General features: G+C 41.7%; 53 protein-coding genes, 1 rRNA gene and 1 other RNA gene (2 of these 55 cut by a window edge). 14 read left to right on the top strand and 41 right to left on the bottom strand.

All coding sequences use genetic code 11. From position 1 onward, the window contains the following. The 4 genes in view from mgtE to G7Y42_RS07140 are tightly spaced (at most 17 nt apart) and all read right to left on the bottom strand, a layout consistent with a single transcriptional unit that may run on beyond the window. Positions 1–1,142, bottom strand: the 5' portion of a protein-coding gene (gene mgtE / locus G7Y42_RS07155; protein WP_165005392.1) for a magnesium transporter. The gene continues 220 nt to the left of window position 1, outside the view; only the first 1,142 of its 1,362 coding nucleotides appear in the window; its start codon is at positions 1,140–1,142; its stop codon lies off the left edge, out of view. Positions 1,143–1,159: 17 nt separating this feature from the next. Continuing rightward, a complete protein-coding gene (locus tag G7Y42_RS07150) occupies positions 1,160–2,059 on the bottom strand; it encodes an RluA family pseudouridine synthase (RefSeq protein WP_165005393.1) in 900 nt (299 codons plus the stop codon). A gap of 1 nt (position 2,060) precedes the next feature. Beyond that, positions 2,061–2,858: an NAD kinase gene (locus G7Y42_RS07145; RefSeq protein ID WP_165005394.1), complete on the bottom strand. Its 798-nt coding sequence runs from the start codon at positions 2,856–2,858 to the stop codon at positions 2,061–2,063. After that, positions 2,836–3,540, bottom strand: coding sequence for a GTP pyrophosphokinase family protein (locus tag G7Y42_RS07140; protein WP_165005395.1), 705 nt, complete (start codon positions 3,538–3,540; stop codon positions 2,836–2,838). The genes G7Y42_RS07145 and G7Y42_RS07140 overlap by 23 nt, the downstream gene beginning before the upstream one ends. A 131-nt stretch (positions 3,541–3,671) precedes the next feature. On the opposite strand from G7Y42_RS07140, the gene G7Y42_RS07135 reads away from it, so the two are divergent. Both G7Y42_RS07135 and G7Y42_RS07130 read left to right on the top strand, forming a co-directional pair. Continuing rightward, entirely contained in the window at positions 3,672–4,247 is a 576-nt protein-coding gene (locus G7Y42_RS07135) for a CYTH domain-containing protein (protein ID WP_165005396.1), read from the top strand. A 117-nt stretch (positions 4,248–4,364) separates the two neighbouring features. Next, positions 4,365–5,033, top strand: coding sequence for a ClpXP adapter SpxH family protein (locus G7Y42_RS07130; RefSeq protein WP_165005397.1), 669 nt, complete (start codon positions 4,365–4,367; stop codon positions 5,031–5,033). 204 nt (positions 5,034–5,237) lie between these two features. Here G7Y42_RS07130 and pepF read toward each other — a convergent pair whose 3' ends face one another. The 5 genes from pepF to spxA form a co-directional block, all read right to left on the bottom strand. Next, positions 5,238–7,049, bottom strand: coding sequence for an oligoendopeptidase F (gene pepF / locus G7Y42_RS07125; protein ID WP_165005398.1), 1,812 nt, complete (start codon positions 7,047–7,049; stop codon positions 5,238–5,240). After that, positions 7,042–7,182 carry a hypothetical protein gene (locus G7Y42_RS07120; protein ID WP_165005399.1) on the bottom strand — a complete coding sequence of 47 codons (141 nt, stop codon included), beginning with the start codon at positions 7,180–7,182 and terminating at the stop codon, positions 7,042–7,044. Before G7Y42_RS07120 ends, pepF begins: the two co-directional genes overlap by 8 nt. Before the next feature lie 67 nt (positions 7,183–7,249). Further along, a complete protein-coding gene (locus G7Y42_RS07115; protein ID WP_165005400.1) occupies positions 7,250–8,236 on the bottom strand; it encodes a competence protein CoiA family protein in 987 nt (328 codons plus the stop codon). A 195-nt stretch (positions 8,237–8,431) separates the two neighbouring features. Then, positions 8,432–9,091 (bottom strand): adaptor protein MecA, encoded by a 660-nt coding sequence (locus G7Y42_RS07110; RefSeq protein ID WP_165005401.1) that lies wholly within the window; start codon positions 9,089–9,091, stop codon positions 8,432–8,434. Between the two features lie 333 nt (positions 9,092–9,424). Next, the gene (gene spxA, locus G7Y42_RS07105; protein WP_002296384.1) at positions 9,425–9,823 is read right to left on the bottom strand and encodes a transcriptional regulator SpxA; all 399 of its coding nucleotides are present in this window, start codon (positions 9,821–9,823) and stop codon (positions 9,425–9,427) included. 763 nt (positions 9,824–10,586) lie between these two features. Here spxA and G7Y42_RS07100 point away from each other — a divergent pair. After that, on the top strand, positions 10,587–11,294 hold the full coding sequence (locus G7Y42_RS07100; RefSeq protein WP_165005402.1) for an HAD family hydrolase: 708 nt from the start codon (positions 10,587–10,589) through the stop codon (positions 11,292–11,294). An 86-nt stretch (positions 11,295–11,380) separates the two neighbouring features. Here G7Y42_RS07100 and G7Y42_RS07095 read toward each other — a convergent pair whose 3' ends face one another. From G7Y42_RS07095 to G7Y42_RS07080, 4 genes are all read right to left on the bottom strand, one after another. Further along, a complete protein-coding gene (locus G7Y42_RS07095; protein ID WP_165005403.1) occupies positions 11,381–14,575 on the bottom strand; it encodes a DEAD/DEAH box helicase in 3,195 nt (1,064 codons plus the stop codon). A gap of 18 nt (positions 14,576–14,593) precedes the next feature. Continuing rightward, a complete protein-coding gene (locus G7Y42_RS07090; protein WP_165005404.1) occupies positions 14,594–17,731 on the bottom strand; it encodes an SMC family ATPase in 3,138 nt (1,045 codons plus the stop codon). A gap of 6 nt (positions 17,732–17,737) precedes the next feature. Beyond that, positions 17,738–18,859, bottom strand: a complete 1,122-nt coding sequence (locus tag G7Y42_RS07085; protein WP_165005405.1) for an exonuclease SbcCD subunit D — start codon at positions 18,857–18,859, stop codon at positions 17,738–17,740. A 176-nt stretch (positions 18,860–19,035) separates the two neighbouring features. After that, positions 19,036–19,662, bottom strand: coding sequence for a 1-acyl-sn-glycerol-3-phosphate acyltransferase (locus tag G7Y42_RS07080; protein WP_165005406.1), 627 nt, complete (start codon positions 19,660–19,662; stop codon positions 19,036–19,038). Between the two features lie 126 nt (positions 19,663–19,788). On the opposite strand from G7Y42_RS07080, the gene G7Y42_RS07075 reads away from it, so the two are divergent. After that, complete coding sequence (locus G7Y42_RS07075; RefSeq protein ID WP_165005407.1) at positions 19,789–20,523, top strand: tRNA1(Val) (adenine(37)-N6)-methyltransferase; 735 nt, start codon at positions 19,789–19,791, stop codon at positions 20,521–20,523. Next, a complete protein-coding gene (locus tag G7Y42_RS07070; protein WP_165005408.1) occupies positions 20,513–20,794 on the top strand; it encodes a GIY-YIG nuclease family protein in 282 nt (93 codons plus the stop codon). The genes G7Y42_RS07075 and G7Y42_RS07070 overlap by 11 nt, the downstream gene beginning before the upstream one ends. 169 nt (positions 20,795–20,963) lie before the next feature. Here the strand turns inward: G7Y42_RS07070 and G7Y42_RS07065 are convergent, their stop codons facing one another. The 4 genes from G7Y42_RS07065 to hisS form a co-directional block, all read right to left on the bottom strand. Next, a complete protein-coding gene (locus G7Y42_RS07065) occupies positions 20,964–22,883 on the bottom strand; it encodes an acyltransferase family protein (RefSeq protein ID WP_165005409.1) in 1,920 nt (639 codons plus the stop codon). A gap of 268 nt (positions 22,884–23,151) precedes the next feature. Beyond that, positions 23,152–24,027 (bottom strand): YitT family protein, encoded by an 876-nt coding sequence (locus G7Y42_RS07060; protein WP_002293644.1) that lies wholly within the window; start codon positions 24,025–24,027, stop codon positions 23,152–23,154. Between the two features lie 251 nt (positions 24,028–24,278). Then, complete coding sequence (gene aspS / locus G7Y42_RS07055; RefSeq protein ID WP_165005410.1) at positions 24,279–26,048, bottom strand: aspartate--tRNA ligase; 1,770 nt, start codon at positions 26,046–26,048, stop codon at positions 24,279–24,281. A 13-nt stretch (positions 26,049–26,061) separates the two neighbouring features. Beyond that, positions 26,062–27,354, bottom strand: coding sequence for a histidine--tRNA ligase (gene hisS / locus G7Y42_RS07050; RefSeq protein ID WP_165005411.1), 1,293 nt, complete (start codon positions 27,352–27,354; stop codon positions 26,062–26,064). 419 nt (positions 27,355–27,773) lie between these two features. Here hisS and G7Y42_RS07045 point away from each other — a divergent pair, with 419 nt between their 5' ends. After that, positions 27,774–28,721: an aldo/keto reductase gene (locus tag G7Y42_RS07045; RefSeq protein WP_165005412.1), complete on the top strand. Its 948-nt coding sequence runs from the start codon at positions 27,774–27,776 to the stop codon at positions 28,719–28,721. Between the two features lie 185 nt (positions 28,722–28,906). Here G7Y42_RS07045 and G7Y42_RS07040 read toward each other — a convergent pair whose 3' ends face one another. From G7Y42_RS07040 to G7Y42_RS07010, 7 genes are all read right to left on the bottom strand, one after another. Beyond that, the gene (locus G7Y42_RS07040) at positions 28,907–30,166 is read right to left on the bottom strand and encodes a cytochrome P450 (protein ID WP_165005413.1); all 1,260 of its coding nucleotides are present in this window, start codon (positions 30,164–30,166) and stop codon (positions 28,907–28,909) included. Positions 30,167–30,334: 168 nt separating this feature from the next. Further along, positions 30,335–30,781 (bottom strand): D-aminoacyl-tRNA deacylase, encoded by a 447-nt coding sequence (gene dtd / locus G7Y42_RS07035; RefSeq protein WP_165005414.1) that lies wholly within the window; start codon positions 30,779–30,781, stop codon positions 30,335–30,337. A 12-nt stretch (positions 30,782–30,793) separates the two neighbouring features. Beyond that, positions 30,794–33,007, bottom strand: a complete 2,214-nt coding sequence (locus G7Y42_RS07030) for a bifunctional (p)ppGpp synthetase/guanosine-3',5'-bis(diphosphate) 3'-pyrophosphohydrolase (protein WP_165005415.1) — start codon at positions 33,005–33,007, stop codon at positions 30,794–30,796. A gap of 220 nt (positions 33,008–33,227) precedes the next feature. Next, positions 33,228–33,977 carry a 16S rRNA (uracil(1498)-N(3))-methyltransferase gene (locus G7Y42_RS07025; protein WP_165005416.1) on the bottom strand — a complete coding sequence of 250 codons (750 nt, stop codon included), beginning with the start codon at positions 33,975–33,977 and terminating at the stop codon, positions 33,228–33,230. Next, positions 33,978–34,925, bottom strand: coding sequence for a 50S ribosomal protein L11 methyltransferase (gene prmA / locus G7Y42_RS07020; protein ID WP_165005417.1), 948 nt, complete (start codon positions 34,923–34,925; stop codon positions 33,978–33,980). It abuts the gene before it with no gap. Between the two features lie 12 nt (positions 34,926–34,937). Next, complete coding sequence (locus tag G7Y42_RS07015) at positions 34,938–35,426, bottom strand: DUF3013 family protein (RefSeq protein ID WP_165005418.1); 489 nt, start codon at positions 35,424–35,426, stop codon at positions 34,938–34,940. Continuing rightward, a complete protein-coding gene (locus G7Y42_RS07010; RefSeq protein ID WP_165005419.1) occupies positions 35,383–36,063 on the bottom strand; it encodes a DNA-3-methyladenine glycosylase in 681 nt (226 codons plus the stop codon). Before G7Y42_RS07010 ends, G7Y42_RS07015 begins: the two co-directional genes overlap by 44 nt. Before the next feature lie 159 nt (positions 36,064–36,222). Between G7Y42_RS07010 and G7Y42_RS07005 the strand changes: the two genes are divergently transcribed. The 4 genes from G7Y42_RS07005 to G7Y42_RS06990 all read left to right on the top strand — a co-directional run bounded on the left by G7Y42_RS07005 (position 36,223) and on the right by G7Y42_RS06990 (position 38,675). After that, the gene (locus G7Y42_RS07005; RefSeq protein ID WP_165005420.1) at positions 36,223–37,515 is read left to right on the top strand and encodes a replication-associated recombination protein A; all 1,293 of its coding nucleotides are present in this window, start codon (positions 36,223–36,225) and stop codon (positions 37,513–37,515) included. Positions 37,516–37,577: 62 nt separating this feature from the next. Continuing rightward, positions 37,578–37,772: non-coding RNA, 6S RNA (gene ssrS / locus G7Y42_RS07000), on the top strand. A gap of 74 nt (positions 37,773–37,846) precedes the next feature. Next, positions 37,847–38,131, top strand: a complete 285-nt coding sequence (locus tag G7Y42_RS06995) for a hypothetical protein (protein ID WP_165005421.1) — start codon at positions 37,847–37,849, stop codon at positions 38,129–38,131. 76 nt (positions 38,132–38,207) lie between these two features. Continuing rightward, positions 38,208–38,675, top strand: coding sequence for a universal stress protein (locus tag G7Y42_RS06990; protein WP_165005422.1), 468 nt, complete (start codon positions 38,208–38,210; stop codon positions 38,673–38,675). Positions 38,676–38,798: 123 nt separating this feature from the next. On the opposite strand, the gene G7Y42_RS06985 is transcribed toward G7Y42_RS06990, so the two are convergent. The 9 genes from G7Y42_RS06985 to comGA all read right to left on the bottom strand — a co-directional run bounded on the left by G7Y42_RS06985 (position 38,799) and on the right by comGA (position 44,892). Then, positions 38,799–39,986: an acetate kinase gene (locus G7Y42_RS06985; protein WP_165005423.1), complete on the bottom strand. Its 1,188-nt coding sequence runs from the start codon at positions 39,984–39,986 to the stop codon at positions 38,799–38,801. Positions 39,987–40,010: 24 nt separating this feature from the next. Next, positions 40,011–41,018 carry a class I SAM-dependent methyltransferase gene (locus G7Y42_RS06980; protein WP_165005424.1) on the bottom strand — a complete coding sequence of 336 codons (1,008 nt, stop codon included), beginning with the start codon at positions 41,016–41,018 and terminating at the stop codon, positions 40,011–40,013. Between the two features lie 93 nt (positions 41,019–41,111). Then, complete coding sequence (gene comGG, locus G7Y42_RS06975) at positions 41,112–41,549, bottom strand: competence type IV pilus minor pilin ComGG (protein WP_241161927.1); 438 nt, start codon at positions 41,547–41,549, stop codon at positions 41,112–41,114. After that, positions 41,521–41,949, bottom strand: a complete 429-nt coding sequence (gene comGF / locus G7Y42_RS06970) for a competence type IV pilus minor pilin ComGF (RefSeq protein WP_165005425.1) — start codon at positions 41,947–41,949, stop codon at positions 41,521–41,523. Before comGF ends, comGG begins: the two co-directional genes overlap by 29 nt. Next, positions 41,909–42,169: a hypothetical protein gene (locus G7Y42_RS06965; RefSeq protein ID WP_241161926.1), complete on the bottom strand. Its 261-nt coding sequence runs from the start codon at positions 42,167–42,169 to the stop codon at positions 41,909–41,911. Before G7Y42_RS06965 ends, comGF begins: the two co-directional genes overlap by 41 nt. A 61-nt stretch (positions 42,170–42,230) precedes the next feature. Continuing rightward, positions 42,231–42,695 (bottom strand): competence type IV pilus minor pilin ComGD, encoded by a 465-nt coding sequence (gene comGD / locus G7Y42_RS06960; protein WP_165005442.1) that lies wholly within the window; start codon positions 42,693–42,695, stop codon positions 42,231–42,233. Next, a complete protein-coding gene (gene comGC, locus G7Y42_RS06955; RefSeq protein WP_165005426.1) occupies positions 42,670–42,963 on the bottom strand; it encodes a competence type IV pilus major pilin ComGC in 294 nt (97 codons plus the stop codon). The genes comGD and comGC overlap by 26 nt, the downstream gene beginning before the upstream one ends. Beyond that, a complete protein-coding gene (gene comGB, locus G7Y42_RS06950; protein ID WP_165005444.1) occupies positions 42,960–44,003 on the bottom strand; it encodes a competence type IV pilus assembly protein ComGB in 1,044 nt (347 codons plus the stop codon). The genes comGC and comGB overlap by 4 nt, the downstream gene beginning before the upstream one ends. Next, positions 43,966–44,892, bottom strand: coding sequence for a competence type IV pilus ATPase ComGA (gene comGA / locus G7Y42_RS06945; protein WP_165005427.1), 927 nt, complete (start codon positions 44,890–44,892; stop codon positions 43,966–43,968). Before comGA ends, comGB begins: the two co-directional genes overlap by 38 nt. A 130-nt stretch (positions 44,893–45,022) precedes the next feature. Here comGA and ade point away from each other — a divergent pair, with 130 nt between their 5' ends. Further along, a complete protein-coding gene (ade, locus tag G7Y42_RS06940; protein ID WP_165037854.1) occupies positions 45,023–46,753 on the top strand; it encodes an adenine deaminase in 1,731 nt (576 codons plus the stop codon). 64 nt (positions 46,754–46,817) lie between these two features. Here ade and trmB read toward each other — a convergent pair whose 3' ends face one another. From trmB to G7Y42_RS06920, 4 genes are all read right to left on the bottom strand, one after another. Continuing rightward, on the bottom strand, positions 46,818–47,480 hold the full coding sequence (trmB, locus tag G7Y42_RS06935; protein ID WP_165005429.1) for a tRNA (guanosine(46)-N7)-methyltransferase TrmB: 663 nt from the start codon (positions 47,478–47,480) through the stop codon (positions 46,818–46,820). Between the two features lie 66 nt (positions 47,481–47,546). Further along, positions 47,547–48,329: a phosphotransferase family protein gene (locus G7Y42_RS06930; protein WP_206215448.1), complete on the bottom strand. Its 783-nt coding sequence runs from the start codon at positions 48,327–48,329 to the stop codon at positions 47,547–47,549. A gap of 207 nt (positions 48,330–48,536) precedes the next feature. Then, positions 48,537–49,748, bottom strand: coding sequence for an ABC transporter permease (locus G7Y42_RS06925; RefSeq protein WP_165005431.1), 1,212 nt, complete (start codon positions 49,746–49,748; stop codon positions 48,537–48,539). Then, entirely contained in the window at positions 49,741–50,478 is a 738-nt protein-coding gene (locus G7Y42_RS06920; RefSeq protein WP_165005432.1) for an ABC transporter ATP-binding protein, read from the bottom strand. Before G7Y42_RS06920 ends, G7Y42_RS06925 begins: the two co-directional genes overlap by 8 nt. 137 nt (positions 50,479–50,615) lie before the next feature. On the opposite strand from G7Y42_RS06920, the gene G7Y42_RS06915 reads away from it, so the two are divergent. From G7Y42_RS06915 to G7Y42_RS06905, 3 genes are all read left to right on the top strand, one after another. After that, positions 50,616–51,050 (top strand): HIT family protein, encoded by a 435-nt coding sequence (locus G7Y42_RS06915; protein ID WP_165005433.1) that lies wholly within the window; start codon positions 50,616–50,618, stop codon positions 51,048–51,050. Then, positions 51,043–51,390: a YtxH domain-containing protein gene (locus G7Y42_RS06910; RefSeq protein WP_165005434.1), complete on the top strand. Its 348-nt coding sequence runs from the start codon at positions 51,043–51,045 to the stop codon at positions 51,388–51,390. Before G7Y42_RS06915 ends, G7Y42_RS06910 begins: the two co-directional genes overlap by 8 nt. 179 nt (positions 51,391–51,569) lie before the next feature. Continuing rightward, positions 51,570–52,580, top strand: coding sequence for a peptidylprolyl isomerase (locus tag G7Y42_RS06905; protein ID WP_165005435.1), 1,011 nt, complete (start codon positions 51,570–51,572; stop codon positions 52,578–52,580). Positions 52,581–52,646: 66 nt separating this feature from the next. Here G7Y42_RS06905 and G7Y42_RS06900 read toward each other — a convergent pair whose 3' ends face one another. From G7Y42_RS06900 to rrf, 4 genes are all read right to left on the bottom strand, one after another. Beyond that, positions 52,647–53,591, bottom strand: a complete 945-nt coding sequence (locus G7Y42_RS06900; RefSeq protein ID WP_165005436.1) for an HD domain-containing protein — start codon at positions 53,589–53,591, stop codon at positions 52,647–52,649. Further along, positions 53,575–56,292 (bottom strand): AAA family ATPase, encoded by a 2,718-nt coding sequence (locus G7Y42_RS06895; RefSeq protein WP_165005437.1) that lies wholly within the window; start codon positions 56,290–56,292, stop codon positions 53,575–53,577. The genes G7Y42_RS06900 and G7Y42_RS06895 overlap by 17 nt, the downstream gene beginning before the upstream one ends. After that, a complete protein-coding gene (locus G7Y42_RS06890; protein ID WP_165005438.1) occupies positions 56,289–57,509 on the bottom strand; it encodes a DNA repair exonuclease in 1,221 nt (406 codons plus the stop codon). Before G7Y42_RS06890 ends, G7Y42_RS06895 begins: the two co-directional genes overlap by 4 nt. Positions 57,510–57,640: 131 nt before the next feature. Further along, positions 57,641–57,671, bottom strand: a 5S ribosomal RNA gene (gene rrf / locus G7Y42_RS06885); it runs 85 nt beyond the window's last position.

Below are 57,671 nucleotides of genomic sequence, written 5' to 3'. Positions count from 1 at the left end.
AAGCCGACGATCAAAAAGATCGTAAATCCTGTCACTGCCCCAGTCACGACTCCAGTCAGCACTTCTGCTAAAACCAGTCGGACAAATCCATGGTCCTTCTCATCAGATATAGCCAAACGGCGTACCGCCACAGCCAGCGACTGTGTCCCGGCATTTCCGGCTGTACCTGTGATCAGAGAAATAAAGACAGCTAGAATACTCGCTTCACTGACAAGATCCTCATAATGACTGATCAATGATGCAGTAGACATCCCTAAAAACAGCAAAGTGATCAGCCATGGAAGACGACGTGAAGCTGCCTTGACGGGATTCTCATTGATTTCTTCTACGTTGACCCCCGCCAAACCAGAATAGTCGCTGGCGGCTTCATCATCGATGACATCGATGATATCATCGACAGTCACGATCCCCAGCAAATGGTCATCATAATCTGTCACAGGGAGTGCTAAGAAATCATAGTCACGAAAAGTCTGGGCTACATCTTCTTGATCATCGCCGACATGGACTGAAAGCACCCGTTCACTCATTAAATCTGCGATCATCGCGTCATCGTCGTTTACGATCAGATCACGCAAAGAAATAACGCCGACAAGCTGATCTTCTTGATTCACAACGTAAATGTAGTAAATCGTTTCAGCTACATCCGCTTCATTTTTCAACACATACATCGCTGATCGAACAGTTTGATTCGCTACGATCGAGACAAATTCTGTCGTCATGATCGCCCCGGCTGTTTCATCTTCATAATGCAGCAGCTCTTTGATCTCGCTGGCATCGTCTGCTCCCATCAAACTCAGATACTTCGCGATTTGTTTTTTATCCAAAGTATTCAGTAAATCGACCGCGTTGTCGGTATACATCTCAGCAAGCATATCTGCCGCATAGCTTGGACGCATCTCATCCAAGTATTCTTTCATATGCTCATTGTCTTCTTCAATGACATCGAACATATCCGCTAATTCTTTTGGAGACAGATACGCATAGATCAGTTGCCGGTTTTCTTCTGTAAGGGATTGGTAGAATTGCCCCTGTTCATAAATATGCATCTCCAAGAAGCTGCTTCTGAATTGTTGTATGTTATTCTCTCTCAAATCCTGAGATAACTGGGCAAATCTCTCCTCTAAATCTTGATTTTCATCCAAATCAATCTCACCTCACCTTAATCTTCAAACCGTTTGACCACTGCCTCCATATCTTGTGCTAAAGGCTGTTTAAATTCTAATAATTCTTGAGTAAAAGGATGATAAAAACGCAGATCATAACAATGAAGCGCTTGTCTTTCAATCCCCATATCCATACGTCCGCCATACATATCATCTCCCAAAAGCGCACACCCGATTTCCGAGAAATGCACTCTGATCTGATGTGTCCTTCCAGTATGAAGCTGGATGTCGACTAGAGCAACCTCTGAGAATATCTGGTCCAGCCAGTACTCTGTTTGCGCGTGTCGGCCTTCAGCCGATACTTTGCGTTTCAATAGCGATGTGTAGTCTCGAGCTATCGGCAGATCAATCAATCCATGCGTTTGCAAGCCATCAAGCTTCCCGCTGATCAATGCCTGATACTTTTTGACGAACTTTTTTTCACGAAGCTGCGTATCCAGCTTGGCATGGGCGAATCCGTGCTTGGCAAACAGCATCAAGCCAGATGTATCCCGATCTAATCTTGTCACGATATGGATCACCTGGTTCTCATACCCTTGCCTTTTGTAATAAGCTTTGACTCGATTTGCCATCGTGTTGTTGGGATGATACTGCGCGGGAATCGAAGAGATCCCGGCTGGTTTGTTTACTACTAAGACATGCTCATCTTCATAAATGATATCGATAGGCGTTTCATCCAAAAGTACGGTTTCATGTTCTCCTTCTGCAGGAATCACAATGGTTACCTTATCATTCTCTGACAGAGAAAACAAGACATTTTCGACCCGTTCATTGACTTTGATTTCGCCGCCTTGAAATTTTATTTTTGCCAGTAAGCCTTTGGAAATTCCCTTTTCCTTCAAAAAGTATTTTACTTGCTGCGGATGATCTTTTTCATAAATCCATTCAAACTTCATATTACCCCTCACCAATAAAGGCATCTTTCACTCGATGCCAGAAATGCATATGCCGATAAGACGCAAAATGGATACGTTCTTCGGCGATCCGATAATAGATCGAACGGATATTGGCTTTTGCGACATCCAACTGGTCGACTGTTACAAGATAATCCTCTGTATTTTCTAATTTGATTTCAAGCCATTCATCATGAGCGATCACGATAGGAGAACCTAACGTACGGAAGACGCGATTATTCAAAGAAGCGATCTCCGCCAGCTGAAAGGCGTTGATGCTTGGATGCAACACTGCACCGCCCACACTTTTATTATAAGCAGTTGATCCTGTGGGGGTCGAAATAGCGAGTCCATCTCCTCGGAAACTTTCGAACAGCTCGTTTTTGATATAGACATCTGCCACCATCGTGCGGTTTGCCCGCTTGATCGTAGATTCATTCAGCGCAACGAAATGCTGGTCCGGTTTCTCATCCAGATAACTGATGCGAACGTCCAGTAGCGGATAACTGACACTTTGTTCCCGATTCGTTTGGAGACTATCGACCAATTCATTCAATTCATAATCGCGCCAGTCCGTATAAAAACCCAAGTGTCCGGTATGCACGCCTAAAAACCGGACGTCATTCAGGCGATGGCTGAAACGATGAAACGCAGACAATAGCGTTCCATCTCCTCCGACTGAGATGACTAATTCCGGATCACGCTCATCGATCATGATCTGAGCTTGCGCCAAAAGTTTTTTCAATCGTTCAGTTACTTCCAGTGTTTTTTCTTCGTTGTTATGAACGATCGCTACCTTCATCCTTTGTCTCCTCTCCTAAATCTTCTTTATTCAAGAGCGTCCGGTAATAAACGTCATCTGATTTTCCTCTCCCGTGAGAAAACAGACGTTGTGCCTCTTGGATCTCTTCACGGATGCTAGACATTTCTTCATCCAGCTGATAAGCAGCTTCTGCGGCACGCTGCAGCCGTTCACTCATTTCTTCCGGAAATACTCCTTGGTACTTGTAGTTCAGCGAATGCTCGATCGTTGCCCAAAAGTTCATGGCAAGTGTCCGGATCTGGATTTCTGCCAAGATTTTTTTCTCACCGCTGATAAGCTGTACAGGGTACTCGATCACTAAATGATATGAACGATAGCCGCTTGCTTTTTTATTGGTAATATAATCTCGTTCTTGGAGGACCTTCATATCTTTTCGTTTCCGGATGATCTCAACGACCTGATGGATATCCTCAACGAACTGGCACATGATCCTCAAGCCAGCAATATCGGACATCTCTTCCTCTAACCGGCTCATAGGAATATGGCGCAGCTGAGATTTTGTCACGATACTGTCCACAGGTTTCACTCGTCCGGTGACAAACTCAATAGGGACATGCCGGTTCTGTTCCCGGAATTGTTTTCGGATGCCCCGTAATTTTACCTTCAATTCTGATACTGTTTGCTCATATGGTGCTAAAAATTCTTCCCAGTCTCGTTCCATAGCTGATACCTCTACTTCGTTAACATTCTTTTTTATTCTACCATATAAATGAAGTTTTTTTACACCCTCCGACTCTTTGCGTTGACCAAAAAAGAAAAAGAAGGCAAAATAAAGGAAAAGGGGACGATCGAATGTCACAAATGCTCGAAATCGAATTTAAAACGATGTTGACTGAAAAAGAATACCATCAGCTGCTGGAATATTACCAGCTCACACCAGAAAATTTCCATATCCAAACCAATATCTATTTCGATACACCTGAGGAAGAATTAAAGAAAAAAAATAGCGGATTACGTGTCCGTCTATTAGACGATCACGCGGAGTACACACTGAAAACACCTGCTGAAGACGGACGTCTCGAAACGACTGATACACTAGATAAAAAACACGCAGCAGATTTGATCGAAAAGAATGAACTTCCTCGTGAAGGAGTCGTTTCAAAAAAACTCGAAGAATTATCTGTCGATCCGTCCCAACTGATCAAAACGGGAGAATTAGTCACGAAACGTGCAGAATTTCACATCGACGAAGGTCTATTAGCGATCGATCAGAGCTGGGGACAGCAATTGAATGACTTTGAATTAGAATTGGAAGTCAAAGACGCAAGTAATGGAAAAGAAGCATTTGAACAGCTTTTGAAACGTTTTTCCCTTCCTTATCGTCCTGCAAAAAACAAAATCCAGCGTATGTTGGAAGCTAAAAATTAAAATTCTTTCATTTTCACAAGGCACTTGAGTTCATTTTTTCGTATTTTTCTGTTAAGTTATAGGTTGTGAATGAAACGGTTCACTAGTTGTATAGAATCTATTTTGGGGGAGATTCATATGATCGAAATCTATTTATTTGTCAATCCTTTAGGGGAATACTGTTTTAAACTGGAGCAACAGCTATTACAATTCATCGAAGAAGAGTACGGAACGCTATCGAAAGAAAAAATGCAGTTTCGCTTTCTTCCTTTGGTCAATTTGCAGACAATTGGGGATGTCATGCAACGTGAAGGAATTGCTCAAAGCAATCTTGAAGAACGAAACAAACTATTCTCAACGACTTATTCTGCCGCATTAGATTGCAAGGCTGCTCATTTCCAGGGAAAGAAAAAAGGACGACGTTTTTTGGTTAAACTGCAAGAAGCGGTCGGCTGTAAAGGCATACCTTATTCTGAAGCACTTGCCGAATCGATTTTTGAAGAAGTCGGCGGTGACTTGAAGATGTTCAGAGAAGATCGGCAATCTGATTTTGTCAAAGAAGTATTCTTCGCTGATCAAAAAATCGCTCGAGAAATGGGTATCACCAAGCATCCATCTGCAGTTGTTTATAATTATGCCTGCGAACGTGATTTCGGTGTCCTTGTAGAAGGATCACAGACGGTTCGACGAATCAAAGAACTATGCAAAACAGATGAATCCTATCAAGTATTTGATGGAGAGCATTTACATACAAATGATCCTAAACTTGATTCAGGAAACAACCATTTATATTTGCTGTCCAATTAAAGAAAGAGGTTGTGAACCTACCGTTTAACTCCGAAGCACAAGGAACAATTTCAAAAAACAGTTTCTCATGTTTGATGAATATTGTGACTTGTGCCCGAGGAATTGGTAGGAAAACACGATTTATTCGGAAAAAGGAGGAGTGACAAGACGTTTGTCATTCCTCCTTTTTTTCGTATAAACGGTATTCTAATTCACGACTTTCTCTTACAAACTATCCACTAGCTCTTCCAGTTCATTCAGTCGTTTTTCGAACATCGACATCGCGTCTTCAATATACGCTGCTTGCGTCATGTCGACGCCTGCTTTTTTCATCACTTCTACTGGATAATCACTGCTTCCGGATTTCAGATACGTCAAATAATTTTCCAACGCATGTGGTTCTTTGTTCCAGATTTTCTTCGCTAACGCAGAAGCTGCAGAAAAGCCTGTAGAATATTGATAGACATAATAGTTGTAATAAAAATGCGGGATGCGTGACCATTCATAGCTGATCTCAGGATCTTCTTCCACAGCTGGACCATAGTATTTCGCATTTAGTTTCCCATAATTTTCATTTAGATATTCACTCGTCAAAGGTACGCCCTTTTCATCTTCTGTGTGCATGAAATGTTCAAATTCAGCAAATTGGGTTTGTCGGAAAATCGTTCCTTTGAAGCCATCCAAGTAGTGGTTCAATACATAAGCACGGACTTTTGGATCTTTTTCAGTTTCCAGCAAGTATTCGGTCAGAATGTTTTCATTCGTCGTCGAAGCAATCTCTGCTAAAAAGATCGAATAATCACCATAGACATAAGGCTGGTTCGACCGCGTGAAGTAGCTGTGGACACTGTGTCCCATTTCATGGACTAACGTAAATAGCTGATCAAGTGTGTCATGCCAGTTCAACAAGATATACGGGTTGGTGTCATAGCTTCCTGATGAATAAGCGCCGCTTCGTTTCCCTTTATTTTCTACCACGTCGATCCAGCGTTCAGCAAATGCTTTCTTGACCACTTCCATATACTCTCCGCCCATTGGTTCCAGCGCTTTCAAAGCTTTTTCTTTGGCTTCTTCATACGTGAATTTGATTGGTGCCTCGCCCATCACTGGTGTATACAGATCATACATATGCAATTCTTCGACGCCTAACAGCCGTTTCCGTAATTTCATGTATCGATGGAGCAATGGCAAGTGTTTATTCACTACATCTACTAAGGTATCATAGACACTTTCTGGAATATGGTTGCTGCTCAACGCCGCTTCTCTTGCAGAATGATATTTGCGGATCTTCGCTTTGTAATTGTGACCTTTGACGTGTGTACTCAAGGTAGAAGCGAAGGTATTGCGAAATTGTTCATAAACGCTGTACAGCCCTTTAAAGGCAGCTTCTCGCACATTTCGATCGGTGCTTTCTAGCAATTGTCCGTAGACACCATGTGAAAGTTGGATTTTCTTTCCATCTTCGCCAGTGATCGTCGGGAAAACCAGATCAGCATTGTTCAATACTGCAAAAATATCGCTGGAAGCGCCAAAGATCTCTCCCGCACCTGCAAGCAGTGATTCTTGTTCTGCAGATAAAATATGCGCGCGGTTATCCACCATTTGCTGTACGTAATGACGATAGACTTCCAATTTTGGTTCTTGTTCGAAATACTGCCAGATTTGTTCATCTGAAAGCTGAAGGACTTCCGGTTCATACCACGATACTGCTTCACTTGCTTTTGAAAGCAAGCTCCCAGCTCTCGCATAAAGAGCCTGATAAGTTGTATTCCCCGTGTCTTGATCGTTTTTAAGGTGTGAATAGACGTAGATCAACTCTACTTTCCGGTAGACACCCAAAACAAACTCAAGTGCTTCTAAAAATTCGGACGCGCCTTCAGCAAGGGTCCCTTTGTATTTATCAGATTTTTTCAATTCTTCTGATAATTCTTGATACTTCTCATCGAACTCCTGATCACTTGAAAAGATTTTGGTTAGATCCCAAGTCAATGTTTCAGGCAGCTCTTCTCTTAATGGTAATTGGGTCGTTTCACTCATTCAATCCACTCCTTCTTTTGATCGTTCCGTTTCTATTCTCCTGACTGCAACCAAGAGTTCTAACAGGACAGCCGCTTGGTAAACCGTTCTGGTTCTCAGTTCCACCGTTGGCTGCTCCTGTTAATTTTAGCATAACTCCTAATTGTTTAACACCGAAAAAATTTCCAGATTGCCACAGCTCCTATTTGGATTCCATAGGCTCATCCATTGTATAAACGACAACATTCATCAAAAAAAGCAGAAAAAATCACCTGCTCTTCGATCATCGGAAATGACCATTCTTCTTTGTATCGCTTTACTTCTTGCTGCCATCGAGCAAAATGCAGAGATCGTGTTCCTTCTCTCGTCTTTTCGAACAGCAGTCGGTAAAAAAAGACAGATTCTCTGAAATAAAAGAAGAATCGGCTCTCTTGGTAGATCCAGCTGGATAAATAGAGAAGATGATTTCCTTGAAGATAGCATTGTCCCTGTACCTGTAAGACACGTTTTTGCTTTCGGTATAATTGCTGCTGCAGCCATGCCTTCAGGTTTCTTTTTTTAGATAAGAAAACTTCTTCGTAACTATCGATATTTCCACTCAAGATGTTTTTTAGTCCACTGCTGAAAAACGACCATGATGTACATCGGAAATCAAGTCTGCCAGTCACGGTTTCTTCCACATGGTGGATCAGCCTCAGCTGCTTCGTCTTAGCATCTGCTTGCCAAAAATGAAGACCTCTTTTTTCATTATAAGAGCAAAAGCTTTTCTCTATTTGACGCAGCTGGTTCTGCTGAAAAAAAGCCGTGCCCAATATCCACCAGTCGAGATAGTTGTTCGCTGAATAATTCTGTGTCCTTTCCAAGAATCTAAGATACGGCAGATCAGAACATTGAATTTCCAAGACAAGTCGGCCACTCAGAAGATCTGGTCTTTGACGCAATCCCGGTAAATAGGCTTCTAAGGCAGCAGACATTCCTGAGGCCATCAGCCATTCATAAAAAACTCCTTTCAAGTACAAATGCTCTTGTGACTCTGCTTCACTGAAAGTGGTGCAGTTTGCTTGTTTTCCGTGTGAAAAGTGTGCTCGTTTCTTTTTTCCCTTCTTCAGCCATACATTTTCTTGGCAAGCTGGACAGATATATTTTCTGTTTTTCTCTGCTTTTTGCGCAAAACAATGTACGCCTTGTTCATCTATTGCAATCAGCATTTTCTCCCCTCCATAATCAATTACGCTAGAATGATGGAAAATGATGAAACAAAGCTAAAAAAGAAGGAAAAATGTGGCTATCGGAGTTCTTTAAGGGAAGAATCATGCAAAAAAAGAGGTTGTGACAGAAGTGATCAGCTTCAAGAAATAGGAAAGAAGCTGCGACAAGTCTTTTGTCACAGCTCCCTTCTCTTCTTATACAAAATAAAACCTTGTCCGCTCGATCGCATTTCGCTCCATTAGACACTGTCCATATTCATTCAGGCTCTCAGGCGTACGATCGCTTTTCTCAGCAAATTCCAGAATTCGGGCAATTTGATTTTCGACATCTTGCTGATTGAGATTCTCCATCCAAAAATGAACGACTAGATAGTAACGACCTTCTAACAAATACAAGTCTGACCAAGCAGATTCCAATTCGACGTCACTCGCTAATTGGATCATCTGTTCAAAATTTTCAAAAGCAAAAATTGCTTGATGTTCTTTTTCTTCAAACAGAGTGTCAGAAACCTCGTCTTCTGCATCTGTTTCATTGCTGATGATCTGCTGACGGAGAAATTCACTCACATCGTCCGAATCCACAGTTGCATCATCTGTCTGGGTCATTTCCTCATCAGGCAAGTTCTTACTGATAAAGAGCTCTAAGCCATCTCCCTTTGGCAAAACTTGGAAAGTGACAGCTTCGCTTCCTCGGAACTCCTCTTCGATATCCACTTCTTCCAGAATACTGTAAAAGAAATTCTCGATCTCTTTATGATTACCTAGTAAATCTAAAAATGAGACACCGCGTTCTTCTAAATCTTCATGACCGATCAGTACACGTATCGTATTCTCATTGATATGTTCCATTTCCATTTTGCTACACCTCACTTTGCCGCAACGATCAATATAAATTCATTGTAGCGAAATAAGAGTAAATGTAAAGAAAAAAAATCGTCGATGAAGCGAAACCAACACATTTCCACTATAGGTTTCGCTAAGTGTGCCGCCAATCGGCAGAACAGGTAATAACTTGAATCAACCACCGTCAAAAGCAAAAAATGATTATTTGAAATAACTCCTATTCCCATCCTTTTGGCGAGTTCATGTACATTCCATCAGAGGATCGATTTCTTCATTTTCTCCTATGTAAACAAAAAACCCAGAAAAACTATTAAAAAGCAGTTTTTCTGAGTTTCAACTTTTCTTCTATAGTCCAGCCATCAATTGTGCCTGGCGTAATTCTAACTGACGAACATCACGTGGTAAGAATCGACGGATTTCATCTTCATTGAACCCGACTTGCAGACGTTTGTCATCGATCATGATCGGACGACGTAGCAATCCAGGATTATTCTGAACAAGTTCCAGCAGTTCTTGTAAAGGCAGATCATCTAAATCCATGTTCAATTTCTGGAAAACTTTCGAACGTGTGGAAATGATTTCTTCTGTTCCATCTTCTGTCATTTGCAAAATTGCTTTTAACTCTGAACTATTCAACGGTTCTGAAAAAATGTTGCGTTCAACAAATGGTATTTGATGTTCTTGCAACCACGCACGAGCCTTTCTGCAGGAAGTACAACTTGGGGAAGTATATAGTGTTAACAACGTGCACCACTCCTTTTCGTGATAATCATCACATTTTTGTAACAGAAGATCATTATAATCTCCTATCTGTTCCTATTATACATAATCAACTTTTAAATAGCTAGCTTTTTTCATAATTTTTTTAAAAAAAATGAAAGTTATCTAAGGTTTATATTCCGTAAAAACAGCATTCTAGCTATATTCCAAAATATAAAATTAGAGTTTTCAAATCTAATTCAAATTTTAGCACGTAATTAAACAGCATAAAAAACTGTACTATTATTTAACCTGAAAAAACAAATGAAACCGGATTCTTAAGAATTTTTATGTTTTTTATTTCCTTATATACAAAATATGAGCGGTATTGCAACAGCCTTTCCACCATAGTATAACGCTTATTCTATCTGTACTAAGAATCTAAATATGCCAAACAATGATTGTTAAACGAAAATGATTTTAAAAAAAAATCTAAAATAACGTTATTTTATATTTTTTTAGTTATATTCACTCTGTATTAAAAAAACAGATGGTTTGCAAAATACCGAGATATTGCATTAAAAATACCATTTGCGTTCTCTCTTATGATGATTAATTTGTTCATCAAACTTTGGTATTCACATCATTTTTAGTGAAAAAAACTGAAAGTGACAATCCTTATTCTGACAAGGAATCAGAAATATAGTAAGAAAAACCTTTATTTATCAGCGTTTCTAAGTGTTTTTTTCTGATACAATAGTCAAGGATTTGTGAAAAAACCAATGAAAACCGAAAGGCGTGTAAAATTTTGATTAAATCAGTTGTGTTTGATGTTGATGATACCATGTATGATCAGCAACAACCATTTCGTAATGCGGTAAAACGAGTCGTACCGCTTGTTTCAGATGAAGATATGCATCCTCTTTATATCCGTTTCCGCCATCATAGCGACGAGAATTTCCCTAAAGTCATGGCTGGCAGCTGGACTTTGGAATATATGAGAGCACATCGGATCAGCCAATCCTTAAAAGATCTGGACTATCCGCATATCACAGAAGAAGAAGGGCTTCGTTTCCAAGAGGTCTACGAAGAAGAACTCGATAATATCTGTCTTCATGAAGAAGTGAAGAAAACATTGGATTACCTAAAAGAAAAACAAGTTTCATTAGGGATTATCACAAACGGTCCTACTGATCACCAAACAAAAAAACTAAACCAGCTCCAATTGGCCAACTGGATACCTGTCGAACACATGCTTGTCTCTCAAGCGACCGGCTTCCAGAAACCGGAAAAAGAGATTTTCCAGCTAGCTGAAAAAGCATTCAATATGCACCCTTCTGAAACACTTTATGTAGGCGATAACTACGACAATGACGTCTTAGGCGCCAAAAGTGCAGATTGGAACGCATTATGGTTCAATCACCGCGAGCGCAGGATCGAAGGAACCTCCATCTGTGACATCGAGATCACTTCGTTCGACCAGCTATTAGAAACGATGCAGGCTATTTTTGCGTAGTCTCACTCGAAGCAACTAGAAAAAGCATGAAATTTGAAGTATACATAACAGTTAGATGTCAGATACTCAAGTTCCATGCTTTTTTATTATTCTTCCAATTCACCCACACTCAGAATCAGTCGAATATCTTCTTCGGTCAATTTCGTCAACTGTTCTTCATTTCCCTGGATGACTTTTTGGAACAATTCGCGTTTTTCCTGCTGCAAGGAATTCATCCGCTCTTCAATCGTTCCTTCTGCGATCATACGCCATACTTCTACTACGTTCTTTTGCCCGATCCGATGCGCACGTCCAGCTGCTTGCTCTTCGATCGCCGGATTCCACCACAGATCATATAAAATAACGGTGTCAGCACCTGTCAGGTTCAAACCTGTACCTCCTGCTTTCAATGAGATCAGGAAAACATCTCTTTCTCCATCATTGAACGCATCTACCATAGTCAAGCGATCTTGTGGTTTCGTACTTCCTCTTAAATAGAAGGTACTCAGACCTAATTCTGCCAGTTCTTCTTGTAAGATCGTCAGCATCCCTGTGAATTGAGAAAACAAGAGGACTCGCCGATTGTTTTCTTTTGCGGCAACCAAGAGATCCTTCACCTGCTCCAGTTTTCCAGAACCACCTTGGTAATCATCGATAAACAAGCGAGGATCACAGCAGATTTGTCTCAACCGCGTCAATCCAGCTAAGATCCCGATCCGATTCTTTTTGAAGGCTTCAGAATCCATAGAAGAGATTTCTTCGCGCATTTGACGTAAATAAGCCAGATAGACTGTTTTCTGCTCTTCTGTCAAAGCAGAATAAAGATTCATCTCTGTTTTTTCCGGTAAATCTTTCAGTACCGTTTGTTTGTCGCGACGCAAGACGAATGGACGGATCATTTGCGCGATCTCTTCGGTTGAGAGTTCTCTGAATCGTGTCCGGTTAGGAAAGAACCCTGGCATGATCGTTGCAAACAGCGACCACAGCTCTTCAAGATTGTTCTCGATCGGTGTTCCACTCAAAGCAAAGCGCTGCGGGATACTTAGCTCACGGAGTGCCTGTGCTGTTTTTGTGCTGCTGTTTTTCACCATCTGCGCTTCATCAAGGATCAGATACTCAAGGGCTTGCTGCTGATAATCAGCCAGATCTTGTCTCAGACTGGCGTATGAAGTCACTCGGATATCCGCTTCTCGAGAGAGCAGTTCTTCACGCTCTTTTTTGTTTCCGTTGATGACCTGGATACTTAAAGAAGGTGCGAATTTCTTCACTTCTGCCTGCCAGTTGTAGATCAGACTAGCCGGTGCCACGATCAATGCTGAGAGGTTTCCCTTTTCTTCTTTTTCCGATAACAAGAATGCGATCGTCTGCAAGGTCTTTCCTAAGCCCATCTCATCTGCTAAGATACCGCCGAATTGATAATGTCCTAGCATCTTCAGCCATTGGAACCCCTGTTTCTGGTAGTCCCGCAAATCAGCATGCAGTCCTGTTGGTAATTCTGCCTGATAGCTTTCCGGATGGATCAGATCCTGGACCATTTTGTTGAATGAGTCACTGAATGTCGCTTTACTTCCCGCTAATTTGTCTTGAATGATCAATCCCTGGTTTTTAGGAACATGGATAGTCCCTGAATCAGAATGGAGTGATTCACGAAATTGCTGCAGGATTTGGCTCGTCTGCTGGAATTCTTCGGAATCAAAAGACAGGACTTGACCGTTTTCCAAAGTATAAAAGGCATCATTTCTCAACAGACTGCGCAATACTTGGTCGATTTCCTGTTCCTCGATCCCTGTGACATCGAATCGGATATCTAGCCAAGAACCGGTTTCTGCTACTTCCAATTGCGGCTGGTGTTTCTGAGCATCCAAATAGAGTTCACGCAGTTTCTTGCCGATACGCACTTCACCAAACTGACGGAACACGGATAATTCTGTACGGAAAAATGCATATAACTCCTCGCCGCTTGGCAGGTCCCGTTCATAGCCAGTCTCATTTTTCTGATAGCGATACATCCGGAATAACTCAAGGACTCGTTTTTCTTGTGCTTTGTCTCTCAGGACTTCAGAAGAATTTTCCGGTATGATCTCATGTCTGCTATCTGTCGAATAAGTGACCTCGCCATACACAAAATTGATGCGTGCTTGTATCTTCCCTTTTGATTTCCGAAAAAAGAAGACGAACTCGACAGGGACATCGGATACTTCTGCATTCACTTCATCGTCAATGGACACTTCACCAATCTCTGACAATAAAGGAACGATCTCTTTGAATAAAGATGACAATTCCGCTTTATCAAATGATACTTCCGGCGCTTCAAACCTGCGCATCAGCTGTTTCCAAGTCAGATAGACAGCTTGTTGGTGTTTCGTCATGTGATAGAAGGTGCCATGGATCATCCCCCACTGATAATGCGTCAGAAACAGCTCGAAGTCATTCGTTGCTTGGAGAAGATAGCGGTCTGCTTGTTTCGTTATCTCGAATAGCAACGGCTTCTCTTTTTCCGAAAACTGGATTCCCTGATATGTTTGCTCGTTTATATGGACTTGAAGACGAGTAGTCTGATTCATTTGACTAAGTAACGTTTGAGCCTGTTCGACTGGAAGCAGCAGATATCGTTTATCTAATTTTCCTTTTACCTGCAGGCCGTTTGCACCTAATAGGAGCTGAGTCTGTGCACAGCCGGCCAGATTCATCAAGATCTCCTGATCCTCACTCTGGAACGCCCGTCTGTCTAGACGGAACTGGTATTGCTTATTCACTGTGTAGACTTCATTTTCCGTATAGGCTTGTAAGAATTCAACGATATTTTTGACGATGTAGGTTTTTTTCGGTGTTTCCAAATAGCCGATCCGAAAATAGACAGCCAGAATCGACAGCTCCGGATGGTAATGATTCGTCTCGATCGTCTCTACCTGATATTCGATGACCAAAGGCTGGATCGCTTGCGGCGAACTTTGGACTTGCAGTCGGGAAAAACCTTTCGTCAAAATTTCGCCTTCACTGCTTTTTTTCACTGGTTCTAGCGCAGGCTGATCATTTTTCATGATCCTCGAAACATTTTTTGAGCGCAGATACAGTTCAACTGCGACTGTGTGTTTACAATAATGATGTTCTTCCCAATACGGACACTGACAAAAATCCACTTCTTTTGCTGTCCCGTCTAAATCGACCATGTATAACTCGCTACCCAAGACTTCTGCATGCCACACTTTTTCTTCTTGGTCAGGGACAACCGATAACACTCGGCCTTCTTGCAAGTATTTGCGCCCGCGTGCGATGACTTTTTCTGGAATACTCCATTTCATAGTTATCAATCTCCCTTTTTATCCAAGATGATAGCGCACTTTGCTTTGTCCGCTACCTTCTGTCTCAATTCTTATTTGTTGTAAAATACGTTCTTTCAGTTCTCTTACATGACTGATGATACCGATCATTCTACCTTCATTTTCGATGGTTTCCAATGCTTCCATGGCCATTTCCAGTGCTTCTTCATCCAAAGAGCCAAAGCCTTCATCGATGAATAAAGCTTCAATCGTCACACCGCCTGTTTGTGTTTGGATCACTTCTGCCAAAGCTAGAGCCAGCGAAAGAGCCGCAATAAAACTTTCTCCACCTGACAAGGTATGCGCGCTTCGCGTCATTCCGGCCTCATCATCATAAACATTGATCTCCAACCCTGTTTTTCCACGATAGCTCCCGACCGTCTCTGCCAATTCAAATTGATACCGATTTTTCGTCAGGCGCTGCAGATGCTCATTGGCGACTTGTAACACTTCCTGGAGATAAACTTGTAAGACATATCGTTCCAAGCTTGTTTTCCGAGGGTTTTCTCCATTGATTGTTTGCGAGAGCTGCTGCATCTGTATCAATTCATCTAACTGCTGCTGGCTAGCTTGATAGATCGCTGCAAATTCCTGATAGATCTTTTGGTTGCTTTCTTTTTGTTCTTGCAGTTTATATACTCTTTCCTGCTGTAAGTTGACTTCTTCTCTGATCATATCCAGCTGACTACTCAATTGTTCCATATCCTGTGTTTCTTCTTCGAAATGCACATTTTCTAATTGACTCAACCGAGTAGCAGTGACTAAAGCATCTTCGTGATAACGAGCAACTGCTTTTACTGCTTCTTCATAATACGCTTGCTGCTGGCCAAACGTGCAGATCTCCTCTTGTGTCGAAAAACGAGTCTGACTACTTAGCTGTTCTTCGATTTTCTGCTGTTCTTTTTGTATTTTCACCGCAGCTTTTTCTTGCTGTAGATGAATCGATTGCAGTTGGGCTTCTAGGACTTGTACTTGTTGGTTGAGCTCTGTTCCTGCGGCTGTTTCGTTTGCCAGCTGTCTGGTTTTCACTTCTACCTGCTGTGCCAGCTGTTGTGCTTCTTCTTCCAATGAATCAGCCTGCTGGTCATTCAGTTGGCGATTCAACCCTTGGATCTCTCCTTGTGCACGTTGCAGCTGTTCATTGATTTCTGCCAGTTGTTTTTCCTGATTACTCAATGTCAGCTCAATCTCAGCGATCTCTTGGGTGATACTCAGATGTTGTGTTTCAGCTTCTGCAAATTCGCGTATACGCTCGTCCAGCGACTCTTCGATTTTCGTAAAAGAGACCGTCAGATCGTCCGCTGCTGCAAACAAGAATTCCTCGTTGATTTTCGTTTTCAATTTCTGCTGATAGCGATCTGCTTCTACTTGAAGATCTTTCATATGTTCCTTCAGCGTAAGAAGCTGCTGTTGGAGTTTTGCTTCGTCTGCTTCTTTTCTTCCAAGTTCTTGAGAAGTTCGTTCAACCGCTGTTTCAGCCTCAGCCAATTGCTGCTCTACTGCCGTTATTTCTTCCTGATTTGGCTGTTCATGGATTTTTTGAACATTGGGATGTTCGACTGAACCACATACCGGACAAGGCTCTCCAGGAACTAAAAGGAGCGTGAGACGTGCGATCTGCTGTTTTGCCCATTGGCTTTTCAGCTGTACGACTTGTTGTTTCTGTTCTATCAACAATCGTCTGCTGTTGGCTATTTTCTTACTGGTTTTTTCCAGCTGATCATTGCATTGGTTCCTTTCACTAGCCGCTTTTTCCTGCTGTTTCTGGATCTCTTTCCAACTTTTTTGTACCTGCTGCAGTTTTTCATAGGCAAAACGATCTTTTTGCAGCTGCTCTTTTCCTGATAATACTTGTTCGATATGTCCCAGTTTTTTCTGCCAATTTGTCAAGCTCTGACGGAGTTGTTGCCTTGTTTCCTGTTTTTCTGCTTGCTGTGTTTCCAGATGGCGGATCGTTTCTTGCTTCTTCTGCCATTCTTTTGCGATTGGGATCAAGGTCTGCTTCATTTGTAACGCTTCACTGAGTTGTTTGACAGTTGATTGCTGAGCCAGTCTTTCTGGTTCTTTCTTCTGCCATTCTCTATAGGCAAGGAGGAGCTGTGCGAGTTGTCTCGAATATTCTTCGTGACTTTGGCTCAATTCTTCTTGTTCTTTTTCGTATTCCTTCTTACGTGTGATCGGCTCAATCAACTTCTGTGTAAATTCATAATACCCAATCCAGCGTTTCTTTTCCTCTATTTCGCTTTTCTGATCGGCTAATTCTTGCTGTTTTTGTAAAAGCTTTGTTTTTTCTTCTTGTTGTTTTTGAAGTGATTCAAAGCGGTAATACGCGATTTCAAGCTGTTTTTGCGCCGATTGCTGTTTCTTTAGCGATTGCTTTTCTTCTTCGATCTGCTTTTCGATCGTCAGCTGTTCGTTTTCCCATTGAGCTAGTACAGCATCAAACCCTAGATCATCATCCGCAGAAGCCTCATCGTCAAGGAAAACAAACCGTTTTTGAAGTGAGTATAATGCCTGTTCCAGATGATCCAGTTTCTTTTGCTGATTCTTCGATTTTTCTTTCAGCCGTTCATTGAACTGCTGGAAGAAATGCGTCCCGAAAAGATTTCGTAGAACGATCTCTTTATCACTACTTGAAGAAACGAGGAAATTTCGGAATTCTCCTTGCGGTAGCAAGACGATTTGCGAAAACTGCTTGGCATCGAGATTCATCATTTCTCTAATCAGTTGATCTGCTTCACTTCGTTTCGTGAATTGTTTGAGTTCTTTTCCTTTTTCATCAAAGATCGTCAGTGTTACCTTGGCTGCCTGTTTCCTGTTGCCTTCGCCTTTTCGCTTCGCTAACAGCTGTTCCGGTTTTCGTTCGACTTCATAATTCATTTTTTGATGCTCAAAAGAAAAGATCACACTCGTTTCTTCTTCCGGCGTAGCAAAGAGCGAGCGCATTTCTTTTCCAGAACGCAGTTTGCCAGATGTTTCACCGAACAGCGCATAAGTCATCCCGTCAAAAATCGTGGTTTTTCCAGCGCCTGTCTTCCCGCTGATCAAAAAAAGCGGTGCTTCGGTCAAACGTGAAAAATCAATGGTCTCATCGATAAATGGGCCAAAGTTTTTAAGTCGTAATTTTTTTGGTTTCATGATTGATCATTCCATTTCCGTGAGTTCTTGCAATGTTTCTCCAAGCCATCTTTGCTGATTCTCGGTCAGTTGTTCTTGCGTCATCTCAGTGAAGAAGACTTCTGCTAATTTTTTCGGATCTTTCATTTCGATCGTTTTCTGTCTTTTTTTCGTCAATTTCTGTCGCCCATTTGCCCGCTCAACACCGAGTATCCGAGGATAGATTTTTCGAAGCTGATTCATCATGTTCGGGATGATCGTTCGATCCGTCAAGTAGATCTGGAGATAATTTTCCCGATCCAGTGTTTGATAGAACATCGGATCAAGTAGCTCCTTGAAACTTGCTGTCACTTCTTCGATCTCATGGACAGGTGTTAGTTCACGAAATCCTAAAGATAGCTCATCTTCCAGATCCACGATCCACACGCCTTTTTTCTGATGGATCTCTGAAAGTGAAAATTTCAATGGTGAGCCACTGTAACGTGCGTTTTCCTGTTTCAATGCGGCTTGATTGTGTAAATGACCTAATGCCACGTAATCAAACGGCTCCAGGAGATCTCCTGGGACGGCATCCAACCCGCCAACTTCGATCTTTGTTTCTGAGTCTGATTTCACACTTCCTGAGACAAAAAAATGGCTGACCAGTACTTGTTTTTTCTTCGGATCAAACGTTTCCTGCATTTTTGTAACGACTCGTTCCATCGCTTGCTGGATGGTTCGGATCGTGTCATCTTCAAAATAGATTCTAGCTGCGATCGGTTCAAAATAAGGAAGGAGATAGAACTGGATCCCTTTGAATTCCACGGGTTCAAATGCTTCCGCAAAACGAGTACGCAAAAAATAATTGGAGTGGCAGAACCACGGCGTACCTGCTGAAAGCCGGATACTGCTGTCATGATTGCCGGATATGGCAAAAATCGGGAATCGTTCATCCAAGTTCCACTTGATCATCAGCTGATTGAACAACTCGATCGCATCTACTGACGGAACACTGCGATCGTAAAGGTCTCCTGCTATGACGATCGCATCTACTCGTTCTTCCTTTGCAATCTCTAAAATATCAGAAAGTACCTGTTCGTGGTCTTTGATCAAATCATAGCCTTGTAATTTTTTTCCGATATGCCAATCGGCTGTATGTAAAAAGCGCATCTACTCACCTCAAAAATGTCTTTCTAATTATTATAACACTTTGAGTAGCTACATGACACCTGTGATCATTTTTACTTTTTAAGAACACAAACAAAGAAACGAGAGCGGACATCTTCATCCTCCCTCGTCTGGTCTTCCAATAACAAAAAACAACTGTGTTTTCTTGCTTCTCTTTTTTATTGTTTTTTCTTTACTTCATATTTGAAATTCGGATCTACTTCTTTGTCTAATCGATCAAATGCAGCTTGTGTGCGGCGTTCGATTTCTGCTAATCCTTCTTTATCCGTTTTCTTGATATCCGACAGATCGATCGGTTCCCCGAATCGGACAGTGACTCTTTTTCGCTTGAACAGATCCCCAAGTGTCAGTGGCCCTTGGTAAACAGCAGGAACGACTTTCGCTTTAGACATCCTGGAAATCAGTGCCATTCCGCCTTTTAGCTCGGTTGCGTGTCTGGTCCCGCTTGGAAACATGATCAAACTTAAATTGCTGGATTTCAAAATCTTGACGGGTGTTTTGATGACACTTGGCCCCGGATTATCTCTTTTGACAGGAAAAGCATTCGAGTGCGTCAAAATAAATCGCAGAATCGGATTTTTGAACAGCTCTTCTTTTGCCATGAAGCTGAATTCTTTAGGTGACGCAGCTACAGCTAGATATAAGGGGTCCCACCACGTACGATGTGGCGCAACCAGTATGTAATTCTCATCTTGCGGTAATACTTCTTTATTTTCATAGTGGGCATTTCCGTTGACTAAAGCTAACAAGAAACGGACGATCCCTCGCATTATTCGATAAAACATAGTCTCTTCCTTTCTTCCTTATGATATAGTATGCCTAAAAAATTCTCGCTTGACAAGTCACCTTGGTTCTTTTTAATAAAAATAGTATAATACAACCGACTAGTTTTTTCATTTTGGAGGGAGTACATGCTTCACGAAGACGAACGAATCGATCAATTATACGCAGAAGATATCAAAATCATTCAAAGCGCTCAAGTATTTTCTTTTTCATTAGATGCTGTGTTACTCGCTCATTTTGCCCGCGTGCCGAAAAAAGGACAGATTGTGGATCTTTGTGCCGGTAATGGTGCGGTAGGTCTTTTCCTAAGCAAACGAACACGTGCAGCGATCGATGCGATCGAGCTGCAGCCACGCTTGGCAGACATGGCTAGACGCAGTGTTTCGCTCAATCAACTGGATGATCAGATGACCGTCCACACGCTTGATCTGAAAGACAGTTTGTCCGTTGTCCGACATAATTCTTGTGATCTAGTCGTATGCAATCCCCCTTACTTCAAAGGATTGCCGACTAGCAAAAAAAATCCGAATGAACACTTGGCAATCGCCCGACATGAAATCCATACGACCTTAGAACAAGTGATCGATATTTCCGCAAAACTTCTGAAAACGAATGGCCGTTTCGCCATGGTCCACCGTCCGGACCGTTTCTTGGAGATCCTCACTGTCATGCAGGCTTGTCATATCATGCCAAAACGTGTGCAATTTGTTTATCCGAAAGAAGGAAAAGAGGCAAATATTTTGCTGATCGAAGGAATCAAAGAAGGAAAAACCGATGGCTTCAAAATCGCACCGCCACTTCTTACTTACGATAAAAATGGCGAGTACACGCCAGAGGTCCGAGAGATGCTCTATGGCAAATGAACATTACTTTTATGTCTTACATTGCAAGGATCAGACGTTTTACGGCGGTTATACGACAGACCTAGCTAGACGACTAGCAGAACATAACAGTGGCACCGGTGCTAAATACACTCGTCTTCAAAAAAGACGTCCCGTTGAAATGATCCATGCTGAAGTCTTTTCGACGAGAAGTGAGGCCACCAAAGCAGAGTCAGCCTTCAAGAAGCTGACACGCGTTCAAAAAGAGCGCTATTTAAACACGCATCCAACTTGTCCACTACCAGAGAATTGATTTGTTTTTTCTCTATATCGGCGAACAAAAAAAGATTCAGACAAACCAGTAACAGTGTTTGTCTGAATCTTTTTGACTTTTCGTCAACTTGCCTAGATAGATTCTTCTCATGGTTCGATCGAAATCCATCATCCATTGAACGAAGAAGCCAATCTTTTTACTACGAGTTTTATTGTTCTGAGCCACTCATTTCATCATTTGCAGCGTTACTCGTCGTTGTTTTGACCGTTTGCTTGTTGCTAGAACTTCCACCTAATAGTGCTTCACTCACTAAATGAACGTAATGAGTCATTCCTTCTGGATTCGGATGTACCTGATCATCGTAGAACCACTCACTATGACCGTTGCTGTAGCTATACCAGTCGATCAGTGTCATGTTATCGTATTTCTTCGCCATTTGCTCAAGCATCGCATTGACGTCATTTTGCCAGCGTTTTGTCGGAACGCGGACATTGACCCAGTACACTTTTCGATCGCCGATTGCATCCATTACGCTATCAAATTGATCTTCTGAGAACGAACCATTCGTTCCAAGCCCGATCAGCACGGTATCTTTCAGTAGTTTTTGTTTTTTCAAGTCTTCGATATAAGGGACACTTGCGTATAATTGCCGCCCAACGTCTCCATCTACAACTACTTTTGGATAAAGTTCCTGTAGATCAGTTGCTGCGTCCAGCATCACAGAGTCACCAAAAGCTGTTAACTCCAGTTTCTGTGCTTTGTTTCCTTGTGCCTTCGTCAAATCATATTTGTCAAGGATCGTTTGATCGACGGTACTTGTCACGTTCTCTGAATTTTTTTTGCTTTCTTCTGCCAGTTTCTTGCTTTGTGCGATTTTTTCTTGCAACTGCTTCTGGTCTGCAGTCACTGCATTTTTAGGTGCCGTGACAAAACCGACTAAAGCAACGACTGTAATCAGCGTACCAGGGATGACCCATGGTTTTTGTCTGCTGACAATCGGCTTTTGGAACCAGCTCTTGATTGTCTTAAATGTCTGGCTGTAGTCAAAACGAGCAAGCGGACGTTCGATATAGCGGTAAGAAAGCTCGCTGATGATCAGGATCAAAGAGATCTCAATGATCGTATGGAGCAAGACATGGTCTGCGATATCGGATACTTTCGCTTCGTAAAAAATCATTACGGGGAATTGATATAAATAGATCCCGTAGCTTCGTTTACCGATCCAAGTGAAGACCGGATTTGTCAGCCAACGATTCAAACTAGCGCCAGGATGAGCTGTAACAGCTACTAAGACGACGCAGAATAGACTGACAAGAAGCATTCCGCCGTAGTAAACAAAGCTGTAATGATCATCTAGCAAAAAGAAACTGAGGATCAAAGCGGCTAAGGAAACCAGTCCAGCGCTATTCAACACCCGCTTCGCCTGCTTCGGAATATTTTCCTTCAATCGCGTACTTGGCCAGACAAACGCAAGAGCGCTTCCCATCCATATCGAAAACAAGCGTGTATCCGTCCCATAGTAAATTCTGGTCGGATCTCCACCTGGCGTATACATGATCATCATCAAAACAGCAGAAGCCATCGCTGTCCCCAGAACTGTGTAGAAAATCCACTTGCGTTTACGGACAAAAACCATCAGTAAAACAAACAGCGGCGGCCAAATCAAATAATTCTGTCCTTCGACCGCTAAGGACCATATATGTGTGAACGGCGATTCGTTGGCAAATCGATCAAAATAAGATAACCCGTTATTGATCTGCCACCAGTTGTTGACATAAAGCAGACTACTGACAACGACGCCTCGAAGATTATTCAATAACCCTCGTTGGAACAATGTGATGTATGCAGAAGCAGTGACTAGAAGAAACACCAGCCCCGGATAAAGTCTTTTCATCCGTCGAACATAAAATTGCCAAATATTGATCTTTCCATTTTGTTCCCATTCCTGTCGAAGCAGGTCAGTGATCAGATAACCTGACACCACGAAAAAAATCGGAACGCCCAAATAGCCGCCTTTCATACTGGTTGGCAAAAGATGGTATAAGATCACACCAACTACGGCTAAAGAACGAATACCATCAAATCCGGTGATGTAGCGGCTTTTTTTCAACCTTTTTTGTTTTTCCATTCAATATTCCAACTTTTCATAAACTTTTTTCATTCGTAATATACGAGTATTAAGTGAAAATAGCAAGTAAAACTTTGTCATTTCTTTACTACTTTTTTCTATCATCCCATAATTTTTAAAAAATGAACATATTTTTTCTTAACTTTAAGAAATTTTCAAATTTAGATACGGTAATTTCTGTTGACAGAGACACTTTGATAGAAAAAAGCTGCAGACAAACAAATGTCTGTCTACAGCGATGTCCTCAGTAAACTTTGTTCTTTGACTTTTAGATACCATCTTCATAAAATCGTCCAAGAATCTGGACGTTTTCAGCAATGCTAACGAACGCTTGCGGATCAGAAGCTTTCATCGCCTCTCTTAGCAAAGGCAACTCATATCGTGTAACAATAGTCATCAGGACGGTCTGCTTATCGTGTTTATAAGCCCCTTCCGCTTCATTGATGATCGTGATCCCCCGGCGCATGCAATTCTGGATCTCATTTACTACTTTTTCCGGATGTTTCGTAACGATCATCACTTGCATTTTCTTTTGCTTAGTATAAACAACATCTGTTACTTTCCCGCTGACAAAGATCGACAGCGTACTGTAAAACATATATTGCCAACCAAAAAGAATCCCTGCAACGAACACGATCAGTGCATTGAAGTAAATCGAGATGGAGCCGATCGATTTACCTGTTTTTTTGCGGATCGTGATACTGACGATATCCAATCCTCCTGAGGATAATCCGTTCCTCAAAGCTAATCCGATCCCTAATCCCATCACAGCTCCGCCAAATAGCGCGCAGATGATCGGGTCTGTCGAAAGGACCGTTTCCGGAAGGATGTGGATACATAACGATGTAAGCGTGACTGTGATAAATGTAAATATCGTGAATTTTTTCCCTATCTTTAACCATGCAAGAACAAACAAAGGGATATTCAGCAAGTAAAGCGTTGTCGATACTGGTACTTCAAAGCCGATCAGCGACTTGGATAATGTCGTCAAGATCTGCGCTAGACCAGTGATTCCACTTGAATAGATGTGTCCTGGCTGATAAAAGAAATTCAATGCAACCGATGCGATAAGTGCATAAACAATAGATACCGAAAGTTTGGTCGTATAATCATGGTAAGCCCAATTTTCGAAAGTTTTTTTCATGAAAAAGCCCCGCTTCATATGTTATGGCTTCATTATAAAGTGTTTTTCAATTAAATCAAGATGACAGAAGAGTCTATAATCTAAAAATCCTGCGAAGAGATCAGAGGATGCCTCGTATGATCTCTTCACAGGTTTCAATGACAGTTTTTACAGTGAGAATAAAATTTATGCCAAATTTATAGAAATGGCCTACCCACGAAGTATTTCTCATTTGTATGAAGTCATGAAGAATGCAAGTGAGTCGCTGTCTTCTATTCTTCTACACTTGTCACATCGATATTCAATTCGAACAGTTGCAGAGGCGATACTAGACTTGGCGCATCGCTCATGACATCCGCTGCTTTACCGTTTTTAGGGAAAGCGATCACTTCACGGATATTGTCCTCACCGGCAAGAAGCATAGCAAAGCGATCCAATCCCAAGGCGATACCACCGTGTGGAGGGAAACCGTAATCTAACGCTGTCAGCAAGAATCCGAATTGTTCTTCCATTTGTTCTTTTGTGAATCCTAGTGTTTCAAGGACTTTTTCTTGCAGTTCGCGCGTATGGATACGGATCGAACCTCCACCTAATTCATAGCCATTCAAGACGATATCATAAGCTTCCGCATACACTTTAGCAGGATCTTCTGCTAACAACGGTACGTCTTGTGCTTTTGGCATCGTGAATGGATGGTGAGCAGATACATAGCGTCCTTCTTCTTCAGAATATTCAAATTGTGGCCAGTCAGTGATCCATAAGAAATTGAATTTCGATTCATCGATCAAGCCTAATTCTTTTGCAAGACGTGTACGAACTGCACCTAATGCGGCTGCAACAATTTCTTTTTTATCTGCACCGAACAATAACAGGTCGCCTGCTTTCGCGTCAGTTGCTTGAATGATCGCTTCTGCATGTTCTCCCATAAATTTAGCGATTGGTCCTTTCAATCCGTCTTCTTCCACTTTCAGCCAAGCAAGACCTTTTGCACCGAATTGTCCGACATATTGACCTAAATGATCCAAGTCTTTACGAGAATAACGGCTAGCAGCACCTTTTGCATTCAATGCTTTGACGACACCGCCATTTTCCAAAGCCATCTGGAACACTTTGAATTCCACTTCTTTGACCGTGTCGCTCAGATCGATCAATTCCATATCAAAACGTGTATCTGGTTTGTCGCTACCGTAACGCGCCATTGCCTCATCATAAGACATACGTGGAAATGGCAATGTCACATCGATTCCGCGGACATCTTTCATCACCTTGGCGATCAATCCTTCTGTATATGTCTGGATTTCTTCAGCAGTCAAGAAAGTCGTTTCAATATCCACTTGTGTAAATTCAGGCTGACGATCGCCACGCAGATCTTCATCTCGGAAACAGCGGACGATTTGATAATAACGGTCGAATCCAGCATTCATCAATAATTGCTTGAATAGCTGAGGTGATTGAGGCAATGCATAAAAATGCCCTGCATGGATACGGGAAGGAACGAGATAATCACGTGCTCCTTCTGGTGTTGATTTGCCTAAATACGGTGTTTCGATATCTAAGAAATCATGGTCATCCAGATAATGACGGATCGCTTTTGTCGTATCATTTCTCAGTTTGATATTTTTTGTCATTTTTGGACGTCGCAAGTCTAAATACCGGTATTTCAAGCGGATCTCATCGCTGACAGACTGTTCATCTTCAATCGGGAATGGTGGTGTCTTCGCTTGGTTCAAGATCACGATCTCGCTTGCAATCACTTCGAAAGCACCAGTAGCCATTTTCGGATTCACTGCATTTTCGCCGCGATTTTTGACCACACCTGTTACTTCGATCACGTATTCACTGCGGCATTTGTCTGCCACTGCCCACGCTTCTTTATTGATTTCAGGATTGAATACGATTTGGACGATCCCTTCACGATCGCGCAAATCAATAAAGATCACACCGCCAAGATCACGGCGTTTTTGGACCCAGCCTTTTAACGTAACTGTCTGTTCTAATTGCTTATCGGAAATCAATCCGCAGTAGTTTGTTCTTTGTGCCATTTATTTCTTCCTCCTATTCAAATAAAGTCATTTCATCATAGACTTCATCGAAATGTTCATAGACTTCTTGTAATGGGAAACTTTGTTCTTTACGGCTAGCCATCGCTTTGACTGTGATCGTCTGATTGGCTAGTTCATCTTCACCGAGCACCAGCACTAACTTCGCATTGGCTTTATCGGCCGTCTTGAATTGTGCTTTCGCTTTTCGATTCATAAAATCCCGATCGGCAGAAAATCCGAAATTACGGATAGCTTGAACGACTTTCAATGCTTCGATATTGGTTTCTTCTCCAAGTGCAACAACGTAAGCATCTAGCTCGTTGAAAGCCGGGATCACTACTTCTTCTGCCTCCATTGTCAGCAGCAGACGCTCGATCCCCATGGCAAAACCAAAGCCGGGTGTAGCAGGTCCGCCCAACTCTTCGACTAGATTGTCATAACGTCCACCTGCACAAATCGTTGCTTGCGCCCCCATTTTCGGTGCATCGCTCATGATCTCAAAGATCGTGTGAGTGTAATAATCCAAGCCTCGGACCATATTGCTGTCGATTTCATAAGGGACTTCCAAAGCATCCAGCATCGCAACAACCGTATCAAAATGCTTTTGCGCAGTCTCACTTAAATAATCCAGGATAGATGGGGCATCTGCCACGAATTTTTGATCTCGTTTATCTTTGCTGTCGAGCACGCGTAACGGGTTTTCATGCAGACGGCGTTTTGAGTCTTCACTCAATTCTTCCTCGAAAGGAACAAGATAATCGATCAGCGCCTGACGATAAGCCTGACGAGTTTCTTTATCCCCTAATGAATTGATCACTAACCGAATCTGGGAGATGCCTAACTGTTTGAAGAAATCAAGTGCCATCACCATGCTTTCCACATCAGTCGCTGGGTTTTCTGAGCCGAATGCTTCTACACCGATTTGATGGAATTGGCGTAAACGCCCTTTTTGCGGACGTTCATAACGAAACATTGGTCCCATATAAAACGTTTTGAAAGGTTTGGCATACTCTGGTCCGAATAGTTTGTGTTCTACAAATGAACGGACGATCGGAGCGGTGCCTTCTGGACGAAGCGTGACATGCCGCTCGCCTTTGTCATAAAAATCATACATTTCTTTTGAAACGATATCTGTTGTATCGCCAACACTTCTAGAGATCACTTCATAATGTTCAAAAATCGGTGTACGGATCTCATTGTATTGGTAATCTCTGAATAATAAGCGTGCTGTCTCTTCGACAAATTGCCACTTTTCTGATTCACCAGGTAATATGTCATTGGTTCCTTTTGGTCTTTGGAAACTCATAATATTCTCTCCTTTTCTTGGCTATGTAAAAATAAAAAAATTCACCCTTGTCCAAAATGAACAAGGGTGAATGAAAAGTCATACACGGTACCACCTAATTTCGAAAGATTCCTCTTTCCTCTCACGAATAACGCTCGTACGCGGGACGGCTTTGCACTCGTCCATCTCCAGAGTGTCTTTTCAGTAACTAATCCCTTGAATCATTTCCAGCCACGATGATTCTCTCTTGTAAAGCATCAGGAACTTACTCGCTCTTTCATTGATATTTCGATATTACTTATAACCTACTAAAAACAGCTGGCAAAGTCAAGCAGAATCAGTATCTTTTTCATCCAAGAAACTTTTATCGCTGAGAAAGACGTTTTAGTTTGGCTTTTTATTTTTTTGTTTTAGACTAAAGAAAAAAGGAGGTAACAACTATGGCAGAAATAAGAATCGGACATTCACAAGTCTACGCAGAACAGCTAGGTCTAGGTGCAAATGCGGTGGACGGACATAACCTTTTTTCCAATCTGGAAGACGCAGTCGGAAAACAAGTCGTGCGAACAGCATTAGATAACGGTATCAACTTGATCGATACTGCTTACGCATATGGAAACGGGCGGTCTGAAGAATTGATCGGCGAAGTTTTGAAAGAAAAAGATTACGATCGTTCACGCATCATGATCGCAACGAAAGCTGCACATGTACCAAACGAAAAAAGAACATTCGATAATTCTCCAGAATTTCTCAAGCAATCTGTCGAAAACGCCTTGAGACGATTGCAGACAGACTACATCGATATCTTTTATATCCATTTCCCAGATGAATCAACGCCCAAAAACGAAGCAGTTGCAGCTTTGCATGAATTGAAAGAAGCTGGGAAGATCCGGGCTGTGGGTGTCTCTAATTTTTCGCTTGAGCAATTGAAAGAAGCAAATCAAGATGGTTATGTAGACGTAGTAGAAGATAAATTCAGCCTGATCCATCGGTCAGCCGAAAAAGAGCTGTTTCCTTATCTTGAACAAAACAAGATCAGCTTCGTTCCTTATTTCCCACTTGCTTCCGGTCTATTGACAGGTAAATATCAGCTTGGACAAGAGAAACAATTCAGCGAAGGCGATCCGCGTAGAAACAACCCGGATTTCCAAGGTGAACGGTTCGAAACGATCCTGCAGGCAGTGGATCAGCTGCGTCCTATTGCGAATAAATACGAGGCTTCTGTTGCTCAGTTGGTTTTAGCTTGGTACATGAAACATCCTCGGATATCTGTAGTGATTCCAGGTGCAAAAAAACCGGAACAAGTAGCTGCTAACGCAAAATCCTTGGATATTCATCTATCGAATGAAGACTATCAGGAGATTGATCGGTTGTTCCAAGGATTCTAACTGGTTGACTGAAAAATAAAAAACGAGACGTGACAAAGATTGTCATGCCTCGTTTTTTTTAAGTAAATGGTGTTCAAGAGACAGCCTATCGGCAATAAGCCCAATCAGATGAAAAATATGGAAAGCTATTTTTATCTGATTGTTCTTACTGCTTGATGCAGAGCAGCTTTTTCACAGCCTTTTGTTCAGTCTTTATAAAGCAACGCTCGACTATTGGGATAAGTAGGAAACTGATTGAAAGGTATCGTCCAGTCTTGCTCTGGTACAGAGAACTCGAATTTATTGACTAACTGGTCGGAAAAAACTCTCAAACTGTGCAAGGTGATCCATTCGCCTGCACAACGATGCATTTGTCGAAAATCCCCTCCGCCTTGTGCGATCATTTCGTATTCTTCTTCATAGGAGATATTTTTTGCTCTTCCTAAATAACGTTTGATCATGAACGAATCAGGGGCATCGACTGTCCGTTCATCATGATCCGTCCCATAAAGATCCAAAATCACCCAACTGTCTTTTGGGATCAGATACCCATCTACTTCGACATCTTTCAAAGAAATAGCAGGAAGCATCGGGAAAAATGGATAATAGCGACGCATTTCTTGGATGAACGGATCTTGCAATGTCTCAAAGTCATTTTTCAGCTGCTGTCTCAGATCCGGACGACTGAAAAGCGCATGTCCCATCAATGCCGCCCAGACCGTCAATGCGACTGTTGGCCGAATGATGTTCAGTAATTCAACCGCAGCTACTTCTATCGGTAACAATTCGCCATCCAAATCTGTCGCACGGGCAAAGGCGTATAATGCGACATCTTCTTTACCTGCTACTGGATTTTGCCGAGCTTCTTCAATGAGTTGTTGTGCCCATTTCTCTGATTTTTTACGATTCTCGACACCTTTGATATGATCGATTGGCGAGGTGAATGTCCCGCTGATCATCGAGATTTGATAATCCGCTAATTTTTCGACTTCCTCTTTTGGAAGATTCGACAAATTGATCCCTGACCATTCGCAGATAGAAGTGAAAAAGACATTCTTACTCAGATCGAACAGTTCAAACTTTCCATGCTGCGCCTCAAGCGCCTGCGTCAGATTCTTGTCTAAAAGACGATGGTATTCTTCCATTCGTTCCGGTGTCATCAGATCCATGAAGATACTTTTACGATGATGATGTGCTGCGCCATCCAGCGTCTGGACACCACCTTGTCCGAAAAGTGTTTTTAACACAAGTTTCGGCATGGCTCCTTTTCGCTTGAAATTTCTGGGATCATAAAAGGTCTTTGCAGCAGCCGATCCGTATATCGCAATTGCCTCTTTATTGAAAATCTTTGCTTTGACAACGGGCGCGCCAGCTTCTGTACGCAATTCTTCCAACATTTTGTATCCTTTTTGATACATTTTTCTTAAATCAGTGACCTTGATATCGACAACTGGTACTTCTTTCATTTCACGCAACCTCCTACAAAAAATAACTTATATTATTAGCTTAACTTTTTTTGAAGCTGCTGACAAAAGAAGCGCTTATCCATATGAGGGCATAAAAATAAAGCGGATCACCTGAAATAGTGTTCCCTATTTCTAGGTGATCCGCCTTTGTCACAGACGTCGCTGTCTTTATTTGTTTTGAGAATCGATGAGGATCGTTACTGGTCCGTCGTTTATTAGCGAGACGTCCATATCCGCACCGAATTTTCCAGTAGCAACAGTTATCCCTCGGGTTTCGATTCCCCGATTGAAGGATTCGTACAACGGGATAGCTGTTTCAGGACGCGCCGCTGCAATAAAACTTGGACGGTTGCCTTTTTTTGTATCAGCAAACAAAGTGAACTGCGAAACGCTTAAGATCTCTCCATCGACATCTTCGACACTTCGATTCATTTTCCCTTGTTCGTCTTCAAAGATCCGCATCTGCGTGATTTTTTTTACCAGATAATCCACATCTGCTTGCGTATCTGTTTCATGGATTCCTAATAACACAAGCAGGCCTTGACTGATTTTTCCGACTTGCTGCTGATCGATCGTCACAGCAGCTTGGCTGACTCGCTGGATCACCGCTCGCATGTTTGTTTCCTCCTATCCATTGGTCCGACGTACACTGTAAACATCTGGGACCGATTTGATCTTATCGACGATACTCTTCAAATGCGCCAGATTCTGGATGCCGACGGTCAAATGGATCGTGGCCATTTTGTCTTTATTGGTTCTGGCCTCTACGCTATTGAGATTTTTAGTCATCGCATTGACTGTTTGTAGTACGTCGTTCAGTAAACCAGAACGATTATAGCCGTAGATTTCCAAATCTGCGTCGTATTCTTTTTTCGTATTTGAGGTATCTTCCCATTCTACTTCGATCAAACGTTCTGCGATATTCGGTTTATCAGGCTGGACATTGGGACAATCGCGCCGATGGATCGAGATCCCTCTGCCTTTCGTGATATAACCGACGATGTCATCGCCTGGGATCGGATTACAGCAGCGGCTGATACGGATCAGCAAGTTTTCGACGCCTTGGATCACCACACCGCCTTCATGACGGACCTTCATTTTTTCAGGTTCTTTTTTCGGCTGATTCATGATTTCATCGGCTTCTTGTTTTTGCTGTTCGATTTTTTGTTCTTTCCGTTCTTTTTCTGTCAAGCGGTTTGCCATAGTCAACGGGCTGATTTCCCCATAACCGACAGCCGCATAAAGATCATCTTCTGTCTGATAGTTGAATCGTTCCAAAGCTTCTTGGAGCTTGTTCTTGGTTAAGATCTCTTTTGGCGTAAACCCAAGATCAGTGATACATTTCAGAACAGATTCATGCCCTTTGACGACATTTTCTTCACGATCTTGCGCTTTGAAGAAACGCTTGATTTTATTTCTGGCCTTACTTGTTGCCACTAGTTTCAGCCAGTCTCTGCTTGGTCCAAACGAATTTGGCGAGGTCATGATCTCGATGATATCCCCATTTTTGAGTTTGTAATCAAGCTGGACCATTTTGCCGTTGACTTTCGCTCCTGTTGTCTTGTTTCCGACATCTGTATGGATGCTGTAAGCAAAGTCTAACGGTCCTGAGCCTTTTGGCAACTCGGTCACGTCTCCTTTTGGTGTGAAAACATAGACTTTGTCACTGAAGATATCGCCTTTGACACCCTCCATGAATTCTGAAGCATCATAGCTTTCGTCTTGGAGTTCAAGGATCTCATGGAACCAGCTCAATTGTTTCGTCATGCCATCTGGTTCTACTTTTTCATTTTTTCCTTCTTTATAGGCCCAATGTGCTGCGACCCCGAATTCAGCGATTTCGTGCATTTCCTGTGTCCGTATTTGGATTTCGACTGGATTTCCGGCAGGACCGATCACAGTAGTATGCAATGATTGATACATATTCGCTTTTGGCATTGCAATGTAGTCTTTGAACCGACCCGGCATCGGTTTCCATTTCGTATGGATCGCTCCTAATACCGCATAACAGTCTTTGATCGAGTCAACGATCACTCGGATCGCCAGCAGATCGTAGATTTCATTGAACTGTTTTTTCTGATCCTTCATTTTTCGATAGATCGAATAAATGTGTTTTGGCCGGCCGTAGATCTCCGCAAAAATTCCCAGCTCTTCTGTGGCCAGACGGATATCTTCGACAGTGCCACTCACATATTTCTCACGTTCTTCTCGTTTTGTCTGCATCAAGTGGACAATACGGTAATACTGTTTTGGGTTGAGGTAACGGAGAGCTGTATCTTCTAACTCCCATTTGATGCGGCTGATACCTAAACGATGCGCTAAAGGTGCATAGATTTCCAACGTTTCCTGAGCAATCCGGCGTTGTTTGTCTTCTCGCAGATGTTTCAATGTACGCATGTTATGTAGTCGATCGGCAAGCTTTACCATGATAACGCGCAAATCTTGCGCCATAGCCAATAACATTTTACGATGGTTCTCTGCTAACTGTTCTTCATGGGATTTATATTTTATCTTTCCCAGTTTTGTGACGCCATCTACTAGCATGGCTACGTCGTCACCGAATTCTTCTCTCAAATCTTCTAAAGTGACCTCAGTATCTTCCACTACATCATGCAAGAAACCAGTTGCTACTGTATGGGGGTCCATTCTCAAATCTGCTAAGATCCCAGCTACTTGGATCGGATGGATGATGTATGGTTCGCCTGATTTTCTGAATTGTCCTTCATGTGCAGCTGTTGCATATTCACAGGCTTTCTTGACAAAAGCAACATGCTCGGGCCCCATATACTGACTGACCAGATCGATAACGCCAGGACCTGTTAAAATAACTTCTTTTGACATAGGAATCGATCCCCCTTTCGTTTTTTCGCAATAAAGCAGGAAATGGAGCAAATATCTGTTTGATAGTTGCCCCAAGTCTCTTGAACACGCTGATCTTTTCGCAAACGATGTTCTAGGTATTTCAAACATTCTGTATGCTTTTCATAAATAATTGTTTCTATTATACAAATACTTGCTTCTTTTTTCAATTTTTTCTTAACATTCAGTGCTTCGGCTCATCTCACAATAATTCCCATTGATAGCTTGCGGCGCCCAATAAATAAAGTGGTGCAGTTTCTGTTCGTAAGATTCTTGGACCCAGTCCGCAAAGAATGCCACCCATCTGTTCAAATTGAGCGATTTCTTCTGGCACTAGACCGCCTTCTGGGCCAAATATAGCCAAGATCCTGCTTCCAGCAGCTGCCGTGCTCAAAGCTTTGGCAAGATTAGTCATCTCACCTTTCTTGGCAGATTCTTCATAGGCAACGAGTACAATATCATAGTGCGAAAGATTGTCATAAAGTTCTGCTTTGGATTCGAGCAATTCTACTTTCGGCACGACTTGACGATGGGACTGCTCTGCTGCTTCCTGCGCGATTTTTTCGAGTCTTTGCTGACGTTTCATCCGCTTTTTCGAATCCCATTTGACCACAGACGTCTTTGCAGGGAATCCCAAGAAAGCATGGGCGCCCATCTCTGTTCCTTTTTGAACGATCCAGTCCAGTTTTTCCCCTTTTGGATAACCGCTGGCAATCGTGATCATACTTGGCAGTTCTTTCTGGTTTTCTTCTTTTGCGATTTCGGTCAGGTGGACCTCATCTTCTGTGATCTCTGTGATTTCAGCAATGATCGCCAGTTGATCACTGAAAGCCAAATACACTTGGTCTTCTGGTGTCATACGCATCACGCGAACGATATGATGATAAGCTTCTCCTTTTAGTGTAAACTGTTCCTTTGGCTGATACGACTCTTCTAAAAAATACCGTTGCATTTAATCCACCTCAGGCTTTTTCAGCATAATTGCGTACCAGTCCTTTTGCTGAAAGACTTGGTCGACTACGAATCCTTGGGCTTCCATGGCATCAATGACCATCTGCTTCTTCTCTTCGATGATTCCTGAAACAATCAACGTACCTGTCTGTTTCAATAACCGCCACGCATCAGGGATCATCAATAAGATGATGTCTGCAAGGATATTGGCGACGATCACATCACTTTCGATTTCGATCCCATTGAGCAAATCATTCGCACTGACTTCTACGTCTTTTGCGATTTCATTCATGTCCATGTTTTCTTTTGCCGAACGGACAGCTACTTCATCTAAGTCAAAAGCATAGACATCTTTTGCTCCGAGGTATTTTGCTGCGATACTCAGCACACCAGACCCCGTTCCTACATCCAGCACAGTTTCTCCGCCTCGCAAGACAGTTTCCAAAGCTTCCAAAGTAAGAGTGGTAGTCGGGTGTGTGCCTGTCCCGAACGCCATACCTGGATCTAACGTGATGATTTTTTCCATCGGGTCATTTGTATGATAGTCTTCCCAACTGGGTACGATGGTCAGCATCCGAGTGATACGCACAGGATGATAATATTTTTTCCAGGCAGTCGCCCAATTGCTTTCTTCGACTTCGCTCACTGTAACGATATTTTTTCCGATTGCCAATCCGAAATCTGGCAATTTGGAAATATTGTTTTTGATAAATGGCAGAATCTCCGGCAAAAAGATCGTTTCAGGGAAATAGGCCATCACCAATGCACCCTCTTTTAAAGAAGTGAAATCTTCTTTGTCTAATAGTTCACCGTACCGATCTGATTTGAAATTCTCCACATCTAACGCATCTTCAATCGCCACACCGCTTGCACCGGCTTCCATCAGAATATTGGCGACTGCTTCTACAGCTTCGCTTGCTGTTTCTACTTTTACTTCATTCCACTTCATGAATATCGCTCCTTAATAGCTTGGATAAGGCAGATAATCCGTCTTTCCGCCTTGCTGGTTTTCTTCTACGAATCGTACAAACTTCTCGTTGTCCCAATGCAATTCAAAAATCGCTTCTTCGTCGTCTTCATCTAAGAAATCTAAAAGATCGCTTTGACCTTCTGCCAGTACTTCCGCCAGATAATCGATTAATGCATCAGCAACTGGTTTTGCCATTCCTTTTTTTCCTTCATAAGGGACAGTCGCTAAATAATCCTGTTCGTCAAATACTGATTTTTGAGGATTGAATAACAGTACGCCATCTTCAAATTCAATGATCTCTTCTTCAGAAACCACGCCTTGTGCATCATCGATCTCCAAGTGTGCTTTGTTTTCCGCAAACAAGCGGACAACAATCTCGATCGTATGGTTTTTCGTATCCCAATCTAGCGCAACATCGTACTCGCTGATTTTCGATTCAATCGCTTCGTCCAGATACGTCAGCAAATTCGTTTTTTTCATGTTCATTCCTCCAGCCCCAGTCTTCATCGACTAGGTTCTTTTTTTGTAGGGAAATATAAGGATTTCCCGAAACGGCAAAGCGCAATGGTTTCGTTGTCCATACCCCCTTGTTCGGAATACCGATCCTAGGGAGTGCATCGATTTTTTTCGGTGTTTTCTTTTTTTCAAATACCAGACGCAGCGTACTATCTGCGATCGATCGTCCATAAAGCTCTTGAGTAATCCCAAGAGCTGCCACTAATTTACCAGGGCCATTACTAATGTCCGGACCGATTTTCCCTCCGCGGTTCCTACTCATCTGATCGATCCCTGTGGCAGGCTCGATCGCACGGATCATCACACCTTGAGGAATCCCTTCCGGCTGAGTGATGATATTCAATATCCGATGGGTATGCATCGTGTAAAGATAGATCGTTCCAGGCTTTTCATACATGGCACGTACCCGTGGCGTCCTGCGCATGCCATAACTATGGGCAGCTTCATCTTCCGGTCCAAGATAAGCTTCTGCGTCTACGATATAACCTGCTAATATTCCATCAGGCGTTTCATGTTCCAAGTACATTCCTAATAAGTCACGTGCAACTTCTGGTGTCGTTTTGTTCAAAAAGAACGCATCTATTTTCGTTTTATCTGTCATTTTCCTCACCTACTTTATCATACACAATAATACGGTCAGAAGCTATGAAAACAAAAAGCATTTCAACTATCCAAAAAGTATCGCTCAGCTTTGTTTCTGACTTCTCTCATGGGAAATATGCTATAATAAACGAACGAAAAACAAAGGAGGAAAAAGTCTATGCAGCAGCCCTTGGCATATCGGATGCGTCCTAGAACGATTGATGAAGTAGTCGGTCAGCAGCATTTGGTAGGAGATGGAAAAATTATTCGCCGCATGGTCGATGCCCGAATGTTGTCTTCCATGATTTTATACGGCCCGCCCGGCACAGGAAAGACGAGTATAGCCAGCGCTATTGCTGGTTCTACAAACTATGCATTTCGCATGCTGAATGCGGCGACTGATTCGAAAAAAGACCTGCAAATAGTAGCAGAAGAAGCAAAAATGAGCGGTACAGTGATCCTTTTACTCGATGAAGTGCATCGATTGGATAAAACTAAGCAAGACTTTTTACTTCCTCATTTAGAAAGCGGCCGAATCATCATGATTGGCGCAACAACAGAAAATCCTTACATCACTATCAACCCTGCGATACGAAGTCGTACTCAGATTTTTGAAGTCAAACCACTCGATGAACAGGATATCCAAACGGCAATCCAAAGTGCATTGACAGACAAAGAGCGAGGATTGGGCGATTTGGCCATTCGTTTAGACGAAAAGGCTCTTCTCCACTTGTCACGAGCTACAAATGGGGATTTGCGTAGCGCTTTGAATGGGCTGGAACTTGCAGCACGCTCCACTCAACCCGAAAAAGACGGAACGATTCATTTGACCTTGTCGGTGATCGAAGAATGTGTCCAGAAAAAAGCACTTACTCATGATAAAGACGGCGATGCACATTATGATGTGATTTCTGCATTTCAAAAATCGATCCGCGGGAGTGATGTCGATGCGGCTCTTCATTATCTCGCACGTTTGGTGGAAGCTGGTGATCTTGCAAGTATTTGTCGACGATTGATGGTCATTGGCTATGAAGATATCGGATTAGGGAACCCGGCTGCTGCTGCTCGCACAGTGAATGCTGTCTTGGCTGCCGAACGTTTAGGCCTTCCTGAAGCTCGTATCCCTTTAGCTGATGTCGTCGTTGATCTTTGCCTGTCTCCAAAATCGAATTCCGCTTATATGGCTTTAGACAAAGCGATCGAGGATATCCGCGCAGGAAAAGCCGGAGATGTCCCCGACCATTTGAGAGACAGTCATTACAAAGGAGCAAAGGATCTGAATCGCGGGGTCGGCTATCAATATCCGCACAACTATGACCATGCTTGGGTCGATCAGCAATATCTGCCGGACAAGCTGAAAAACACCCATTATTATGAGCCAAAGGACACAGGGAAATATGAGCAAGCACTGGGACAGCAATACTTGCGAATCAAAGAATGGAAAAAGAACTCTTCCAAAAATAATCAGTGATCTTTTATTTTGAGTGAGCTCCCTCATTGCTCTTTTTTATTCCGTGTGCTACTATAGAGATGGGAAATCTGTGATGTTCGAATCGTCCTCTTTGTGTGTTGACCGAACATTTTTATTGATATCTTGGGACCTGTCTTGTGTCACGGCTGGTAACATGCCTTATCATTTGGTAGTTCGAGGCTACGACCATGGGACCCACCTGCTTGAATTCGCGGGATCAATACTACAGGACGAAAAACGGCATTAACGGAGATTACCATCTTTTGAAATAAAGCAATTTGCTCTTGGCAAATTGCTTTTTCTATTTGTTTTTACTGTTGGAGGATGTCATATGATCAGGATCTTGATGGCGATAGCCACCTTATTATTATTATTTGTCAGCTATTATTTATTTCAGAAACAAAAAGTTTTCTTCGTCTTGATCAAAGAAGATGAAAAAAACCATGCTTTTTTGCAATTTTACGGTTCTGCCTATGCTTTTCTAGGAGTATTGGGGATTCTAGCCGCTTTTTTCAATCAGCGATTCTTTGCTCTGCTGTTTTTATTCCTCGTTATTCTTGTTTCAGCCACATTCAGTATACGTTTTGCAAAAAAAATTGCTGAACCGAAGCAGTAAATAATTCTCTTTTTTTACAAAGTGTTCTACAATATAAGAGTAGAACAACGATCGACTTTAAGAGGAGTGAATGCTTATGTTACAACAATACAAAAAGATCATGGTTGCCGTAGATGGTTCAGCTGAAGCTGAGTTAGCTTTTAAAAAAGCGGTGAACGTGGCAATACGAAACAATGGCGAACTTTTGCTTGCCCATGTTATTGATACCCGTTCGTTCCAAACTGTTTCTTCATTTGACGGAATGCTCGCTGAACAGGCAACTGAAATGGCAAAGCAGACACTAGCCGACTATGAAGCGAATGCGAAAAAAGCAGGGTTGAACAATGTCACATCCGTGGTTGAATACGGTTCACCTAAACAGATCATTGCAAAAGAGATCCCTGAAGACAACCAAGTGGATCTGATCATGCTTGGAGCTACGGGATTAAATGCTGTAGAGCGTTTATTCATCGGTTCTGTTTCAGAATATGTGATCCGTAATGCTGCTTGCGATGTTTTAGTAGTCAGAACAGATTTAGAAAACCAATTGCCTACAGAAGACTAACAATAAAAACAGAGCTGTATCGCTTTTGACGATACGGCTCTATTTTTTATTCTCATTCTACTGATATTTGAAAAGCGTCTCTTTACCTAAAAGCAGCTTTCAGGTAAAGATACGCTTATTTTTTTACTGATTGCGTAGACGTTCAACGTCACGGGCAATCATCAGTTCTTCATCTGTCGGGATCACTAATACTTTTACTTTTGAATCTTTTGTAGAGATGTCTAACTCTTCACCGCGCAATGCATTCATTGCAGGATCGATTTCACAACCGAACCATGACATTCCTTTGATGATTTCACTGCGGACATGTCCATCATTCTCCCCGATTCCTGCAGTAAAGACAATTGCATCAACACCATTCATCGTCGTCACATAGCCGCCGATATATTTACGTATTCTGTCCACAAAAATATCATAAGCTAAACGAATATGCTCTTTTTCATAGTTTTTCTCAAGATCTCGCATGTCGCTAGACAAACCAGTCAATCCCAGTAATCCAGATTTTTTATTTAGGATATCGATCATTTCATCAATACCGATTTCTAATTTTTCCATCAAGTACGGCAACACCGCAGGATCGATATCTCCTGAGCGTGTCCCCATAGTCACTCCAGCAAGTGGTGTAAAGCCCATAGATGTATCAACAGACTTCCCACCGTCAACTGCAGTGATCGAAACACCGTTACCCAAGTGACAAGTAATGATCTTCAGTTCTTCGATCGGTTTGTTCAGCAATTTTGCAGCACGTTCAGAAACATAACGATGGCTTGTTCCATGGAAACCATATTTTCTTACTTTGTAATCTTCGTAGTAAGAAACAGGCAAGCTATACAGATAATTGTGCTTTGGCATCGTTGAATGGAAAGAGGTATCAAATACAGCAACACTTAAAATATCAGGCAAGATTTTTTTGAATGCTTTGATCCCCATCAAGTTAGCAGGATTATGCAAAGGTGCAAACTCTGCTAATACTTCGATGCGTTCCATCACTGATTCATCGATCACTACTGAATCCCCATAAGTCTCTCCACCATGGACGACACGGTGGCCTACTCCGGTGATTTCATCATAAGAGCTTAAAATATGCAGTTCAATCAATTGATCAAGCAGCATTTTAACTGCTATTTCATGATTTTCAATATCCATAACTTGTTCAAATTTCTGATCTTCGCCATACTTGATAGTAAAAATGGAATCTTGTAAACCAATCCGTTCGACAATTCCTTTAGCGATGACGGTTTCTTCTGGCATCTGGTATAACTGCCATTTCAAACTTGAGCTTCCAGCATTGATTGCAATTGTTTTAGACATATTACTCTCCTTCTAGTTGAATGATTACAGAGAAGATGATTTCCAAAGTTCAAATTCTTTGAAGAATTCAGTCACCTTCTCCGGTTCTTTTAGTGAAGCAAGTTTCACAAGCAGTACTTCTTTGACTTGTTTTGCCTGTGGTCCTTTTTTCTGTAAAATTAAAATGCTTTTTTGTGATGCCTTGTTACGGAACAACTCATCAGGCAGCTGGATCATGCCTTGAAGATAGCCTTCTTCTTTGAACCATTTTTTGATTTCTTCGCCTTGTTCTGTTTCCAAGAAATTGCTTGGCATCAAAAACAAGCCAAATCCGTCTGGTTTCACATACTTCATTGTTTGTTCCAACAGTAAATGATGTGCGTAGCTGTGCCCTTCTTTTGCACTTGTTAAAAATTCTTTCGCTTTTTGATCATTCGGATAATAACCGATCGGCAAATCGCTGATCGCAACATCTACTGGGTCCACCAATAAATCCTGCAACCCGTCTTGATGGAAATACTGAACATTCGCTTGTGTCAGATCACTTGTAGAAGCTGCGACAGCCAGCAAAGTATCATCAATATCCACACCAAAACCTTCTGCTCGGTATCCTGCATTCGTTAGGTTTAAAAGAACTGTCAATAACAAGTTGCCCATCCCTGCTGCGATGTCTAGGATCTTGACCGGTTCTTTTTTGTTTGTGAATAGTTGCTCAATCAAGAAAACAAATAAAAATCCGATGCCATCCGGTGTCAACTGGTGATTCGCTTGGAGATGCTCTGTCTGACTACCTTTCAATAAAAGCAGCTGTGACAGACGACGCCATTCCTCTGGTTCGAACGACAACTGTTTCAATTCTTCGTAAAGTGCAGCGATTCGTTTGGCCGTTTCTTTATCCGGCACTCCATCCACCACACGTACTTGATAATTGTCGATTAGATTCTCAGCATTTTCGACGTAGGCTTCTAAAAAGGAAGTTCCCAATGCATTTTGTAAAAGCTGAATAGCTTCCAGGTTTTGATTAAACCCTTGTTCCATTTTTTCTGGTAACATGGTGCACCTCATTTCTAGATATATTATAACAATTTTTCCACCTGTTTAATTCTATCGAACAATCAGCAAAATTTCAATCGTTTTCACCGAATTTTATTTGTGAAATGCCAAACATTTTTTTGTCGGAAACAGTGTTATAACAGAAAAGAGGGCGTTTTCACGAACATTCCGATTTTCTGTATCATTCTCTGTACCACTCAATTCTTCCGTAAATTCAAAAGTAAATGGTGCGACTTCGATTTGCAGTTCCACCTTCTGTTTCACTTGACGGTATATGACAGTTCCAGCACTATAATGATATGTCCCTTCCTTTAACGTCTCTTCTCCGGTTTCTAAACGAGGCCCATATTCAGACAAAAACATCTGCTTCATCGTTTTAGCCAAATAAAAATGTTTTACACGTACATGGAGGTCTGCTGATAATCGGTAATTTTCTAACAGAGCGACCATCAATACACTCCCCAGCAAAGCAAGAAACAGCGTCGAAAACAAGATACTCCCTTTATATTTTCGGTTTTGTCCAAATCCCATATCCAGTCTCTCCATTTTTGAATTCGATAAAAAGCGCTATATTCGTCTCCTCTTCTTGCAGTTCAAATTCTTTCACTTCTGTCAGCATCGGCTGGTGTCCGCCTGTCGTACGTCGTTTTCGGATGAGATCCTGATAACGTTCGATTATATACATCCTTCCATCCACTTCATAATAAAACTGATTGTCCTTCACGTAAAATTGCGTGCAGTGTGCTGTTTCTTCCTCTAGTTGCGCGAGGAAAACCAGCCATTCCTTATGATCCTTTTTTTGCAGCAAATGATTGACCTCTTCTGTCTGTTGGAATAAAAGGCTGAAAGTGAGTAAGACACTGCTTAAGATGAGCAGGGCCATCAAGCACTCAATCAGTGTGAATCCTGTCAGTTTCAGTTGTTTTTTCAATTTCGATCACTTCTTTTCCATTCGTAATCCACACTTGCCGGATTTTCCCCTCTTTTGCTATGATCACTTTCTCATCCTTATCAAACGGCGCTTTTCGCTTCGGTAGTTCCTGATGGATACGATATGTTTTGACGTCTTCATATAAACGGCGAGCAAGAGCGACTTCTTCACTGCTTTCTTTTTCAGCCTTTAGTAAAAATAGATTTCCATGATGCATCATATAAACACATACCGCTGCAATCGTTAAAGCGACAAGCGCTTCGAGAAAAACAAAACCGTCTTTACTCGATTTTTTTCGTATAATGTCCGCCTCCCATCTGAAACTGATAAATCACCGTCTTGTTCTTTTCCGGCCAATAAAATTGATACGCCTTCAGTGAACTTTCATTTCCTGTCCTTGCAGCGAATGTGATCGGTGCAGAACGTTGGAGGATAAGGGCTTCTGGGATCTTCAGTTCTTCCCAATCGAAAAGCGGGTCATCCGGTAGCTGAAATCGAATTTTTTCTTTTTCCTTTATATAATCAAATCCCGTCTGCTGCTGATTGACGATTGCACTCTTTTGCACCGCATAGATCCGTTTTTCGAATTGTCCGAAAAAACGATAAACAGCATGTTCTTCTTGCCATGAAGAAAAAGAAAATGCTGGGAACACAAGTATCCCTGTTATCAGTAGAAACACGAGCAGAAGTTCGAACAACGTGTAACTTGATAATTGCCGGTCAGTTGCGGTTGTAGATATCTGCATGTTCCTGCTTGATATATCCTTCATTCAGTAACTCCTCCACTGTGGGGATCCTTCCATTGTTTTGTAAAGAATACAGCTCTTTTTGCGTATCGACCAACTGGATGACAGCTTCGCGGCTTTCCTGATTGACATGATCCCGGTAACGTGAAATATTAGGCACGAACAATAAAACCAAGACACTGATGACGAGCAGAACCACCAGCATCTCAATCAAGGTGAATCCGTTCAATCTCGTTAGTTGTTTTCTCGTGATATTTGTTTTTTTCATTTCAAGACCTCCTCGATATTTCCATAAACAGGCAACAAGATCGCAGCATAAATCGTCAATATCAGCGCTGCAACGCCTAAGAAAAGAATGGGTTGAAGCCAGTGAAGCCAATGACTGATCTGTTGAAAAAACTGTTTTCTAGTCAATTCACTGTAGAATAATAGTTCTTTTCCCAGATTGCCTTTCGCTTCACCTTGTAAAATGATTTTACTGAATTCTTCTGTCAAAAAATCGTAATGCTGAAACTGCATTGCTAAAGGGATACCGGTTTCTAGGCCATCCATCATTTGGACCGCGAGCGATTGGAGCAGACTCCCTTTTTTCGTTTCCTGCAGGCAAAAAATAATCTGTTTGAGTTCTAATCCTTCATAAAAAAGTTTACCAATCTCTAACGCCAGATAAGCAGATTGATACAACGCATAGACCTTGCCGATCCCGATTTTTCTGCTGATCCATTCGCTTTTTTGAATCACATCCATTTTTGTCAGTTTCTTGTTCATCCATCCCCATACACTGCTTGCTACACCGATCATGCCAAAAAAATACCAATGGACAGATTGGATAAAATGAACGCCCCAATGACCTTCCATGACCATATTCGTTCCGATAAGCTGCGGCAGGATAATCTGGCGAAGACTGATTAGGATCCCTATCAGGAACAACATCAGGAGCAGCGGATAACTGATCAGTTTTTTCAATTCTTTTCGAAAGCCATCCACTAAACGAAACTGTTCTGCTAATCCATGCAAGGTTTCAATCAGATTCCCATGTGTCTCTGCTAGCTCGATCTGTACCAGCTGTTCCTGATCAAAGCCCATCTGGTTTAATACGTCATAGAGAGGATGCCCTTCTTGAAGCAGTTTTTGTGCATTTTCTAATGGTGGTGCAGGTAGCAAACGAATATGGTGTAAAAGCCAAAGCGCTTCTTGCAGACTGAATCCGTTGGCTAGAAGTTCCCCCATCACTTGCACAAACTGGCCTTGCTGTTTTCGATTCAATGTTTTAGAACTTTTTCGATTGCCATTTCTTCTGCTGCGCATCACCATAGCTTTCCTCCCACGTTTTCTTTTTCCCGGTTTCATGAAACTGGTAACTCCATAATGCAGTCGGTTCCTGCTGGCTATCTGATAGGATCTCTTGATAAATGACTCCTGACAAACATTCAGTAAGACCTTCATCTCTTGAAGTAAGCTCGCAGATCCGAGCTTTTGTTCCTTCCAAATCGCGCGCATGAACCGTAGCAAATACACGATGTCCCGTCAAAGAAGCACGTATAGCCGCATGCGCCGTTTTTTGATCCCTGATTTCTCCAATGATCAATAAATCAGGACGATGACGCAAAGCAAGTTTCATCAATTGCTCGTAGGTCTGTTCGATTTTCGGATTGACTTGCAGCTGTAAAAACAGCGGCTCTTCGATTTCTACAGGGTCTTCGATCGTGACGACTTGCAATTTTTCTTCACGTGCTAATCGATACATCAAGGATGTCTTGCCTGAACCGACTGGCCCGCTGAACAAATACAACCCACGTTTTTTTGTCTGGTTTTCGATAATAGAAAGATCTTCCAGACAAAAACAGCGAAAATGACTTTCGTCCACATGATACAGTAACCTGATCACCAAGCTTTCTCTCTGCCGATAATCACCTACTGAAGATAAACGTAAACGGATCGCTCGATCAGGCAGATAATAAGTGAATGAGCCCAACTGTGCCTTGCGTTTTTCGCCGATATCCATCTGCCCTAGATATTTGAATCTTGAGATCATCTGCTGCCCGGCTTCTGAAGATAAAGAACGCACCAACGTTCGTTTTTTCCCCCGACGCAAATAAATCTGGAAGCCGGCTTCAAATGGTAAGATATAGAGATCTTGCACTTTGTTTCTAAAGCTTTCATCGATAAGTCGATCCGATAGTTCTTTTATGTCCATTTTTATCCCTCCACAAGAAATATACGCCTTTTACTGTATTTTATTTTGAAATGGAGAAATTATGAAAAAAACATTGGCAAAAACCGAATTTATGTTATACTAGTAAAAATTTATCTTAGGAGGTCCACGAGTGGAATCATTGCTAAACAAACATATATCAGTGGCTGCTAAAAGACAGCCTGCTGATTTAGTGATCAAACAGGCAAAAATCATCAATGTCTTTACGAAAGAAATCATGAGCAAAGATGTGGCAATCTGTGATGGAAAAATCATCGGAATCGGTGAATATGAAGGACTTGAGATAGTTGATGCCAAAGGACAATACTTAGTTCCAGGATTTATCGACGGACACGTACACATCGAAAGCTCACTCTTATCCCCACGAGAGTTTGCAAAAATCTCCTTATTGCACGGTGTGACCTCTGTGATTACTGATCCGCATGAGATTGGGAATGTGGCAGGCAGTGAAGGGTTGTCTTTTATGATCGAAGATGCGAAAAGCGCGCCAATGAATATCTTTGTCATGTTGCCTTCTTGCGTTCCTGTCACGCCTTTTGAAACTAGCGGAGCAGTCCTAGATGCACAAACACTCGAACCTTTTGTGACTTTGCCTGAAGTACTGGGCCTTGCAGAAGTCATGAATTATCAAGCTGTCGCAAATAACGAACCAGACATTTTAGATAAAATCCAACTGATGCATCACTATGGCAAAAACATCGATGGACATGCAGCTGGCATCCACAAAGAGGAGCTGAACGTCTATCTGGCAGCTGGGATAAAGACAGATCATGAAGCCACCACTGCACAAGAAGCAAGAGAACGTTTAGCATTAGGTATGTATCTGATGGTACGTGAAGGAACTGTTGCAAAAGACCTCAACGCATTGTTCCCAGCGATCACTCCTGAAAATTCCCGTCGCTGTCTATTCGTGACTGATGATAAATTAATCAATGACTTGGTTGCCGAAGGATCAATCGACCATATCGTTCGTCAAGCGATCAAACTAGGGATGGAACCATTGCAAGCAATCCAAATGGCTTCATTGAATGCAGCAGAATGTTTTGGGTTACGGACACTCGGTGCAGTTGCTCCTGGTTATCAAGCGGATTTTTTCTTGACAGATGATTTGGAAAAATTACCGATAAATGAAGTATATTTCAAAGGAAAACTTGTCGTATCAAACGGAAAACTACAAGAAAGCTGTTTTCTAAATACCAAGAATCCTTATACCGAGCGATTGCCTGAAATGAATGCTTGTCCTATCGAGAACCACTCGTTCGATCTCGTTCTGCCTTCTTCTTCCAAAGCACATGTGATCGAGATCGTTCCGAATAGTCTGCTGACGAATGATCTTATCGAAGAAATCCAACGAGAAAACGGACTGTTCGTTCCTTCAACAGAAGAAGATCAGTTGAAGATTGCCGTGATTGAACGCCATCATCAAACTGGAAACATCGGCTTGGGGATCGTCAAAGGATTCCAACTGAAAAGCGGGGCTTTAGCTACGACCATCGCCCACGACTCCCATAATCTTGTTGTTGTTGGGACAAATGATGCTGATATGCGCTATGCTGCAGATCTTCTGATCAAAAAAGGCGGTGGCATGGTCGTTGTTGACAGCCAGCAGGAATTAGCCTGTGTCCCTTTGCCAATTGGCGGTCTTATGACGCAAGCACCCTACGATCAGGTGGATCAGCAGTTAGTCCACTTGACACATATGGCACGTCAGCTTGGTGCAAGTCAGGATTTCGATCCGTTTTTGACTCTTTCATTTCTGACCTTATCCGTCATCCCAGAATTAAAGATCACTGATAAAGGGCTATTCTCCTTTTCTGAATTCTGCCTGATCCCACCTTGCTGATCGAAAAAATAACGAAAAAGGAACGGATATCGCTTTGTCCGCTCCTTTTTCGCTGTTTTTTATTTTATGCTTTTTTCTTTTTCGTCTTATCAGGAAACTTTGCTTCAACCCGATAAATACGCTGGCCTCGCGAAGAAAATTTTTCTTCATATTCGGTCATGATATTTCCTTCAAAATCGCTTTGATGCAGATCGAGCCAGACTTGCTGAAGGATCAGACCATATTGAGAAAAACTAGCTAAAGAATACTCGAACAGACCTTGATTATCTGTCTTGAAATGGATTTCTCCTTCTGGTCGTAAGATCTGTTCATCGACTGCTAAAAATGTTTTATAAGTCAGACGACGTTTTTCATGTCGCTTTTTCGGCCATGGATCAGAAAAATTCAGATAGATTTGATCGATCTCGCTATCTGCGAAATACTCGGTCAAAGCTGAGCCATCGACGTGAAGCAGTTTCAGATTTGGAAGAGGACATTCGATCAGCTTATCCAATGCGATAGAAACCACACTTACTTGCATTTCTACGCCGATATAATTGATTTCAGGATGTGCTTTTGCCATTCCGGTAATGAATTGACCCTTCCCCATACCGATCTCAATGTGGATCGGGTGATCATTGCCAAAAAGTTCTTTCCACTTTCCTTTCCATTCAGTTGGTTCGCTGATAACAAAATTCGGGTGGGCTGCTAGCATTTCCGCAGCGCCAGGGCGATTTCGAACACGCATTATTTATCCATTCCTTTCTCTAATTAAAAAAGGCTGGCCAAATCTCCGTAGAGTTTGGGCCAAACCTCAGCCGCTAAAAATTCGTTTTAATTGTAAAATCTCTTCATTCATCCGTCGATGATCTTCTCGCTTACAGTAACGCGTGATTTCTTGCAATAGATTCATCGCAGCATACCAGTGGAATTTTTCCAGTACTTCATCTGTAGGACGTATGCCATAACTGATCAGCCATTGGTTCCAGCTTGATAGAGGAACGTAATTCCCTAAGATCGTTGCGATATCGACCGCTGGATCAGCAAACATGATCGAGTCCCAGTCCACTAAATATAAATAATTTTTACAAACTAACCAATTACGATGATTCACATCTCCATGGACCACTGCAAATTGTTCTTTTTCCATCTGCGGTACTTGCTGACGCAAAAACTGATGGACGATCGTCAGGAACTGATGATCTTTGAGTGCTTCCGGTAAATCTTGTTCGTATTTTTGCAGCATCTTTTCCGGAGTCATCACGCGTCCGCCGATACGATTCAGCATCGTTTTGAGCGAATTCGAATGATGCAGATGATACAATACATCGATCACATCGTTCCTCTGCCCAATCTCTGTCGGTGTCAGTAAGCGTCCTTCTAGCCATTCTTGCGCGGTCAGCGTATCTCCATTCCCTGTACGCTTCGTCCAGACAAGCTTTGGTGTGATTCCTTCACGGGATAGTGCAGCAAGCATCGGAGTCGTGTTTCGTTTGATAAAAACCTTGTCTTCGTCACGCATGCCTATGTATGTTTTTCCTGTATCACCTTTGATGGGACGTAACCGCCACTCTTGGTCTAACTGAAACTCCATCATGCATTCTCCCGTCCTCTTAACTCTATGATTTGCAGTACTTATTATTCTAGTCGCCAAAGCCCTGAACGTCAAGCACATATACGTTCTTTTTCACTTATTTATCATTCAAAAAACCGACTTTTAACAAAAAAATAGAACGAAAAGACCTACGAGACGTTTTCGCTCTATTTTTACTTGTAATTTTCGATCCCCAAAATAATGACACAATCAGTCATCAAGTTTTTTCAAACGTGAAGGTACATATAGTTTAACAAATAGTCCTGTAACCAGCAAATATACCAGCATAGGCAGCCATCTTTCCATCCCATTCAAAACGATCGCTGCAATCACGCCAAAGATCAATGCTGCAAACAGCAATACACCTGCGAGTAAACGCTGGATCGCTTGTTTCTTCTGCTCTTCTTTTACTGGATACAGCTGAACTAGCACCATATAGCGAAATTGACTGTATAAAGGCAGTAGCTGGAAACCGATCAGATAAAGGAACAACGCGCCAATGAACAGACTGAAATAGATCTCTGTGATACCGGCAATCAAGATGCCTCCAATCACTACCAATCTTAAATAAAGACCACTGAAATCTGAACCTCTAGCCAATCTTCTCGCGTACAGATAAAGATACGTATTGGACGTGACTTTTTGAATTTTTTGTAATAGCGGGTCCAGATAGCTCCTTCTTTTCACCCTTGCAGTAATTTCGGGAACATCTGTGAACAAGTTGATGAATTGATAGATTTGGTGCAGACGCTGCTCTTCCATCTGTATCATCTTCTCCCAGTCCAAATGCTTCGCCAGATGTCTCCATAAATACCAGTAATAGACGCCCGCCTGTACCAGTGCTCCGATCAAACCACCCCAAACGGAACCGTATACCGATAGAAGTAAAAGTCCCATTGAAGTGATGCCCCACCCAACTTTCCAGTTTCGTATCAAGGCAGGATCGAAACGAAACAGCTCTGCTCTCTTGATTTGCAGATGACTTGTTTTTAAACACCACAAAATCACTAAGTAGACAAAAAAGAAAGAAAACGGCTGTCCAGTGCTCACCACGACCAGCGGCATAGCAAATCCTCCAGCTAAGCCCAATAACAACATCGGGAAAATACAAGAATAGCGAAAAGCCTGCTGCAAATAGCTTCTCATTTCTTTTTCTTTTGGCAACAAGAAGACAAGATCAGCCGCTTCAGCAAATGTCGCCATCTTTCCTCCAAACAAGCAAAGAAGCCAAAAGAGAGAAATGATCACTCCACCAAAAGAAAACGGAGTAGTCAAGCTTTTCAGCCAATTGGAATAATAGAGACCTACACCGCCGAACAAAAAGAGACAGACCAGCACAAAATGATCATTGAGTACATAGCGCATGTATTTCATCATTTTCTTTTGGTGTTTCGCTAGACGTTTTCGAAAAAAATCATTCATGGTCCTGCTCCTTTGTCAATGCGATATAAATCTCATCTAATGAAGAGTCTGGCAGCTGGAATTCTTCCCGCAGTGCTTCAAGTGTTCCGTCCGCACGGATCTCTCCATTATGTAAAACAACAAAGCGATCACAGTATTTTTCTGCAGTAGCTAAAATATGCGTGGACATCAAGATCCCTGATCCTTCATGTTTCATTTCGACCATCAATTCCAGCAAGGCATTGATTGCCAATGGGTCCAGTCCTAAAAAGGGCTCATCGATGATATATAAAGAAGGCTCAATCAAAAAAGCACATAATATCATCACTTTTTGTTTCATCCCTTTTGAGAAATTCGCAGGGAACCAGTCCAACCGGTTTTCTAATCGGAAAGTCTTCAATAATTTTTCTGCTCTTTGCATCGCTACATCCATCGGAATATCATAAGCCATTGCAGTGACCTCGATATGTTCACGTAAAGTAAGCTCTTCATATAAAGAAGGCGTTTCTGGAATATAGCCGATTTGCTTTCGATAAGCTTCAGTGTTTTCTTTCAATGAGAGCTGGTTGATCTTGATCGATCCTTTTGTTGCATCTAGCAGCCCGATGATATGTTTGATTGTCGTACTTTTCCCTGCACCGTTCAATCCAATCAAGCCAACCATCTCACCAGGTTTCACTTCAAAACTGATATCTTTCAGAACTGGAAGATGGCCGTATCCTCCAGTTACATGTTTTACGATTAAACTCATATTTTTTCCTCCGTCGCTATGTTATTCCTATTATACCACGAAGAAATTTTGAACAATTTGTTTTTTTCCTTACAACATCTTTAACTTATGGTAAAGTTAAGCTAAAACAATAATTCATCATAGAAAGGATGTTTTACATGGAAAACTGTATTTTTTGCAAAATCATCAACCAAGAAATCCCTAGCTATAAAATCTACGAAGACGACATCGTTTACGCCTTCTTGGATATCTCCCAAACAACTAAAGGGCACACGCTTGTCGTACCAAAAGAACATGTTACTGACATCTTCGAATATGAAGACAAACTAGCTGGCGAAGTTTTTTCACGACTTCCTAAAATCGCAAAGGCGCTGGAAAAAGCATTCCCTGAGATGCAGGGATTGAATATTTTGAATAATAATCGGGAAATGGCTTATCAGTCTGTTTTCCATTCACATATCCATTTGGTTCCCCGATACAGTAAAGACGATGATTTTTCTATCCATTTCGGCAATCATCAAGACCAGTATTCTTCAGAAGAATTGACCGCGATCCAAGAAGCGATCCAAAAGCAGGTGGCTGACAATGATTAAAAACTTTCTAAAAGGCTTAGTCTTTGGCGCGGCAGTCGGCACAGTCGGAGGTCTGTTTTTCGCACCTAGAAGCGGAAATGACACCAGAAAGAAACTGATTCAGGAATTAGATGAAGCCACAGAATTGACGAATGAATTAAATAACAGTCTCAATCATTTCAAACGTGCCTTAGCCGAAACAAAAGAAACAGCTAGCACTGTTATTCCTGAATTCCAAGAAGCGATCCAAAAAGATATCGAAGACTTTAAATTCCAAGCAGAACCACGTATTGCTCAAATCAATGAACAAGTAGAAAAGCTGACTGCTGACCTTCCAGATTCCCCATATTACGCGCAATAATGCGTTTATTCGCAGCAGTTATGAGTATTGTTTTTTTCTGTTTATTTTATTTTTGTGACGAATGTGATGAAACTTTGAATTTTGTTTGAAACTATCACGAGAACGTTTTTATCAGCATTTGGATATGGTATAGTTATAGATGTAAAAATAATAATAAATTACAGGAGTGCAAAAAATTGATGAAAAAGAAAAAAATAATCTTAGCAGCTACTAGTGCATTAGCTGTTTTATCGCTAGCAGCTTGTTCTGGCGATACAAATAAAGATATCGCTACAATGAAGGGCGGAACGATCACTGTTTCTGATTTTTATGACGAAGCTAAATTAGAACCTTCAAATCAGACTTTAGTTCAGCGTATGATCATCTATAAAGTGTTCAATAACAAATACGGCAACAAAGTAACAGATAAGAAAGTAGACGCCGAATACAAAAAGCAAAAAGATTCCTTAGGGGATACATTCGAATCCCAATTGAAATCTGCCGGTTATACAGAGGACACCTATAAAGAATATATCCGTAACAACTTAGCCCTTGAAGCAGGGTTGAAAGCACACGTTGATGTAACTGATGATGATCTGAAGACTGCATGGGAATCCTTCCATCCAGAAGTTGAAGCACAAATCATCAAAGTAGCAAGCGAAGATGAAGCCAAAGAAGTGAAGAAATCAGCCGATGACGGGGAAGATTTCGCTAAACTGGCAAAAGATAAATCGACAGATACTGAAACAAAAGAAGACGGTGGCAAGATCAAATTCGATTCACAAACTGCGACTGTCCCAACTGAAGTGAAAGAAGCAGCTTTCAAATTGAAAGACGGTCAAGTATCTGACGTGATTACTGCAACGAATACGACAAATTATTCAACAGATTACTATGTGGTCAAAATGGTGAAAAACCAGAACAAAGGCAATGACATGGACAAATACAAAGATCAGTTGAAAGAAATCGCCACTGAGACACAAATGAATGACAGCAACTTTACAACAAAAGTAATCGGCGAAGAATTGAAAGAAGCAAATGTGAAGATCAAAGACGATGCCTTCGAAAGCGTATTGAGTGCCTTTACAACTACTTCTTCATCCGGTACTGCTGATTCAGGTACGAAGTCTTCTTCAACTAAAGATTCAAAAACAGCTGACTCAACTAAAGATTCTTCCACAGAAGAAAGCACAACTGAGTCTTCTAAATAAACATTGGATGCAAAAAAGCATGGCGATTTGCCATGCTTTTTTATGTCTGATCGTTCCACATCTTATTCAAATATCTTTAGGTACGTAAAAACTGCGATTATCCATTCCGAAGATTCGGTCTGTATATTTTCCTGGATCTGTTTGTCGAATAGATGTCAGCATCATCTGCATCGACGCATCGATATTGTCGATTTGATGCAGCACTTCCGCTTCCATGATCCTTGGACGTACAGGAGAGCCATATTCTAGCAATCCATGATGTGCTAAAACCATATGTCTCAATACTAGGACATCTTCATCTGATTCGTCGATTTTCAACGCGATACATGCCTTTGTGATTTCTTCATCGATTAGTACCAGATGCCCCACTAGATTTCCTGCTAGCGTATATTCTGTAGACATTGCTCCAGATAACTCGATCACTTTCCCAAGATCATGAAGAATGATCCCCGCATACAGCAACGCCCGGTTCAGTTCTGGGTATTCATCTGCGATCGATTTCCCTAAATGGAGCATCGTCAATGTATGATAAGCCAGACCACTGGCAAATGCATGATGGTTTCTTTTTGCCGCTGGAAATTCAAAAAACTGTTTTTGGTATTTGTTTAACAAATGCCGAACGATACGGTTCCAGTGTGCGTTCGTGATTTCAAACAGCAGCTGGTTGATTTCTTCTTCCATATCTTCTTTCTTAAGCGGTGCTCTTTCCATATAAAGGCTAGGTTCTCCAGGCTCATCCATTCTCGTCAGACGCATATGCAAGATCTTTACTTGTGGATTCCCTTGGTATACTTCTCTTTTTCCATTTAGAAAAACAACTGTTCCAGCAGTAAATTTACTGATTTCTTCTTCTGATGCGTCCCAATATTTGCCGTCAATAGTCCCAGAGGTATCCTGAAACGTAAAAGCGATGAATTTCTTCCCATTCTTGGCTATTCTTACATCGGCGTTTTTGATCAAAACGAACAGTTCAAACTGTTCATCAATCATTAATTCACGAAGTTTTTTCATTGTTTGCTCCCTCTAATTTATTTACAGATTGCTGCAGTTCTTGATAATAGCTTACCATTTCTTGGTCAGAAGAAAAACAAATTATCTGATACTTTTCCCCAAATCCAGCTAAAAGTTCAGCCAAACGGTATTTTCGCTGGTGATCGTAGTGCAGCCAACCATCATCAATGATGATCGGACATAACGCTCGATTTGCTTCTAGTGAAAGATAAGCAAATCGCATAGCCATGATCAATTGATCTTTCGTTCCTGTCGACAATTCATAGATTGGAAAATCCGTATAGCCATCTGTCAGTGTCAGTGTATCATTTTTCAGTAAAATCTCCTGGTATTTGTCTTTTGTCAAAATACTTAGATAATGTCCTGCTGCCTTCAATAGCTGCGGCAGCTGCCGTTCACTCATCTCTGTGGAAAGATCCCCTAAAAATGTACCTGCGATCTCTAAACCGCCCCATTTTGTCAGCAGTTGCTGTAACTCAGCTTTTTGTCGACTTGCTTGCTGATACAATTCATCCAAAGTCCCATCTCGCTGCAATTCCTCTACTTGAAGCTGGATGCGCTGGCGTTGTTCACTAACAGATTTTTCTTCCGCCTGCAGTTGTGCCCTAGTTTCTTGAAGGTGCTTCAACTCAGAGAGCAGCTGTACTCGTGTGACTTTTTTAGGGAATAACGGCGTAAGAAGTTCGTTCAATTCAGTCAATCGTTTTATCTTCTGCTTGGTTTGTTTCGCTTTTTGCAAATAAGCTGGTACCTCTGATGGATAAGAAAGAGAGACTTGTTGCATTTTTTCACTATATTGTTGTATCCATAACTTTTGTTTCTTTTTCAGCTGATTGATTTCCTGTTTTAGCAGCGTATTCTGTTGGTAACTTCGAGCAAATTTCATTTGTTCCATCTCTTGGATGAAGTTTGACAAGAGTGACATCTTTTCTGAGATCATCTTATCCTGTACAGGCAGCCATTCTTTGACCGCATCGAATTTCTGGTCAATTTGCGCTAATTTCTGATGGATCTCTTCTTCTCTTTTCTGTTTACGGTCAAATACTTCTCGAAGTTTTAAATAATCTGCTACTTCTTGTCCATATTCTTGCATGATCGTTAAGCTGTTCATTTTTCCTAATGAGTGCTGGAAGGCAAATTCTGCCACTTTTCGCTGGAATGAAAGTTGTTCTTCCTGATTCTGTTTTTTACTTTGAGAAATTTCTTCGATTTGTGCCAAGACGACATCGAGTTGCCCTAGTTTTTCCTGCCACATCCCTTTGATTTCTGGAAAACGATTGTTTTGATTCGTTCCATTTTTCCCTTGATAGAACCGATAAGCAATCAATCCGACAGCAGTTGCAAAGAAAAGCAGTTTCCATGGCATCGGCACAAAGAGTCCTACTACAACAGCCGCTGCTCCAAGCGCATAAGGTTTCCAGTCGTTATTTGTCGGTTCATTTTCTGGCTGGATCTGTACTAAAGAAGGATAAGTTTCTTCCAAGCGATTCACTTCTGCTTCGATTGTTTGCTGTTGCTCTTTTGCTATTTGCAATCGAATCTGCATTTGATTGGATCGATCTTGTAACTGCCGATTTTCAGCAATCAGTTCTTTCCATTCTTCTTCATCCAAAAATTCTTTCGGTTCATTGTTTCTAAACCATTGCCATCGTTGTTCCAATATTTTCAGCTCTGATTCAGTCTCTCTCGTTTCTATTTGCAGACGCTGCCGTTCATTATTCAGTTGTTCTGTTGACAATTGCTGTTGCAGCAGTTCTTTCAATGTATCTTCTTGTTCTAAATAAAAATAATAACGTGCAGATTGCTGATCCATCCCGCTGTGCTTTTCTAGTGTTTCTTCCAATTCCTCTAAACGTTCACTCATCTGTTGATAACGCTTGGAAAATTCTGAAAGATCCAGCAAAAGCTGCTCTTCTGGTATATCGTCTAATGTATTCTCATTCAACTGCTGCCACTCTTCATACAACGAAAAGTTCATTTCCTGCTGTTTTAACCGAGTAAACTGTTCATTCATGTCTTTGAGCTGTTTTAGTAATCGCTCCTGCTGCTTTCTGTAGTCATTTTCTTGGTTGATCAGTTCACCGAAAACAGCTTCTTGGTTTTGCTTTTGGCGGATCTTGTCTTGCAGGATTTTCCAGTCATTCAATTTTTGGTTGATTGGCAGTTTCTGTCCTTTTTTCTTAAAAAGTTGCTGTGCTTGCTGATAATACTCTTGTCTTTTTTGGAATACGTGCGAACTTCCTGTGATTCCCAGAGAGATCAATGCATCGTGCAGTTCTTTTTCTCTTAAATGATCCAACTCTGTTAACTGTTCCTGCTGAAAAGTAAATACTTGCTGGAACAGCTCTTTTGTCAGTGGCGCAATCAGTTTTTCTAGTAGATCATCGCTTCCGATTTGTCCATTCAACGTGACTTTCGCCTTGCCGCGATTTTGCTGCTTGTATCGTTCAACCAAAAATTCGCCATGTACTGGATGTTCGATCCACAATCTCCCGCCATAAGCTGCTCCGTCTTTGGGCGTATAATCTTTCTTTTTGCGTCCCTTTGAAGGAAATCCGAATAATATCGCTTGGATAAACTGATAGATCGTTGATTTTCCTGCTTCGTTTTCACCATAGAACAATTGATTGCCAGAAGAAAAATCGAAAATTTTTTGACGCCATTTCCCAAAAGCAGCAATTTCGATCCGTAAAATCTTCATTCTCGAGCCTCCTCGAATAAAAAGTCCTGTTTAAGTAGTTCTTTTGCTTTTTCAAGCGTCTGCTCCTGGTAATCAGGTAAGTCATTCAATAGTTTAGCCGCTTCTTGATGACCAAATGCTTCATGTAAAATCTGATGGAAATCTTGCGGTATCTGATAGTTTTCAAATAACTGGTCCATCAATTTCGTCGAAGCAGTCAATGGTATCCGAGTTTTGGATTCGCTATTCATAATAGAAATACGCCAAACAAATAAATTAGATGAAAATTGAGTGATTTCTTCTGATAAATAATCCAGCAATTCACCAGTTTGTATTCGTTCGACAACTTCCATGCTCAGATGCTCATAGTCTTTGATTTTCAGTTCTATCAAGTTAAACTTTGACATCTCTGCTGGAAGCTGTTGTTGGACGATATCCAAAATATCTTTCGTTGATTTTGCATGCTGTAATGAGACTTCTTGGCTTTTCCAGTACACCTCCGCTACCTCTAGTGGCTTCAACTGTGATTGATTAGCTGATAACTCCACTAGCAGAACCGAAGTAGCTGTTTTTTCTTTTTGTGTATGCCCTTGTGGTGCCCCGGGATAAACGATATTTTTTGATTCATTCATTGCCATAGGTACGTGTATATGCCCTAATGCCCAATAATCATAGCCTTTTTCCTGCATTCTCGATGGAAGAAACGGTGCATAATTCCCTTGCATCTGCGTTCCTACTTCCCCATGATATAAGCCAATATGATAGTCGACTGCAGCTCGATTGGGAAATTCAGACACTTTTTCCTCTCTAATCCATGGATGGCAATAGCTGAAGCCGCTGATTGCTAACGTTTCACCTGAAGATATACTGAATTTTTTCGTTTCTACTGATTCAGAAGTAAATAAATGGACATTATCAGGGAAATCAAACCAGTAACGTTCTCGTTGGTAAAAATCATGGTTGCCAAAAATCATGTATACTTGGATATTTTTTTGTTTCAACCGATACATTTGTTCAGAAAAATGCTTTTGGATTTTTAATGAAGGTCTGTTTTGGTGGAAATTATCTCCAGCAAATAAGACAAAATCAACATGATTCATTACAGCTTGATCAACAATATTTGACAATACTGTAAGATTTGCTTTCAATAATCTTTCTTGTATGTTCTCATCAAGAATCGTTAAACCTTCAAAGGATCTATCCATATGTAAATCTGCTGCATGGATGAATTTTACCATCAATCATACCTCCTTCTTTTTCTTTTATCATAACATTTCCAACTATTTTTTTCATCATTAACCGAAAATTTGTTCGCTTTTCATGCAAAAAAACAGATGAGCTTTAACAGCTCATCTGTTTTTTACCATTTGCGTGGCGACGTCCTACTCTCACAAGGGGCA

This window comes from Enterococcus sp. ZJ1622 (assembly GCF_011038845.1).
Classification (GTDB): Bacteria; Bacillota; Bacilli; order Lactobacillales; family Enterococcaceae; genus Enterococcus_B.
This window is presented reverse-complemented; position numbering and strand designations above follow the sequence as displayed.

Bases quoted from the DNA above. Each gene is read 5' to 3' on its own strand.
- G7Y42_RS06895 (WP_165005437.1), bottom strand. From the start codon at position 56,292: ATGAAGATTTTACGGATCGAAATTGCTGCTTTTGGGAAATGGCGTCAA.
- pepF (WP_165005398.1), bottom strand. From the start codon at position 7,049: ATGAGTGAAACGACCCAATTACCATTAAGAGAAGAGCTGCCTGAAACA.
- comGC (WP_165005426.1), bottom strand. From the start codon at position 42,963: ATGAAAAAAACAAATATCACGAGAAAACAACTAACGAGATTGAACGGA.
- comGB (WP_165005444.1), bottom strand. From the start codon at position 44,003: ATGCGCAGCAGAAGAAATGGCAATCGAAAAAGTTCTAAAACATTGAAT.
- dtd (WP_165005414.1), bottom strand. From the start codon at position 30,781: ATGCGAGCGGTGATCCAGCGAGTCAGCCAAGCTGCTGTGACGATCGAT.
- G7Y42_RS07095 (WP_165005403.1), bottom strand. From the start codon at position 14,575: ATGAAATGGAGTATTCCAGAAAAAGTCATCGCACGCGGGCGCAAATAC.
- prmA (WP_165005417.1), bottom strand. From the start codon at position 34,925: ATGAAGTGGAATGAAGTAAAAGTAGAAACAGCAAGCGAAGCTGTAGAA.
- trmB (WP_165005429.1), bottom strand. From the start codon at position 47,480: ATGCGTGTTCGAAATCGCCCTGGCGCTGCGGAAATGCTAGCAGCCCAC.
- G7Y42_RS07115 (WP_165005400.1), bottom strand. From the start codon at position 8,236: ATGCTGATTGCAATAGATGAACAAGGCGTACATTGTTTTGCGCAAAAA.
- G7Y42_RS07080 (WP_165005406.1), bottom strand. From the start codon at position 19,662: ATGTTTTATCGAATAATGCGAGGGATCGTCCGTTTCTTGTTAGCTTTA.
- comGA (WP_165005427.1), bottom strand. From the start codon at position 44,892: ATGGACATAAAAGAACTATCGGATCGACTTATCGATGAAAGCTTTAGA.
- G7Y42_RS06900 (WP_165005436.1), bottom strand. From the start codon at position 53,591: ATGAAAAAACTTCGTGAATTAATGATTGATGAACAGTTTGAACTGTTC.
- G7Y42_RS07025 (WP_165005416.1), bottom strand. From the start codon at position 33,977: ATGCAACGGTATTTTTTAGAAGAGTCGTATCAGCCAAAGGAACAGTTT.
- aspS (WP_165005410.1), bottom strand. From the start codon at position 26,048: ATGGCACAAAGAACAAACTACTGCGGATTGATTTCCGATAAGCAATTA.
- G7Y42_RS07140 (WP_165005395.1), bottom strand. From the start codon at position 3,540: ATGGAACGAGACTGGGAAGAATTTTTAGCACCATATGAGCAAACAGTA.
- G7Y42_RS07150 (WP_165005393.1), bottom strand. From the start codon at position 2,059: ATGAAGTTTGAATGGATTTATGAAAAAGATCATCCGCAGCAAGTAAAA.
- G7Y42_RS06965 (WP_241161926.1), bottom strand. From the start codon at position 42,169: ATGATGCATCATGGAAATCTATTTTTACTAAAGGCTGAAAAAGAAAGC.
- G7Y42_RS06905 (WP_165005435.1), top strand. From the start codon at position 51,570: ATGAAAAAGAAAAAAATAATCTTAGCAGCTACTAGTGCATTAGCTGTT.
- G7Y42_RS06920 (WP_165005432.1), bottom strand. From the start codon at position 50,478: ATGAGTTTAATCGTAAAACATGTAACTGGAGGATACGGCCATCTTCCA.
- comGD (WP_165005442.1), bottom strand. From the start codon at position 42,695: ATGCAGATATCTACAACCGCAACTGACCGGCAATTATCAAGTTACACG.
- G7Y42_RS07065 (WP_165005409.1), bottom strand. From the start codon at position 22,883: ATGGAAAAACAAAAAAGGTTGAAAAAAAGCCGCTACATCACCGGATTT.
- G7Y42_RS07085 (WP_165005405.1), bottom strand. From the start codon at position 18,859: ATGCGCTTTTTACATACAGCCGATTGGCATATCGGAAAAAAATTACAA.
- G7Y42_RS06915 (WP_165005433.1), top strand. From the start codon at position 50,616: ATGGAAAACTGTATTTTTTGCAAAATCATCAACCAAGAAATCCCTAGC.
- G7Y42_RS07040 (WP_165005413.1), bottom strand. From the start codon at position 30,166: ATGAAAGAAGTACCAGTTGTCGATATCAAGGTCACTGATTTAAGAAAA.
- G7Y42_RS06990 (WP_165005422.1), top strand. From the start codon at position 38,208: ATGTTACAACAATACAAAAAGATCATGGTTGCCGTAGATGGTTCAGCT.
- G7Y42_RS07060 (WP_002293644.1), bottom strand. From the start codon at position 24,027: ATGAAAAAAACTTTCGAAAATTGGGCTTACCATGATTATACGACCAAA.
- G7Y42_RS07120 (WP_165005399.1), bottom strand. From the start codon at position 7,182: ATGCTAAAATTAACAGGAGCAGCCAACGGTGGAACTGAGAACCAGAAC.
- G7Y42_RS06890 (WP_165005438.1), bottom strand. From the start codon at position 57,509: ATGGTAAAATTCATCCATGCAGCAGATTTACATATGGATAGATCCTTT.
- G7Y42_RS06995 (WP_165005421.1), top strand. From the start codon at position 37,847: ATGATCAGGATCTTGATGGCGATAGCCACCTTATTATTATTATTTGTC.
- G7Y42_RS07090 (WP_165005404.1), bottom strand. From the start codon at position 17,731: ATGAAACCAAAAAAATTACGACTTAAAAACTTTGGCCCATTTATCGAT.
- G7Y42_RS07135 (WP_165005396.1), top strand. From the start codon at position 3,672: ATGTCACAAATGCTCGAAATCGAATTTAAAACGATGTTGACTGAAAAA.
- G7Y42_RS07045 (WP_165005412.1), top strand. From the start codon at position 27,774: ATGGCAGAAATAAGAATCGGACATTCACAAGTCTACGCAGAACAGCTA.
- G7Y42_RS07015 (WP_165005418.1), bottom strand. From the start codon at position 35,426: ATGAAAAAAACGAATTTGCTGACGTATCTGGACGAAGCGATTGAATCG.
- G7Y42_RS06910 (WP_165005434.1), top strand. From the start codon at position 51,043: ATGATTAAAAACTTTCTAAAAGGCTTAGTCTTTGGCGCGGCAGTCGGC.
- G7Y42_RS07130 (WP_165005397.1), top strand. From the start codon at position 4,365: ATGATCGAAATCTATTTATTTGTCAATCCTTTAGGGGAATACTGTTTT.
- G7Y42_RS07010 (WP_165005419.1), bottom strand. From the start codon at position 36,063: ATGACAGATAAAACGAAAATAGATGCGTTCTTTTTGAACAAAACGACA.
- G7Y42_RS07005 (WP_165005420.1), top strand. From the start codon at position 36,223: ATGCAGCAGCCCTTGGCATATCGGATGCGTCCTAGAACGATTGATGAA.
- comGG (WP_241161927.1), bottom strand. From the start codon at position 41,549: ATGGGATTTGGACAAAACCGAAAATATAAAGGGAGTATCTTGTTTTCG.
- G7Y42_RS07070 (WP_165005408.1), top strand. From the start codon at position 20,513: ATGGCAAATGAACATTACTTTTATGTCTTACATTGCAAGGATCAGACG.
- G7Y42_RS07110 (WP_165005401.1), bottom strand. From the start codon at position 9,091: ATGGAAATGGAACATATCAATGAGAATACGATACGTGTACTGATCGGT.
- G7Y42_RS07030 (WP_165005415.1), bottom strand. From the start codon at position 33,007: ATGTCAAAAGAAGTTATTTTAACAGGTCCTGGCGTTATCGATCTGGTC.
- G7Y42_RS06930 (WP_206215448.1), bottom strand. From the start codon at position 48,329: ATGATGGAGTTTCAGTTAGACCAAGAGTGGCGGTTACGTCCCATCAAA.
- hisS (WP_165005411.1), bottom strand. From the start codon at position 27,354: ATGAGTTTCCAAAGACCAAAAGGAACCAATGACATATTACCTGGTGAA.
- G7Y42_RS06925 (WP_165005431.1), bottom strand. From the start codon at position 49,748: ATGAATGATTTTTTTCGAAAACGTCTAGCGAAACACCAAAAGAAAATG.
- G7Y42_RS06985 (WP_165005423.1), bottom strand. From the start codon at position 39,986: ATGTCTAAAACAATTGCAATCAATGCTGGAAGCTCAAGTTTGAAATGG.
- G7Y42_RS06980 (WP_165005424.1), bottom strand. From the start codon at position 41,018: ATGTTACCAGAAAAAATGGAACAAGGGTTTAATCAAAACCTGGAAGCT.
- G7Y42_RS07145 (WP_165005394.1), bottom strand. From the start codon at position 2,858: ATGAAGGTAGCGATCGTTCATAACAACGAAGAAAAAACACTGGAAGTA.
- G7Y42_RS07075 (WP_165005407.1), top strand. From the start codon at position 19,789: ATGCTTCACGAAGACGAACGAATCGATCAATTATACGCAGAAGATATC.